Source organism: Psychromicrobium lacuslunae (genome assembly GCF_000950575.1).
In the GTDB taxonomy this organism is placed as follows: domain Bacteria; phylum Actinomycetota; class Actinomycetes; order Actinomycetales; family Micrococcaceae; genus Renibacterium; species Renibacterium lacuslunae.
Genome location: NZ_CP011005.1, coordinates 1 through 57,671, shown reverse-complemented (window position 1 = coordinate 57,671; position 57,671 = coordinate 1). Strand labels below are relative to the sequence as shown.

Here is a 57,671-nt window from a genome sequence, read left to right as displayed (position 1 = left end):
CCATTGATAGCGCAGAAAAGTCGGCACTACAGAAGGAACTCAATGCCTGCTGAGGTCTTTTCCACAGTCCTTAAGGTCGCCCCGGGCGGAATTATGACCGATGAGGTCGGCGTGATCACCGGGGAGGTAGAGATTGAATCCTCGCTGGATGATACTGCGCCCTCGCCGCGAGCCGTGGCGCGGTGTCGTTACGATCAGGCCAACGAATGGTACTCAATCACCGATGCCGCACGTTCCCTGGACTCTGCCGAGCAACTCCAGGACTTCCACCAAACCCTGGTAGAAAAGTTCCAAGCAGGCTGAACCAGACCCATAGCCAGCACCTGCGCCCGCCGTCTACCCAGTTGTCCCACTGAATGTTTCTACTGTGACCGAAGTGCTCCCCAAGAGTGCACTTTCGTCGCTCTGGAGACTTTCAGTGGCACAACTGGGAGGGAACCGCGAGGCGTCGTCGCTAGGCTGGCTGTGTCGTCCTGCCTTGCTCGGCATCGGCCTTGCCTACCGCACCCCACCCTGCCGCGATGAGGTATACCTGCGAGAGCAGGTAAAACCAGACGAAGAGACCGAGAATCACCGAGAACGGCGCTAGCAGCGGGTTCTTTCCGGCCACATTTGCCAGCAGCAAGCTGGAGAGCGCGCGTAACACAGTGGAACCCACTGCAGCGATGAGGGCGGTTTGCCAGAGCACGCCTCTTGGCATGGTGACCGCCGAGACTACCCGAAAGAGTGCCATACAAACCGCCAGGTCAAGCAGCAGCAAAACCAGTAGCGAAGCAATGTAAGTGATCGGCCGGACACTCGCCGGATCCAAGGAGAGCGCCGCTATCACGCTGTCCAAAGCGGTCACCACCCCAACACTGATTACCGAGGTGATCACCAGAACTATCCCCAGCACCACCAGGGTGGCGGCATCCTTCAGTTTGAGCAGTATTGGATTCGTCATCAACGGGCCGGAATCAAAAATACCCCTGACGCCCTCCCGCAGGCCACCGATCCAGCCCAGCGAGGTGAGCAGCAGTGCGGCCAGAGAAATCACCAACGCCCAGCCGAAACCGCTGCCGGCATTGAACAAATCCTGAGGAGTGGCCAGACCGCTTTCGCCATCAGACATCTTGATCAGGCCCGGTGTCGATTTATTCACCGCATCGATCACGATATTCTGCAGGTCCCGGTTCCCGTTTGCCACGATGCCGAGAATGGAGAACCCCGCTACCAGCATGGCAGCCACCGAGAAGAACATATTGTAGGCAGAGCCGGCTGCCAGCAGCGGACCGTGCCGCAAGGAGTAAGTCTGGAAGGCACGCATCGGTCTGAAGAGGTTGAGCGCGGCAAGATAGTACTCGACTCGCGCTTGCAGCGGATTCGGTGCGCCGGGGGCTTTGCGCTTCGCCTTGCTGAGCTCTACCCGCTTCAGTAGCAGCCGCCGCTCAAGCTCCTTACGATCGGTGGGAGCCGGCGTCAATACCGCCGCCTGCTTAGCTTTCGGAATCTTCCTGACCGCCAAAAAACAGCTCCTCCTGCAGTTGCCACACGCCGTCGGCGTCGTGCTCATACAGTCCCATGCTATCCACTGGGAACTCAGCTTGATAGGAAGCAAGGCGTCGCTGCGCCTCGTCCATGGCCAGTTCGGAGACATCGTGGGCCACCGTGACATGAGGATAGAACGGGAACGGCAAATCTCTGGCCAGCGGTCCGTCCTGGAGTTTTTCATGCAAGGCGACGCAGTCCTCAAAACCTCTCACCACATTGAGATATACCACCGGGGACACCGGTCGGAAAGCCCCGGTGCCTTGCAGTTGAACCTGGAAACCATGCTGCTCAGCGGCCACCGCCCGGACGTGTTCCAGCACCGCTTGCCAGTCTTCTGCGGGCGTGGTGGTGACCAAAGTGATGTGGCCCGGGACCACCTCGGCGAGTGGGTCGCCAAAGGAGGCACGCCAGCTTTTCAGTTCGCTGGCGAAAGGTTCCGGCAGGGCTACTACGACACCGACCAAGCGCGGTTGATCGCCCGCTACCTGCTCCCCCGGTTCAATTTCCGACATGGACTAGTTATCCTCGGCCCCAAGCGGCAAAGCGGGCAGGAATCCTACCTTCCGGTACACCTGTTCAACTGTTTCAGCGGCGATATCACGTGCTTTCTGCGCACCGACGGCGAGCAATCGATCCAGCTCAGCCGGATCAGCCAAAAGCTCCTCGGCTCGGCTCTTGATCGGGCCTAGTCGATCCACCACGATCTCAGCCAGATCGACCTTGAGATGACCGTACATCTTGCCTTGATATTGCTCTTCGAGCTCGTCCACCGTGTGCCCGGTGATCACCGAGTGAATGGTGAGCAAATTAGAGACGCCCGGTTTGTTCTCCCGATCAAAGCGGATTTCGGTGCCATCGTCGGTCACTGCCGACTTAATTCGCTTTGCAATAGTCTTGGCATCGTCGAGCAGATTGATCAGGCCCGCCGGAGACTGCGCGGACTTAGACATTTTCGCGGTTGGATTCTGCAAATCGTAAATCTTCGCGGTGTCCTTCTGGATCGCCGGTTGCGGCACCACAAAAGTCTCGGAGAAACGGGAGTTGAAGCGTTGCGCCAGATCACGGCTGAGTTCAACATGCTGCCGCTGATCCTCGCCAACCGGCACAAATTGCGGGTTGTAGAGCAAAATGTCCGCCGCTTGCAGGATCGGGTAGGTGAAAAGGCCAACGCTGGCGCTGTCGGTCCCCTGCTTCTGACTCTTGTCTTTGAACTGAGTCATCCGGGAAGCTTCACCAAAACCGGTCAAACAATTGAAAACCCAGGCTAGCTGAGTGTGCTCCGGCACATGCGACTGCACAAAAAGCGTTGATTTCTCAACGTCAACACCGCCAGCGATGTACTGCGCAGCGGTCACCCGAGTACGACGCGCCAGAATCTCCGGATCCTGGGGCACCGTGATGGCATGCAGATCGGGAATGAAGAAGAAAGCGTCGTATTCCTCCTGCATCCGCACCCAATTCAGCAAGGCGCCCAGGTAGTTCCCCAGGTGCAGGGAATCAGCGGAAGGCTGCATGCCAGAAAGGATCCTGGCGCGTTGAATCTCAGACATAACTACCGTTCAGCGGATGGTGTAATCGACGACGAGCGGGGCGTGATCGGACCAGCGCAAGTCATAGCTCGCGGCGCGATCAACCACGGCCGAGCTGGCAGCTGCCGCAAGCGCCGGGTTAGCCATCTGGTAGTCAATCCGCCAACCGGTGTCGTTATCGAAGGCCTGGCCACGCTGTGACCACCAGGTATAGGGACCTTCTACCGGTCCGGAAAGTTCGCGGTGCACGTCCTTCCAACCGATTTCCTCGCCGAAGAAACGGTCGAAATAGGCACGTTCCTCGGGCAGGAAGCCAGCGTTCTTGACGTTGCCTTTCCAGTTCTTAATGTCCAAGGTGGTGTGCCCAACGTTGAGGTCACCCACCACCAGGGCATAGTCCGAGTGCGCAGCCAGCTGCGGCAGCCGGGTAATCATCACATCTAAGAAGCGGTACTTATCGACCTGTTTAGGCGTATCAACCTCGCCGGAGTGCACATAGGCGCTCACCACGGTGAGCTGCTTGCCGTCAGAGAGCCGGTAATCCGCCTCGACCCAACGACCGGCGGTAGCAAAGTAGTCATCGCCGATGCCGATTCGGGTAGCAATCGGCTCAACGGAGTCCTTTCGCGACGCAATCGCGACCCCGGCCCGGCCCTTGGCTTCCGCAGCGGCCAGCAGCAGGTGCCAGTCCTCGGAAAGATACCCCTCGACCACGTCGTCTGGGGCACGAACTTCTTGCAGGCACAGGATGTCAACATCACGCGAGGGCAGCCATTCGGCCATTCCCTTGCGGTAGGAGGCCCGGATTCCGTTCACATTGACGGAAGCCACGCGGAGCGCGTTCTTCGCTTTTTCTATGCTTGGAGTACTCACCCGACCAACTCTACCCGTCGATCACGACGCCGGTCACCGGCTCAGAGCCAGGATCGTCCTTCTTGTTCACACCCAGCATGTCCCGACCATTGTGTGCAGTGATTTGAATGGTTTCCAATGCTCGTTCAATAGCTTCCTGATCCTTGGCGTTGGCAAGCTGATCGGCAATCACTCTGGCCTGCACCTGAACAATTTTGAAGCTGTGGTCCAGTTTCATATCCCGCACCCCATCAGTGGGCACCGCATCAACCAGCTGGGTGCCAGCGTCCGGGGGTGTCGGCTGGCCCTGCTTTTGAAAACTGGACTGCGCTCGACGAATCTGATCGGCGCCGAAGCGCGCAGCCCGATACACCCCGATGTAGACCAGGGTGGCCAAGATCAGCCAGGCCAGCGCCACCACCACAATGAACCAACCGAGCACCGTGTTGTTATTTGCCGCCATGACCAGGGCAACCAGGAACACCACGGCCAAGATGATCGGCCCAACAGCCGCCCAGCGGCCCGGGCGACGCTTATTACTGGCTGATGCGCTGTCTGTGCTTTGCGGGAACATCTTCCCATTCTTTCAGCTTTAAGGCGCTTCAGCCGCCGTTAGAGCGGGCTTCCGCGCCGGGCGAACGCTGCTCGGCAGACTTCCCGCTCTCAAACAACGGTCCGAACAGCAACCATAGGCCGGCGATCGCCCAGGCTCGGCCAATCCACCAAAGCAAAGTCTGCTGAGCCTCGGGCTTGGCGAAGAAGACGATCAGGCCGAGCAACACCAGCGAAGCGATCGCCGCAGCAGTGACCACTCGGTACCATTCTTTCCAAGCCGCGGCCCGCTTTTCCGCACCGGGCCGCGGCTTGGCCGGTGGCGGCGGCCCAGCGGCGAAGCGATGGGCGAAGCGGACATCGACGTAGCGCACCATAGCTGGCCCGAAGGCCAGGCTGACTCCCAGATAATAGGCCGCCAGCCCATGCACCCATTCAACCTCCGCGCCGCGCATTAGATCCAAGGCAACAGCCACCACCAAGACAACGTCGAGCAACGGGATCCCTGCCAAAACAGCAGCGCTAACTCTGCGCAGCCGCAGTAAATAGCGCAACGCCAAGCCGCCTAACAGTAAAACCCACAACCCAACCTCACACGCCACGATCAGCGCTACGATCGGGTTCTGCTGGGCCGCCTGCAGAATATCCATTGCTTAGCCCGCGTTTCCGCCGGGAAGATCCCGGTGAGCTGATGGGGCCGTACCGTCCTGCTGCTTAGTGCGTTCCGCGGGGTCCGCCGCAGCAGGTTTCCGCCCCAAGGAAAACAGCGTGATCACCGAATCAATGAGCCAGACAATGCTCCAGATCCGCGAGGTATTAGCCGTCCACAACTGCCCGTCAATGGAACTAAAAATGGAGTTCAACGGAGTTCGACCACTGAGTACCTCCCATGGCCAGGAATAGCCAAGTGCGAAGAAGATGAGCTGCGCGATCAGGAAGATCGCGGTGTGCAGCAACCAATGTTTCATACCTTGAGTCTGCCGATCGCTCCACCGCCGCACATCCGCCATCGGCAGGAGGGCGCCTCCTCCTTTCGAAGGAGTCATTGACTAGCAGGCTTGTCGGCCAACCGAACAGAAGGAAAGAATGAAGTATGACGCCGCGGCCCTTTCAACTGTTGACTCGGCTGCCACGCGCCGACTTGGGCATTGCGCTGTTCTATCTAGTTTTCGGTGCGATCGTACAACTCGCTGGAATCAATATCCTGAGCAGTTTCCCTTTGCATCTTGGTCTGGGCCCGGCGCTCTGGCCGGTGGCATTGCTGCTCGGCTGCGCGGGGGTGACACTACGCAGTACCCGGCCAAAGTTAATGATCACGCTGTGTGCGATAGCGGCAGCGCTGGCCTTGCTCAGCGATGCGGGCATTATCTGCCTGCTGCTCGTTTTCGAAATAATCTTCAGCGGTGTGCTCTACGGTTCGGAGCGGTTGAGTCGGGCCAGCCAGCTGGTGGCCGTGCTGCTGAGCGTGCTGAGCGTGCTCTGGGCGGTGGCGGCGACCGCGAACTTACAAGCCATTCTGGCTTTCGCGCTACAGGCAGTGATTGTCTTCCTCACCCCAATGTGGTGGGCAGGCAATGTCCGCACGCATCGGCAGATCGCTCAGGCTGAACAGCAAAGGGCCGATCAGGCGGCCCAGTTAGTAGCTCAGGAACGACGGCTCGCGGCACTTGACACCCAGCTCGCCATTGCCACCGAGCGCAGCAGAATGGCTCGGGATCTCCATGATGTGATCGCTGGCAGACTTTCCGCGATTGCGCTGCAGAGCGAGGCAGCTCTGCGCAGCACAGACCCCGAGCTGCAAAGTGAGGTGCTGCAAACCGCGCGGCGCAGCTCAGTGCAAGCGTTGACTGATATGCGGCAGATGATCGATATGCTGCATGGCGGCGGCCCCGATCCCGATTCGCGGCAATCTGCTGGCGCGGCTGATCTAGCGGCCGAGCTCCGCGCGCTCGCCAAGAACAGCAGTTCACTAGATGCCGAGATCGAACTGGACTTTAGCGCTGTGCCGGAGATTTCGGCGGGCAGCGCCAATACGCTGTACCGAATCTGCCAGGAAGCCTTGGTCAACGCGGCAAAACACGCTCCCGGGCAGCGCATTCTGATTGACTTGCACGCCGCCGGCGAGGACGTGGTACTTCGGGTGTATAACCGGCTACCGAAGGAACTACCCGCCCCGCAGGGCACGGGCCGCGGTTTGCAGAATATGGCCTTCCGCGCACAGCAATTGGGCGGCACCTTTGCTGCATCGGCGATAGCTGAGCAGTGGCAACTCGAAACCCGGATCCCCCGATGAGCCGCAAAAGCATCAGAGTGCTGCTCGCGGACGACCATGCGGCAATCCGGCAGGGACTGCGGATGATCCTCTCCGCTGAAACGGATCTGGAGGTGGTTGGTGAGGCAGCGGATGGCAACACAGCCGTACAGATGAGCCAGCAACTCGAACCGGATGTATTGCTGATGGATATCAGGATGCCGGGGATGGACGGGGTCGAGGCTACTCGTCGGATCACCGAATTCGGCACCGCCAAGGTGCTAATTCTGACGACTTTCGACCTTGACGACTATGTGCTGGCGGCGCTGCGCGCCGGGGCATCTGGATTCTTGCTGAAATCCGCCTCCGCTGAGGAACTGTTGAACGGCATTCGTAAGGTCAACAGCGGGCATTCCGTGCTCGCAACCGAAGTGACCGAGGTGGTGATTAGGAATATGCGGGCGGCAGCCTCGGCCAGCGTTCATCCAAAGACCGAGCCAGATCTGGGCGAGCTGACCGAACGCGAATTAGAGGTACTGAAGGCGGTGGGTGCGGGTTGGACCAATCAGCAAGCTGCACGGCGCCTGGGCATCGCTGAAACTACGGTGAAAACTCACGTCTCTAGAATCTTCAGCAAGCTAGGCCTAGTCTCGCGGGTGCAGGCAGCCATTTTCTGTCTAGAAAACGGTATTAGTACCAAGCCAGGCCGTGATCAATCGGATTCGATCTGATAGTTGAACCTTCCCTGATATTGATAGAGCAGACCAAGCTGCGGTTGTCGCAATTCCATCGAGATTCGCTGCAGACCGGTGGATTCATCGACGCCCTCGGTGATCTGCACAGTGGGCGCAATCACTCGGGGCAGGGTGAACCGTCGGCCAAGTAGCCGCACACTGATCGCCTCGCTCCGCAGTTCAAGTTGGCCATTCTGGGCGCTGACCAGAAGAGAGGCTGCCAACCTGCCGCTGCTACCTAGGTAGTCCACCAGCCGAGTCGTGGATTTCGAAGCCGGTTCCGCCGTAATGGCATCGATCATCACCCGGCTGCCCGCCTCGAAGTGGAAACTGCGACGAGCACGGATCAACTTCACGCCCTGGGCCGTCTGCGGTCGATTTTCTATCTCAAATCGCACTTCCGACTGCCAAACCGGGAAAATTATCCGGTCCCAACTCAGCACCAGAAACACCGGCCATAACCAGCGATGCGGACTGCCTACGCGATCAAAGATGCCACTGCCGCGGCCGACCTGGCCCACCGGAATCTCGCTGAAATAACTCTGCAGCCGAGGGTGAAGCTGGTCGAGCAAACCCGGATGCGCCGCTTCCCACACTGAACTCATGCTCTGAGCCTAGAGCTTGCCGCGATCAGAATTGAACATTCTCTCGGCAAGCTCGGAATATCCCAGGTTCGCTCCGAAACGAGTCAGTCCCTTCCTCTTGAGGATCATTGGAAATGATGACAAGATCTTTGAGTGGATTTAACTATCGTATGGATATAAAAGAAATCCACTTCACTCCATCCAGCAACTCGATCGCGCCGTCGGCAACTCAATACACCCGAGCCAGAACTAATGACCACGGCCAGCAGAAGGGAACCTCAGATGAAAATGATCGTGCGACGCACCGGTGCGACACTCGCCACGGCAGCCTTAGCCTGCGGCCTGATGAGCATCGCCAGCAACTCCCTAGCAACCACCGCAGACAGTAGCGCTATCGGCATTCCCGGCACGAATACTTGCTCGGCAGGACTGCTCGGCGTGAACGCCAAGCAGCAAATCATTAACTACTTCTACTCAAGCACCAATGGCACCGGCTCCCTGAGCAGCAGCATCCAGAACAATGCATCACTGGGCTTCACACCCAGGACGCTCGTCCACAAACGCACCACCGGCCCAGATCCGTCGCCTAATTGGCTTGGCACTTCCGGCTCGGACTACTACGCGAACGCGAGCGATGGCAGCCTTTACGTGATCGGTCTCAATAACGACAACACGATCACCAAAAAGAAGGTGAACGGCACGTGGGGAAGCATCCGAAAAATGACTACCACCCTCGGCATCTCAGGTACCGCCGACGCGATAGCCTACGCGCTGACCGATCAGGGCGGCCTCAACCGTTACACACTGCCAGCCAAGCCAGAGAATATGACCGGAACGACCGTGGTCGCCACCTCGGGCTGGCAAAATGTGAACACGCTGAGCTACTACTATTCCAAAAAGTTAGCTGACGGGGACATTGGCGACGTACTACTTGCCACCACAAAGGCCGGTCAGCTTATTGAATACACGCTACCGAGAAAAACGCCTGGAAAGTGGAGCTCAGTCGTTGTCCGATCAACCTCATGGCAAAACATCACCACCCTATCTAGGGGCGGCTGCCTTTCAGGCCCACTAACGCCGTGGATCGGGATGCTGGGCAGCGGAGACGCCTACTTGTACACGGACAAGAACTACGCCACACCGGTGAGTGGAGACATCGCCGGGCTGGGGCATCTCGCCACCGGCTGGCCAACCAACAGCTACCCGAACTAACCACTCCGATACCGCCTCAGCACTACCCGATCCGCCGGGCCGGCTCGAATCTTCGAGCTGGCCCGGCGGTTCTTAAACTGAGCGGTAAACGCCCAGAGGATCCTAGGTTTCTTAATCATGACTAACTGAGAAATTGGCGGAATATCCCCAAAAATATCCCGAAAAACAACCTGTGACTTTCCTGACAATCCGCTCAAAAAATACTCAATACAGCCAGCCGATAAGAGCCTGTTGAAAAAGTTCAAATTTGCCCAATTGCCTCAGGCAAATTGGCGGATTTCGGCTACCAAACTCGGGTCGTAAAACCGTGCTTCCATAACTGCAGAAGTGCTCCCCGAACCAGCTACCACCCTTCTCCAGCTGGGTAAAATATCACCCCGATGAGATGCGGGTCACAGCCCTTAAAACTCTTTGCTAAGCTACTTTCGTTTCGCCTGGAATTGTCTCAGGCGACCGGGTTAATTCCGCGACACAAAGCATCGCGCAGACCATAAGGCAGGCGTCATTGACTAATTCGGGGGGAACTGTTTTGCCATGACTACGTCATCACTCGAAAAGCCTTTAACTCCACCATCCCACGCTCAAGACTTCCAGCCTTTGGGCTCAGGTTTATTCCAGCACGCACGTCAGCATCCACGTGATATCGCGCTGCGGTTGGGGACCAGGGACTACTCTTACGGCGAGCTCGCAGCCACGGCCTTACGCTGGGCATCGGGGCTACGCTCCTCCGCAGCGCAGATCAGACGGGTAGGTATTCTGGCTTACCGTAATGAGGTTTCGTACCTCGGAGTGGCCGCTGCGCTAGCCGCTGGTGCGGCCTTCATACCGCTGAATCCTAAATACCCGCTGGCGCGCACTAAATCGATGATCGCCGCCGCCGAACTCGATGTCATCCTGGTGGATGCCGCCAGTGTCCTGCTGCTCCCGGAGCTGGCCGAGGTAATCGGGGCTGGAACCGTCCTGGGCTTTCCGCAAGATACGGTTAGCCACATCGAAGCACTCGGGTTAACCGATGTGGTCTGTTTGGACAGTGCCACGCTGCACTTTTCCAGGCCGCTCACCGAGCCGGTTGCTTCCGCAGCGGATGATCTAGCGTATTTGCTCTTCACCTCGGGCAGCACCGGCGCCCCAAAGGGTGTGCCGATCAGCCACCGCAATGTGCGTTCGCATCTTTCCTGCAATCAACAGCGCTACCGCATCACCGCACAGGACCGACTCTCCCAGACTTTTGAACAAACCTTCGATCTATCAGTTTTTGATATGTTCATGGCCTGGGAACACGGCGCCATGCTCTGCCCGGCCGATCCGATCGAGCTACTCGATCCGGCAAGTTATATCGCTCGAAATGCCCTGACCGTGTGGTTTTCGGTACCCTCGGTGATCACCGCTGCGGAACGTTCAGCAGCACTGCGGCCCGATTCAATGCCGAGTCTTCGGCTCAGCCTGTTCTGCGGTGAGGCGCTCAACGAACAGCAAGCGGTTCGCTGGCAAGCCGCTGCTGGCAACTCAGTTCTGGAGAACCTGTACGGTCCCACCGAGTTGACCATAGCCTGCTCCGTCTACCGCTGGGACCCACTTAGTTCACCGGGTGAATGCGAATTGGGCAGTGTGCCGATCGGTGAGCTATACCCCGAGTTGACCGGTTTTATTCTCGATGAGGCAGGCCATTCGCAGCCCATTGATCCGGGTCTGTCAGGGGAGCTGTGTGTGACCGGCCCTCAGATGACCACTGGATACTGGCACGCACCGGAACTCGACGAGGGCCGATTCATCGACATCAATGGTCTGCGTTGCTATCGCACCGGCGATCGCGTCGCGGTCAGGTCCTCCGGCCTGGTTCATTTGGGTCGTCTGGATCATCAGGTCCAAGTCGGTGGACACCGAGTGGAGTTGGCTGAGGTGGAAGCCGCCCTACGAGCCGAGGGTTGTTTACAGGCGGTATGTCTACCCAGCGTTGACGGGGCAGCACTGCACGGTTTCGTGATCAGCGAGGCCCAAGATGCCGAATTACAGCAAAGGGTACTCAAACGGCTGCCAAACTACATGGTGCCCAGATCGTTCAGCTATCTCGACGAATTTCCACTAAACACCAATGGCAAAATCGACCGAGCCGCGCTCGCGAAGTTGCTCAGCGAGGAAGGTCTCTGATGCTCAGCGTCGATGACGTCATTGCCAAAGCGCTCGGGATGAGGGTTTCGGATATTCGAGATGACCTCGCTTATCAGTCCTCCCCCGACTGGGACTCGCTTGGGCATGTCAACATTATGAGCAGCATCGAGCGAGCCTTCCAGCTAGAGGTCGCTCCCGAACAAGTGCATCAATTGCGTACGGTGGCCGAGATAAAAGATTTCGTGGCGGCTGGCGGCAAGCTGCAAGGGACTGGTTCGAGTCAGCAAACGCAGCCAGCCACCGTGCACCGCGGTCTGGACGGCGTCGAATTCGATCTCTCGTCAATCACCCGCATCGACGGCGAGCGCGGCGAACTTGAGTATCGCGGTTTCAGCATCCACGATCTGGTTGACCGCGCCAGCGCGGAGGAAGTGATGCACCTGCTGATCGAAGGTTACTTGCCCTCTGATCAGGAACTTGCCGGGCTGCACGGTGCCCTGCTGGAGGGAATGAACTTAGCCAGCCCGATTACTGATTTGATCCGCACTTTCCACCAGGCGCACCCGCTTGAGCTGCTTCGCACCGCGGTTTCGGCACTCGGCATGCTCTCAGAGGCTAGCGCCCAGGGTGTCTTCGACGAGACCGTCGAGCAGGCCCGGGTTCGAGGACTGAGCTTGCTCGGCGCGGTGCCGATGATTCTCGCCACTCAACTCGCACTACGCCAGGGCAGGCCACTGCCCCGGCCACGCGCCGAGGCTTGCTATGCGGAAAACGTCCTGGAAGCCCTCACCGGGGCAACGCCAAGCCCGGTCGCCGTCAAGGTTTTCAACCGCGCGCTGGTGATCCACGCCGATCATAGCTCCAATGCTTCGACCTTCGCTGCCCGGGTGGCGACCAGTACTGAGGCCGGAATTATTAATGCCATCACAGCTGCTATTGCCACTTTCACCGGACGGCGACACGGCGGCGCTTCCGAGGGTGTGCTCGATGTCTTTGACGAACTTGACGACCCGGCGGATGCTGCGGACTATGTGGCGAGGAAACACGAAGCCGGCGAACCGGTGATGGGTTTCGGACATCGGGTCTACCGCGTCACCGACCCGCGTGCCGGGCATCTGCGGGATTGCGTGCTTGAGCTTTCCGGCGCCCTCGGCGATAGCCGGCAATTGGATATCCTCGATGCGCTCAGTGCGGCAATGGCGCCACGAGCCAGGCACGGGGTGGCACCGAACGTCGATCTGTACGCCGGGCTCAGCTATCGGCTGCTGGGCATTCCTGAGGACTTCGCGGTGGCCATCTTCGTGCTCGGCCGACTACCGGGCTGGATCGCGCACGTTTTGGAGCAGCGCACCAATAATGTGCTGATCCGGCCGCTGCTGCGGTACCAACAACCTGACTCGGCGCTCGGAAGGCGGCAGTAATTATGACCGGAATCATTACCGGGAACGACACGGCACCGAGGGCCGGAGTCGACCTAGCCAGCGCCCTAGCCGAAGCGGGTCGACGGGCGGCAGAGGTACCCTTCACCAAACGGCTGTTGGCCGCTAATTTGCTGGCTCGGGGCGAAACTACTGTAGCGCAGCAACTTCTTCGGCCCAGCACTGGTCATGATGAACAATTTGAAGTGTCGATGCAGCCGAGCCGGATGGTGATGCAGGACTACACCGCGGTACCGATGCTGGTCGACCTCGCCGCGTTACGCGACGCCACCGATGATCCAGCCCGGGTCAACCCGCTGGTTCCGGTGGACATTGTGATTGATCATTCGGTGCAGGCTGAGTGGACTGCCGGGCCGCTGGCCTTGACTCGCAACGAGTCCACCGAGTTGCAACGCAATGCGGAACGGTTCGCCTTCCTGAAATGGGCGGAAGAAGCGATTGACAATGTGACCGTGCATCCGCCAGGTGCCGGGATAGTCCACCAGATCAATATTGAACGGCTCTGCACTCTCGTCGTGGAGAGCGAAAAGGGCTGGCTGCCGGAAACAGTGCTCGGCACCGATAGCCATACCACCATGATGAACGGCCTCGGGGTGCTGGGCTGGGGAGTCGGCGGGATGGATGCTCAATCGGTGCTGCTTGGCGAAGCGCTGACCTTCCGGATGCCACAGCTCGTCGGGATTAAACTCATCGGCACCCTGGGTGAGACCGCACAAGCCAGCGACCTGGCACTGGTTATCGCGCAACGGATTAGGGACGCCAAACTCGGCCCGGCGATGATCGAGTTCTGCGGCAGCGGAGTCGGTACGCTCTCGGTGCCCGACCGCTGCACGGTAGCCAATATGGCTCCCGAATACGGTGTGATGTCCGCGCTCTTCCCCACCGACGCCCAGGTGCTCGACTATCTCGCGTTGACTGGTCGGCCAGCTGAGGTGGTCGAGGCCGCCCAGCAGGTGCTTGACTCGATGGGCCTAATGCATGATTACGATGACTCAGTCACGCCCTGCTTCGACCGAGTCATTGAGATCGACCTCTCGACAATTTTCGCCAGCCTGGCCGGTCCTTCACGGCCTGACCAGTTAGTCTCCCCAGCTTCGCTAGGGGCCTCTTTCGGCGAGGTATGTGAGGCGCTGCCGGACGCGGCCGGCCGTCGTCAACTGAGCTCCGGAGCGGTGGCTATCGCTGCCATCACCTCTTGCACCAATACCGCTAACCCCGCCGCGATGATCGCCGCCGGATTGCTTGCTCGGCGAGCCAGGGAACGTGGCTGCATGGTTCCTAGCTGGGTAAAAACCAGTCTGTCCCCGGGATCCCCCTCGGTGACCAAATATCTCAGCGATTCCGGTCTGCTCGATGATCTAGAACACTTCGGCTTCCACGTTGCCGGCTACGGTTGCATGACCTGCAACGGCGGTGGTGGCGAACTGCTGCCAGCGGTCAGCCAGGCCATCGAAAACGAGAATCTTCAAGTGGCGGCGGTGGTTTCCGGAAATCGTAACTTCCCGGGCCGGGTGCATGCCGATACCGCCGGCACCTACCTCACCTCGCCCGCCCTGGTGGTGGCGATGGCCATTGCCGGCACGGTCGCACTCGATCTGCACCATGAGCCGATCGCACTCGACCAGGATGGCCAAGCTGTTATGCTGAGCGAGCTTTGGCCCAGCCGGGAAGAGATCGCCGAGACGGTACGCAGCTTCGTTACTGCCGAGGCACTCGCCCAGCGGCGTCAGGAACATGAGCTTTGGCAGAACCTGCAGGTGCCTAGTGGCGCTCGCTATCCTTGGTCAGCCGAATCAACCTATCTCCGTTCGCCGTCCTATGTTTCGACCGACCGGCAGCCCTTCGCCGCCCGAGCAGGCTTCAGGGTGCTGCTGGCGTTGGGCGATAATGTAACCACCGATGATATCTCGCCGGTCGGCAGCATTTCGCTGAACTCTGTGGCTGGGAAATACCTCCGGGAACGCGGCGAAAAAGTGATGAATTCCTTCGGTTCCCGCCGTGGGAACCATGAAGTGATGGCGCGAGGGGCTTTTAGCAACGCCAAGCTCCGGAACGCTTTGACGCCAGACAGTCCCGCCGGGCACACCGTGCACTGGGATTCCGGGGACATTCTGCCGACCTACGAAGCCGCTGCACGTTATCGAGCCTCCGAAACACCGCTCGTGGTGCTCGCCGGGCAACGTTACGGCTCAGGTTCCTCGCGCGACTGGGCTGCGAAGGCACCGGGCTTGCTCGGCGTGCAAGCAGTGCTTGCGGAGAGTTTCGAGTCAATCCACCGCAATAACCTGTGCGCGATGGGAATAGCTCCCATCGTGCTCCCGGCATCGTGGCGCGAACTCGGCCTAAGCGGTGCGGAGGAACTCGAACTCTCAGCGAGCGGCGACGGGGAGCTGCAACTGTCCAGCTCGGCCGGGCATTCAGTGACCGTGCAACTCGATATTAGAACCGAGCGGGAGCGCAGGCTGCTGTCCAGCGGCGGGGTCTTCGCGGCATTCCTCGAGGACATCGGGGCATGAGCATTGACACCCGCGAGCTGATTAGTGAACTGCGGCTCGAAGAATCATTCGGTGCCCAGGAAGTTGCCGCCGGACGCCGTTCAATAGCCGCAGTGCACCTGGGCCTTGGCTCGCTCACAATCGGCAAGGTGCTGCAACTGATCGAAGCCGACGAGACGTTAACGCCACCGCGCACCGGACATCTCGGCAATTGGTCGGATATTGCGGCGACTCGGGCCGGGCCAATGGATTTCAATTCGACGATCTGCTCGAACGGCTACGGCTACCCCTTGATTTACGGCTTCAACCGCACCGAATCAAGCGCACCCGGTGGTGATGAAGCCTACGCTCCGGGCTCGATCATTGACCGCGGACAACGGATTGAGTTGCCGATCTACACCTGGGACGGCGGCCAGTTCAGCCGCCGTGACCGGGAACAGCCGCTGTTCTGCCCGCTAGTCAAGGTTGAGCACCAGGGTGCGCTGCGACCGCTCGCCGCCACCCAGTGGCAGCGGATGCGCGAGGAAGCGGATTATCCCTTCACCTCTTGGGCTTCGGTGCTGATTAATAACCGGCCCTTGGTTTCAGCGCTGCTCAGCAAACTCATTACCGAGGCTCCTAAGCAGCAGCGCAATCAGGCTTTCGACGAGATCATCAGTCATGCCGTGGCCTTGGACGGCACTGTGCAACGCGGCGCTCTTGAAACCGAAGGCACCGGATTCCGGCTGGCTGGTGTGCATTACCGGGATGCGGAGGCGGTTGCCGAGGCCGCACTGGACCTGGTCTCGGCTCTGTTGGAGCCCGAGGCGTTCTTTGAGCGCATCGGGGCGATGCCCGCGCGGCTACCAGTGATTTCGCTGCAGTGCACCAATGTGCTGTTCGCACTGCTCAGCACACACCGGCACCGCGGCAAAAAAGGACCCCTGGAGGAATCCCCTTATCGGGTTCATCCGCACTGGGGTGCCCGGGCGATGGCCGGTGCACCTCCGCTACGCAGCGGCTACCTGATGCGCACCAGCGCTCAGCGCAGTCTGCGAGCCCTAGTTGACCCGCTTTTGGGCGAATACCCGGAAGTTCAACCCACCGTACTGGCCCTCATCCCGGCAGCCATCTTCATGCTTTGCCCCACCAGCAGAGAGCCTGCCGATGCCGAGCTGCTCGCCGGTTTGTTTGCCGAGGTCGCCGGACTTGGCGTCGAGCAGGCCACCAGCTCGGCGAGCCGCTGGTTCAGCGAGCATCGACAGTCGCTCTCCCCCTACTTACGCAACCGGTTCATCGCCGGAGCCGGGGTACCCCGAGATGCTGATCCCTTAGCGGTCGCCGAATCGGTACAGCCCCCAGGTTTCCGTGAACTGGGCATTGCCGAGGCTTGTGCAATAGCCGCAGCTTTCGAGGCGGGTTCAGCATGATCGCCGCGGAGCTGACCCCCTTTGAGCTGCCCTTGCATACCCCGTTCCGCAATTCGCAAGGGGTTACCCATTCTGTGCACCAGCCATTGCTCGCCCTGAGCGAGCACGAGGTGAGCGGTTATGGCTCGGTGCGCGGCGCGGATCTCGCTGAGCTCGAGGCCATCACCGAATGGCTGAAGCCACGATCGGCTACCGAATCAGAGCTGATTCGTTGGGAACTCAACGCCGCGGGCTATAGCGCCGCGGTGCGCGCCACCGTCGACATTGCGCTGCTCGACCTGCGTGGTCGCCAGCAGGGGCTCAGTGTGCGAACCATGCTGGGCTTGGACGGCGGTCAGCCACCCCCGTCAGCGATCTCGCTTCCGGTTGCCGAACCTGCCGAAACGGCGGCGGCGGCACGGCTGTTGAGCAAGGCACCGGTGCTGAAGCTCAAAGTGACACCGGAAACCGCTATCGGCGCGATCCGCGCGGTTCGATCAGAATATGCAGGTCCGATCCGCATTGACGGCAACGGCTCCTTCAGCGTGGCCCAGGCACTCCACGTGATAGAGCAGGCAGCTGATGAACTGGAACTGTTCGAACAACCCACACCCGCCGCTGACCTGGCCGCACTCGCGGAGCTACATGCCGCCTCCGCGGTGCCGATAGCCGCTGATGAATCAGTTACCGGAATCGCGGCCATCAGTGAATTAGCTGGGAAGGTGAGTTGCGTGAACCTGAAAATGATCAGGATCGGCGGCCTCGGTGAGATGCTCACCGCCCTGGGCTTGGCCCGCACGCTCGGGCTTAGGGTGATGCTCGGCAGCAAACTGGAAAGTTCCTTAGGGCTGACCGCGGTGGCCCAGCTAGCCGGACTCGCCGACTATCTAGATCTAGATGGCGCAAGCCTGCTGGCCGACGATTTCGCCAGCGGTCTGACCTTGTCCGACGGTGTGCTTAAGCTACCCACCGGGCCTGGACTCGGTTGCACCATGAAGAGAGAAGTGAGAAACAAGCCATGACGAAGCGCTTATTGTGCGTGGTACTCGACGATTTTCAGCAAGCCGCCGCGTCGAGCGCGGATTGGTCTGCGCTTGAGGACGCGGTGGAGCTCCGCAGCATCGACCGGCATCCGCAAAGCGAAGACGAGTTGGTGCAACTGATCGCTGACGCCGAGATTGTGGTGACCTTGCGGGAGCGGATCGAATTCCCGCGCACTGTTTTCGAACGCTTGCCGAAGTTGCAGCTGCTGATCGCCACCGGAATGCGTAATTCGGCAATCGACCTGGCCGCCGCAAGCGAACACGGCGTGGTGGTCAGTGGTACCGCGAGCAGTCTCACTCCACCGGCCGAACTGACCTGGGCGCTCATCCTGGGACTGTCTAGACACCTGGTGAGCGAGGATGCCGCAATGCGCTCGGGCGGCTGGCAGAGCACAATAGGTCGGGATCTATTCGGGCACACCCTCGGTGTGATCGGCCTGGGTCGGATCGGGGCCGCGGTGGCCAAAGTTGGACTGGCCTTTGGCATGAAGGTGCAGGCCTGGAGCAGCAACCTTACCGAACAGCGCTGCGCTGAGGTCGGGGTGGAGCTTGCCTCGAGCCTGGAGGCACTGCTCGGGGCAAGCGATGTGGTCAGCATCCACCTCAAGCTCGGCGCCCGCAGCCGGGGACTGATCGGGGCTGAGCAACTTGCTGCGATGCGGCCTTCCGCACTGCTGGTGAACACCTCCAGATCCGCCATCGTGGATCAGCAAGCACTGCTGACGGCGCTCCGCGAGGCCCGGATCGGCGGCGCCGGCCTCGACGTTTTCGATCATGAGCCACTGCCAGCGGATGCTCAGATCAGACAGGCCCCGCGCACTCTTTTAACCCCGCATCTCGGCTATGTCACCGCTGACAATCTCAGCGTCTACTTCACCGAAGCCGTTGAAGACATCAGCGCGTTTCTAGCCGGAACGCCCACCCGAGTACTCAACCAGAGCAATTGAAAGGCCGAGAGAGATGACGAAAAAGAACAGGACCATGGCGCTGGGCGCCTTCCTGCCCGCCCCGGGCCATCACCTGGCTGCCTGGCGGCATCCGGAATCGCACCCGCAAGGCGGTCTGGAATTCGACTACTACCGGCGACTCGCGCTGGCCGCCGAGCGGGGCATGTTCGACTTAATGTTCCTTTCCGACGGGGCCGGGGTGCGGACCGCCTATAAGGATGCCGATGAGCTGAGCCGACAAGGCCGAATGGTGCACTTCGAACCGATCACCCTGCTCTCCGCGCTGGCAACGCACACCAGCCACCTAGGCTTGGTCGCCACCGCCTCCACCTCCTACAACGAGCCCTTTAACATCGCCAGAAAGTTCTCCTCGCTAGACTTCCTCAGCAACGGTCGGGCCGGCTGGAACGTCGTTACCTCGGCCACCGACGCCGAAGCGAAGAACTTCAATCTGGAACGCCAGGCCCCGCACGCCGACCGTTACGCCCGGGCTCGTGAGTTCATGGAAGTTGTCACCGGGCTCTGGGACAGCTGGGAGGATGACGCCTTCCAGTTCGACAAGGACTCCGGTCGTTTCTTCGACCCGGAGAAGCTCCATATTCTGAACCATCAAGGCGAGCACTTCCAGGTTCGGGGCCCGCTTAACCTGGCGCGTTCACCGCAGGGTCAGCCGGTGATCGTGCAGGCCGGCTCCTCACCCGACGGCAAGGATTTTGCGGCGCATTGGGCGGAAGTTGTGTTCACCGTGCAGCAGAACCTCGAGGCCGCTCAAGAGTTCTACCGTGATGTCAAGCAGCGTGCCCAGGACGCCGGGCGTGAGCCCGACCAGCTGAAAGTACTTCCCGGTGTTTTCACCGTGGTCGGTGAAACGCATGACGAAGCTGAAGAAAAGTATCAGCAGTTGCAGTCTCTGGTCGACCCGGTGGTCGGGCTCGGCATGCTGAGCTACCAGCTCGGCATGGTCGACTTGACCGGCCATGACCTCGACGGACCGCTGCCTGAGATGCCAGCCATCGAAGGCAGCACCGGCAAGCAGAACGTGATCGTGCAGCACGCCCGGGAGAACAACCTGACGATTCGCGAACTCTACCTTTCGATCGCCGCCGGGCGTGGCCATCGTTTCCTGCTTGGCACTCCCGTGGAGATCGCTGATCAGCTGGAAGAGTGGTTCGTGGCAGGCGCTGCCGACGGTTTCAATGTCATGCCCGATATGCTGCCGCGTGGTCTGGATGACTTCGCCGATCTGGTAGTTCCGGAACTACAACGGCGGGGCCTGGTGCGCACCGCTTATGAAGGGACCACACTGCGGGAGAATCTGGGTTTGCATCGCCCGGCCCATCGTCACTGAGACGGCAAACAAGACAGTGAGTACGACAGCGAGTGATACCAACGGAGCGAAATATCGATGAGTAATCCTGACGGGAAAGTGCTGCTGCTCTCTCGGCAGCCGCTGCGATCCAGGCCGCTGCAGCAATGGCTCGGACTGAAGCACAGTGCAAACACCGTTTTGCTGACCACCGCTGCTGCGCTGCAGGGTGTTGAGGAGGAGGTGCTGCACAGCTTTGCGCATATCGAAACGGTCGAGCATTATCAAAGCTGGGCCACCGAATTGCGCGCCGAGCAGCTGGCTCGAAAGTTCCACGTCGAGCGAGTAGCGAGCACCAGCGAAATGGATGTGTTGCGCGCGGCCCGGCTCCGGGAACGGCTTGGCCTGCCCGGTCAGAGTGTTCCAAGCGCTATCGCCTACCGGGATAAACTCTTAATGCGTCAGTTGCTGCAAAAAGCGGGGGTTCCGATACCGGCATTTTCGGCCCTGGACAATCCCAGCGATCTGCTGAGCTTTATCGAAAGGGCCAACGGTCCAGTGGTGGTGAAACCCAGGCTGGGTTTTGCCTCTGCTGCGGTGAGCATCCTGCGCGAAGAGTGGGATGTCACGGAGTTCCTGAATACCGAGCAGAGCAGCTCGGTGCCCTTCCTGCCCGGCCAATGGATGGTGGAAGAGTATGTTTCAGGGCTTTTCCACCATGTCGACGGCCTCATGCGCGACGGCGAGGTATTGCATTGCTACCCCAGCCGGTACAGCGGCGGACTGGCTGAGCGAGTGCGGCAGAACAAGCACCTCGGCAGCCTGATGCTCGACCCGGTTGATTCAGCTGCCGCTACGCTAAGCGCATTAGCCGCGCAGACGGTGGCTGCCCTGCCCAGCGCGCCGGAAGCTCTCGCCTTCCACCTAGAGGCCTGGATCCGGCCGGACGGCAGTGCGATAGTTTGCGAGATCGCCAGCCGGGCCGGTGGTGGTCCGATCGTACAGGGCTACCAGAAGTCGTTCGGTGTGCAGTTGGCGCATGCCGGTTTGCTCTCCCAATATGGCGATCAGATAGACATCCCGGCGGCGCCCACCCCGCAGCCGTACACCGGCTGGCTGATGTTCTCCGGCACCGGTGAGGTCTTCGACCCGCCACCTGGCGACTGTCCAGTGCCGGGAGTCGAACTAAAACTTTCGGTTGAACGCGGCGAGCAGACAGCGGTGGCCAGCGATTCAAGTTCGGCGGTAGCGACCGCTGTGCTGAGCGCTGACAGTCATGCCGAGCTTGCGAACCGGATGGTTGAACTTGAACGATGGTGGGAGAACTGAGATGAGCGGACTTGATGAAGGGGCGACAACCCTGACCGGTGACACCGGGCGAAACCCGGAGCATGTACTGGTGCTCGGCACCGGCCGGGACGCACCGGCCAGGCTACGGGCTTTCGACGGCGTGCGAACCAGCCTCATGAGCCAGGTTGAATTCGTTCACAAAGTGCGTGATCCGGGGCTTAATTCGCATCTGCTGGCTTTGCCCGCCGACGCTCCGGACCAAGCCTGGATCGCGGTCGCCGAGGCTGTTCACCAGCACGATCCGTTCACCCGGATCGCCGCCTTCGGCGAGCGGGATCAGGACCGTTGCGCTGCCATCGGCGCGGCGCTCAGCCTGCCGACCCATTCGGTGCAGACCATCCGGCTGGTGCAGGACAAGCTGGCAATGCGCGAAACGCTACGTGCTGCGGGCTTAGACTCCACCCCGGCGGCACTCGCCGAGCAAGAGTCCGATATTCGGGATTTCACCGCTCAACATGGTTTCCCTTGCATCGTGAAGCCGCTCGGTGGCTCGGGCAGTGTCGGGGTCAGCCGAGTCGAAAACGCCGAGCAAATCCAGCGCGCCTTCGCCCAAGCCGGTGGACGCTCGGCCGATATTGTGCGGTCAGGCGTCATCGTGGAGTCTTTCCTCACCGGCCCCCAGTGCAGCGTCGAAGCGTTCAGCGAAGACGGCGAACATCAGATTCTTTGCATTACGCAGAAATTTTCCGATCCGGAAAGCTTTGTCGAACTAGGTCACCTGGCTCCGGCACAACTCGACGAGGCAACCGAAGCAGCAATCCAAGCGCTGGTTCCGGCGGTGCTTGATGCCCTGGATATCCGCTTCGGTCCGAGCCACACCGAAATTGCAATCACTGCCGACGGGCCGGTGATCATTGAAACGCACACTCGGGTGGGCGGCGATGAAATACCGGAGTTGGTGGCCGATATCACCGGCGCCGACCAGCTACAGCTTGCCGTCGCCCAGGTAATCGGAGATAAGGTGCTGCCCCAGCTGAGGCGGACCCTTGCTGCGCCCGGCCCGGTGGCAGCGTCCGCAATTTGGTTTGGTGTCGCGGCAGCGCAGGGAGAACTCACCGCACTGGAAGGCTTAGAGGCTGCTCGGCAGCTGCCCGGCGTCACCGAGGTCGCCGCTCTAGTCAGCCCGGGGACCAAGGTGGAGCGGCTCGCCTCTTCACGCTCACGCATTGTTTCAGCGCGTGCCACCGCCCAGGACGGCGCCAGCGCAGTGCGGCAGGCCCAAGAAGCGGTGGCCGGGATCCGGGCGAATATTAGTATGTCGGCTGCTCCGACCGAGCTCTCCGGACTGCTGTGAGCCTCGCCGTCCGGTTACAAACGTTGCGCCCGCCTGCCGGGCAGATCGGCAGTATCCTCACCATCGTCACCATGGTGCACACTCTCGGTCAGGGCACCTGGCTCGCGTTAAACGCGGTGTACGTCACCCAGATCATCGGGCTGAGCGCGGTACAGTTCGGTCTAGGCGTCAGTACTGCCGCTGCTGTCACGCTGGCGCTCTCCGCCCCGATGGGGCATCTCGCAGACCGACTCGGGCCGCGCACAGTGCAGGTCATCTCCTTTATTTTGCTTGCCCCCGCTATCCTGCTGCTGCTCTTTGTCAACGACGTCTATTCCTATGTTGCGGTGATGGCCTATTACGCTGTCGCCTACGCAGCATCTCGAAGCGCCAGAAAGGCGATGATAGCTGGCGCTCTGCCGGCCCAGACCCGGGTGGCTGGCAGAGCCTATCTGCGTGCCGCCAGCAATGTCAGTGTGGCAATCGGAGCCGCCCTGGCTGGCCTGGTACTGGCCAGCCAGGATCCGGCGATCTTCAGATTGGCGATCATTCTGATCGCTGCTTCCTTCGTGGCCACCGGGCTGATCTCGCTCCGTCTGCCCAAGGTGCCGGGTCAGCCGAAGAAGCCTGGCGCTTCAGTGGCCGTGCTGCGGGACGTCAGGTATCTCGCATTTTCCATCCTCGATGGCCTGCTGACCTCCCACGCCATGCTGCTGGAGATCGCCATTCCGCTGTGGATTGTCGGTCATACCGATGCGCCAATTTGGATGATCACAGTGGTCTTATTGGTCAACACCGCCATCGTGGTTTGCTTTCAGGTCAGAGCTTCACGCGGCGTCGAAGGGCCATATAGTGCGGCCCGAGCGGACCGCCAGGGTGGCTTATTGGTGGCACTGGCCTGCCTGGTGATCGCGGTCAGTACCGCCTCAAACGGTATTGTCACCATTCTCATCTTGCTTGCTGGCGCCTTGGTGCACGCGGTCGGCGAGCTACGTCAGGCAGTGGGTAGCTGGGGAGTTTCCTTCGACCTAGCACCGCCGGATCAGGCTGGCCAATACCTTGGCACCCACGCTATGGGAGCGGATATCGCCAAGATGGTGGCCCCCGCAGTGATTGCCTGGGCCATCCTCGATCATGGTGCTGCCGGCTGGATCTGGCTGGCGGTCTGCTATGCGCTCTGCGCCATTGCCATTCCGTTCGTGGTGGGACGTCGGCCAGTATGACACTCAATCGTGATCTCAACCCGGCCACGCTCCGTGAAGCATTCGCGTGCTTCCCTTCGGGGGTGGTCGCCTTATGCGCTCGGGTGAATGATGAGGCGCAGGGCCTGATTGCCTCAAGTTTTACCGTCGGCGTCTCGCTCGAACCAGCGCTAGTCTCCTTCGCTGTGCAGAACACCTCCAAGACCTGGCCTGTGCTGCGTGGCAGCGAGCGAATTGGTATCTCAGTATTGGGCACCGAACATCACGAAGCCTGCCGACAGATCGCTGGGAAGGCCCCGAATCGCTTCAAACACCTCAAGCTCACCTCATCGCCGGAAGGCGCGCTTTTTCTTGACGGTTCGGCGCTCTGGATGGAAGCCAGCGTCTATGCGGAGATACCGGCCGGAGACCACCAAGTGGTGTTACTCGAAGTGCATGCCGTGGCCACTCACGATAAGAAGCACGCACCGCTGCTGTTCCACGAATCTCGGTTTCACGATATGCCTCAGCGCAGCAGCTCAGAGCCTGCCGTGCGGTAGCCTGCAACGCCAGAACTGAAACTACGCTTTTCTGACCATCGCTGCCGGGCATACCGTCTCATGCCGCCGTCGAGCAGCGAACCAACGGGAAAAACCTCCCCCGGTAGCCCGCGGACGATGCGCTTCCCGCTGCGATCGCAACAGTTCCAGCCGCTCCCGCCGCACTCTTTCATGTTCCGCCCGGCGAGCCAGTTCATGGTCCGAGAAATTGAAATATTCAAACATGGCCTCTCCTGCCTCCGATCATCGCTGCTTTAATGATTCCCGCTGAAGGCAGCTAGCAGAAGGCAATTCCGGACAGCTCAAGTCCGCTATCAGTTGCCAATATCAGGAGGTGGAGTGTGCGAACATTTTCAGCGCAGGAAGAGCTTGCGTAACCTCGAGGTGGTCAGCATCAGGCCGAGCAGGATCATCACCAGGTAGTAGAGGATGTGCAGCAGCGTCCCCCAGCCCAGCACTCCGGCTCCCAGCTCTCGTAGCAGTTCGACGCCATGCCACAGGGGCATCGCCTGAATCAGCCACTGGATCGGCTCAGGGTAGACCGAAAGCGGGTAGAAGGTCGCTGAGAACAGGAACATCGGCAGCATCACAAAGTTGATCCAGTCCATCCCTTGGAAGGTTTTGATGAAGCTGGTGATGCCCATCCCGAAGCTGGCAAAACCAAAGGCGATGAACACCGATGCCGGGATCATCAGCAGCGCCCACCAGGAAGTGATCAAGCCCATCAGGCCCATCACGATGGTGAAGCCGGTGGCGTAAACCAGACCCCGCAAAAGTGCCAGGAATATCTCGCCGAGCGCGACGTCGAGCGGCCCCAGCGAGGTGTAGAGCATGCCTTGGTACAGCTTGGCGAAGTTCATCTTGAAGAAGACGTTCCAGGTGGAATCGTAGACCGCGCCATTCATCGCCGAGGTGGCGAGCAACGCCGGGGCGATGTAAGCCGCATAGCTAATCGGCTGCCCGCCAGGACCGGCTACCGTGCCCACGAGGGCACCGAGGCCGATGCCCATTGAGAGCAAGTACAGCACCGGTTCGAAGAAGCCAGAAACCATCACCAACCAGTTGGTGCTCCGGGTGGCCAGCAGGCCGCGGGCAATCACCGAGCGGGCATTGCCCGAATAGAGCGAAGCGAAAGGCTTGCCCATTCTGGCGTCCACCGCCATCACCCGGTCTGGCGCGAGCACGCTGGTCGAATTATCCGAAAGCTGACTCATACGTTCATCCTCTTGGCAAAGAATCGTTGGGCTAGTACCCAACCGACGGCGGCAATCACCAGCAGGTAGACGATGTGCACGATCGTTAGCCAGGCTGGTTCCTGATAGCCGAAGCTGAGCACCCGACCAATTTCGGTGGCATGCCAGAGCGGCGAGATCCAGCCAATCCACTGCAAGAACCAGGGCAGCTGGCTGAGCGGAAAGAAAGTGCCGGAGAACAGGAACAGCGGCATCACGATGAAGCGCTGCACGACGGCGAACTGACCGGCGTCATTCTTCAGCGTTGCGGTCCACGCCATCAGCGGCAGGCCGAAGGTCATCGCTGCCAGGGTTGCGGTGAGCACCGAGAACCAGCCCCAAGGGCTGGGCGAGGCCTGGAACAACAGCACAATCACGTAATAGATGGCGGTCGGCAAAAGGATCCGAAGGAACACCGCGATAATGTGGCCCTTCGCGATCTGCTCCGGAGTGAGCGGTGAGGCGTGCGGGCCAAAGTACAGTCGGCGCCACTTAAAACCATCCATCACCGGGAACATGAACTCTCCGGCCGCCGACATTAGCGCAGTGGAAGCGACCAGTGCCGGGGCGATAAAGACCTGATAGCTCACGCCGCCAAACTGGTTTTGCGCGCTGGCGTTGACCAATGAGGCAAGCCCCATCCCCATCGCGAAGAGATAAGCCAGCGGCGAGCCCACCGAGTAGGCGATCACCGACCACAAGTACACCCGCATTTGGCGTAGCACCTGCTCGGCGAAGTACCAGGAACCAAAGCGTACCGCTTTCGCCGCCGATTGCTCAGGGCTGAGCGGCACCGCTAAACGTTGAGGCAGCCGATCGTGTGAATTGCGACTGCCAAGATCTGACTCAGTCAACGAGGCTCCTTCCGGTCAGCCGGAGGAAGACATCCTCCAGGCTAGAACGACGCACCAGGGAGGTGAGTGGTCGCAAACCTCGCGCCGAGACCTGCTCCAGCGCGGCCTCGCCGTCATTGGCGTAAATCAGCACCCGATCCGGCAGCGTTTCGATCCGCTCCCCCACCCCGGTCAGTTCGGCACCGACGGTGGCGTTGCGTTCCGAGCCGAAGCGCAGCTCAAGCACCTCTCGGGTCGAGTATTCCCGGATCAGCGAAGCGGGCGACCCCTCGGCCATGATGGTTCCCTTATCGACCACCACGAGTCGGTCGCAGAGTTGCTCGGCTTCATCCATGTAGTGCGTGGTCAGGATCAGCGTGGTGCCCGCTTCCTTGAGCCGGAACAAACGATCCCAGAGAATATGCCTGGCTTGCGGGTCAAGTCCGGTGGTTGGTTCATCAAGCAGCAGAATCTTAGGATCATTGACCAAGGAGCGCGCAATGGTGAGCCGACGCTTCATTCCGCCAGAAAGTGAATCGACCTTGGCGCTGGCCTTCTCGGTGAGTTGCGCGAATTCAAGGAGCTCGTCAGCTTTAGGCCGCAAATAGCTCAGCGGCAGGCCGAAGTAACGTCCGTAGATGATCAGGTTGTCGCGCACCTTGAGTTCTTCGTCCAGATTGTCCTGTTGCGGCACCACCCCGAGGTGCGCCCGCACCTGTGGGCCGTGCTGCTCGGGGTCGAGTCCCATAATGTTGAGTTCGCCTGAGGTGCGCTGCGAGACACCGCCGATCATCCGCATCGTGGTGGATTTACCGGCACCATTTGGGCCGAGTAGGCCGAAGGACTCACCCGGCGCGACATCGAAGGAAATGCCGTCTACCGCAACAAAATCGTCGTAGACCTTGCGTAAGTTACGGGCGGAAACCACAGCTGTTTGTGGGGAGATGCCATTGGCGGCTGCTGAAAGTTCGTCATTGAGCACCAGAACAGACTAGTACATACATTCGACGTTGATAAGAGGTTCCCGCGGGAAATTACCTCCGGGACGCTGCTACCAGGCGCTGTCGGGTCCAATTCCCGCCCTGTATCATGGGACCACGAAACCGACCCCCCGAAGCTAGCGGCTTCGCAAGACGCCGATCGGACCTTGTCATGAACCGTCGCTCTGCTTCGCTCGGCTTCCCTGCAACCATCCTCGTGTCAATCTTTTTCCTCGCGGCGTGCACGCCCAATGCTGCACCCTCACCCTCACCCAGCACAGCCTCTGCGACGCCGAGCACAGCCTCACCATTGCCGCCCATCTTCCCGACCGCAGGTACCGCCCCCAAGCAGCAAACAGCCGAGGCACCGGCAGACAAGGCAGCCGCCATCGCGACCGCCAGCAAGGTGTTCGAGAGCTACCTCACCGTGCTCACCGGGTACCTGAAAAACCGCACCCTCACGGAGGATTACCTGGCTGGTTATGTGGATCGCAACAGCCATCTTTGGCTTTCCTTCAAGGAGGACAGACTCGCCGACCCGAACCGGCCTTACATCGTGAGTGGATCCTGGAAATGGACGATCCAGGCAACATTGTCCGAGGCCGAAGACCTCGTGCCGCCGAACGTGATAGCGACGATCCCGAACGGCAGAGTAATCGTCTACGGATGTCTTGACAGCAGGGGCGTCACCTATGGCTACCCTCAGCCGGGAGTTCTCAAGGCATACCACGGAGTACTGACCTACCATCCGACCGAGCGCGTTTGGTTCGTCGACACCAGCAGCTATACCGTGCCGTCTGCGATGGTCAAAAAGCTACGCTGCTGATCCCGGTAGCACGGCAGAGGTACGAGCTGAACAGATGAGTACGCATAGTCGGCTTCAATAAGAGGTTACTGCAGGAAAGCGTGGTGCAGTTTTTCCGGATTGGCGATTTGGCGCAGCCCCCTGATCAGACCGTCGGTTCCGACTTCGAAGGTCAGCACATCAATACGCTCCGCGAGGCGCAGCGCAATCGCGGGTTCTCCATTGATCTCGATGAGCCAACCACCGGAGCGGGTGCCCGGTGGCGAATCCGCTGACTTCTGGAGTATCCCGGTGAAAAAGCGCGCGATCCGCTCTGCGCCAAAGACCGGGTTCAGCGCGCTGCGCACTCGGCCGCCACCGTCAGCCCAGAGAATCGCCTCGGGCGCCAGCAACTCGACCACAGCTGACACGTCGCCGCCGCCAATCGCCCGGAGCAGATGCTCAAGCACCTCCGGGCTGAGTGATCGGGGCGCCTCAAGGCTGGTATCAACCTGCAGCCGTCGCTCAGCCCGGGAGATCAGCTGACGCACGGCCACCGCGGTCTTCTCCAGGATTTCGCCAATCTCTATTGCTGTCATGCCGAAGGCTCGGTGCAGCACGACGGCAGCGCGGGCTTCCGGGGTGAGCTGCTCGGCGAGGTGCAGCAACGCGATGGAGAGCATCTCCCGATCAGCAACCGCGTCCTCGGGAAGTCGGGCCGTCGCCACTGGTTCGGGGAGCCAATGACCAACGTACTCCTCACGTGTCCGGGCAAGCTCCCGGGCACGGTCGATCGAGCGACGCACGCAGATCGTGGTCAGTAGAGCTGGCCACGATCGCACCGGTTCTGAGGCTTTCCGTTCCTGGCGCAGCGCCTCGATCGCCACCTCGGAAACCACGTCCTCGGCCAGGCCGAAGTCGCCAAGCAGTCGGTAGGCGATGCCAGTCAACCGGCCGCGCTCAGTGTCCCAGGCATAGCTAGCCGGCGTCGTGACCATCACTCTCCTAGACTAGCGGGCTGAACTGCTCAGACAATTGGATGCTGCTCATCCACCGGCGGTGCCATTTCGGTGGCAATGGCGATCCGGTTCCACACGTTGATCACCGAGATCGCCAGCACAATATCGCCAAGCTCTGTCTCGTTGAAGTGTTGGGAGGCCGCCGCCCAAATTTCGTCCGTTACCGTGTCCGGGCCGAGCTTGGTGACGGCATCGGTCAGCGCGAGTACCGCGAGTTCGCGCTCCTCAAAGAGGTTACGCGCGTGCTGCCAGGCAGCCACCGCGTGCAGAGTGCGTTGCGGGATGCCGTGCGCGGCTCCGTCGGTGGCGTGCATATCGACACAGAAACCACAGCCATTCAGGATTGAGGCGCGCAGTTTAATGATCTCGTATAGCCTCGGCTGCACCGACTTCCGCGCATAGGCCTCCAGCCCGAGCACTGCCGCATATCCCGACTTGTTCGTTTCGGTCATCTCGATACGGGTCATAACACTTCCTTCCATTCTTGGCTGGCCCGCTGATCGGGGCAGCTAACAGCCGTCTCTAGGATGTCGAAGCCGGGTCACAAAGTGTGACAACGGATCACGAAAGCGATGACGACGACGAAATCAGGCGGGCTTGAAGGGAACTGCCAGCCGTTTCCTCGTCGCCTTCCAGCCTCGCCTAGTAGCTTCGCCAGCGGGTGCTCAACGTCGAGCACCCATCAACTATCAGGAGACTACTGTGAAAACTCTTGTTCGCCCACTGGGTGCGGCTGCTGTCGCCCTCGTCCTGCTTATTGGTGGCACCAGCACCGCCCAGGCTTACCATTTGCAGGGACCAAAGCTTTCCACTTCCAGCCCCACTTTCAGCATAGACAGCGGTTCCTCAGCCTCGAGGACCGCTTGGACTTCGGGGATTTCCGACTGGAATGACGCCTCAGCTGGCGTCAGCCTGAGCACCACCTCGGGCACCGGCACCGCGACTTTGGGCGATGCCAACGATTCGAGTGTTGGTTGGGATGGCATCACCTACTACAGCTGGAACAACAACACCAATATCGTCACGGATGTCAGTGCTTATCTGAACGTCGCTTACACCGCGAGCTACGACGCAGCCAAGCGCAAAGGTGTTGCCGCACACGAAATCGGTCATGTGCTCGGCCTTGACCACACCAGTTCGTGTGTTTTGATGAATCCCACTACCCCCGATCGCACTGATTGTGGCGTCAGCACGCCGCAGTCTGACGACGTAAACGGGGTCCGCTCGCTCTACGCGACAAACAACTTCAGCGAGCAAGAGTCCCGACCGGCGACAACCGGCCACACCGTTATGCACCTGTCCCAGGCGAAGACTTTCAATAGCCTGAAAAGCCTTCATCAGGGCGCCGACGCGGTGGTTTTGGCTACCGTCGGCAGCAAGTCAGAGTCCATTAAGAACGGGATTCCATTCACCGACCATCAGCTCAAGGTACTGCGCTGGCTGAAGGGTGGCAGTGCTGATGGTACGGCGACGATTCACCAGACCGGTGGCACCGTAAACGGCGAGCTCATCCAGGACGAACTCGAGCCGCTACTTCAGCAGGGGCAGACCGGAATCTACTTCCTGCATCAGTATGCACCCGGGAAGTTCTTCATCATCGGCGGCGCCGATGGACGCTTCAACGTTGCAATCAACGCCGGCACGGCCACCGCGACCTCGGCAAAGCTCAAGGGTGTAAGCAACTCCTTAGCGAGTGTGATCTCGCAAACCCAGGCGCTGACTGCGGCCGAAAAGAAGTAACTACCTTCAACGACGCGGGCCTGGTGCGACACGAAACACCGTGCTGCACCAGGCCCTGAAGCTGACTAGAAGGTCGTTAGCTGCGGCTTTCCACCAACTCGGGTTTCTCGTCGGGATCTTGCTGTTGCTCGCGCTCAGCCGCCGCCTCGTGCAGCGCCACCACTTTGGCGCCCTCGACGTCAACATCGGGCAAAATCCGATCCAGCCAGCGCGGCGTCCACCAGGCCGCCTTACCGAGCAAGTACATGGCCGCCGGGATGATCGTCATGCGAACCACGAAAGCATCAAGCAACACACCAAAGGCGAGGGCGAAACCGAGCGGCCGGATCATGGTCAGATGCGAGAAAATGAAACCGGCAAAGACGCTCGCCATAATGATTGCAGCGGCCACCACCACCCGGGCAGCGTGGCTGAAGCCGCTACGCACTGCCCTCTTTGCACTCTCGCCGTGCGCGAAGGACTCGCGCATTCCCGAAGTGATGAAGACCTGATAGTCCATCGCCAAGCCGAAGAGCACGCCGATCAGAATAATTGGCAGGAAGCTCAGCACCGCACCAGGGTTGTGCACATCGAAGAAGCTGCCCAACCAACCCCACTGATAGACAGCAACCACGCCGCCGAAGCTGGCGGCCAGCGAGAGCAGGAAACCGCCGGTTGCTAGTAGTGGCACCAGGATGGAGCGGAACACCAGCAGCAGCAGGATCAATGACAGTCCAACCACTATCGCCAGGTAGGGCGGCAGCGCCTCACCGAGCTTATTGGACACGTCAACGTTGGCAGCGGTCTGACCGGTCAAGCCGATCTGCACACCGGTGGCGCCCTTGATATTCCCGCCATCGGCGCGAATATCGGAGACCACCTGCACGGTGCTGGCGCTGGCTGGGCCTTCCGCGGGGATGACTTGGAAGACAGCCGTCTTCCGGTCATCACTGAGCGCCACCGGTATAGCAACCTTCACATTTTTGATCTGGCGAAGCTCAGTGGCCACATCGGCTTGCTTCTGCTGGGCTTGCTCAGCACTCAGCCCTGCGGGCAAGTCACCGACCACCACAATAGGACCATTTCGACCCTCGCCAAAGTTCTTGCCGGTGAGTTCATAGGCCTGGTAGGCACTCGAATCTACGGGCTCCGCTCCGCCATCTGGTAAAGCAAGTCGCAAGTTCATCGCCGGGAGCGCGATCAGGCCGAGCGCGATCACACTGGTTACCAGGGTGAGCACGGGATGACGAGTAACTAGACCTCCCCAGCCCTTCCCAGACTTCGCAGGCTCGGCATGGGACCCTCGAGGCTGTGGCCCCACCCAGCCCTTCCCAGACTTCGCAGGCTCAGCATGAGCACCGGAGGCCCTGCTATCTTCGGCATGCTGTTCGGCGTCCGCCGCAGCGTTTTCAGAATCAATAGCCGCTTGCGCCTTTCGCCAAGCTCGCTTAGAGACGATCCGCTGACCGATCAAGCTCAGCACGGCCGGCGTCAAGGTCAGCGCAACGAGAACGGCTATTGCCACCGTAGCCGCTGCCGCAATCCCGAGAATAGCCAGGAACGGCAGCCCGGTCACGGAGAGAGCAGCGAGCGCAATTACCACGGTCAGACCGGCAAATAACACTGCGTTACCGCTGGTACCGGTGGCCTTGGCCACCGATTCACGGATCTCCATGCCAGCCAAGATCTGCTGCCGATGCCTATTCACAATAAACAATGAGTAATCAATACCGACCGCCAGACCCAGCATCAAGGCCAGCATCGGGGAGATCGAACTCATTTCAATGGCACCGGTCAGTGCAAAGGTGCCACCCACCCCAATCCCGACGCCAATAATAGCCATCAGCAATGGCAGGCCAGCCGCGATCAAGGTACCGAGCATAATCAACAGGACGATGGCGGCAATCACCACACCGACGACCTCAGCGGTGCCGAAGATTTGCGATACGTCCTGAGTGATCTCCTTGTCGTAAAAAACCTTGACGCCCGAGCCGGTGACCTGATTCACGATGTCTTGCACTTGCTGCCGGTCGCTCACCTCGAGACTGTAGAGCGAAACCTTGAATTGGACCTGTGCAATCGCCACTTTATGATCGTCGCTCACAAAGCGCAGCCCTTCGGAGGTAGCTAACTTTTTCTTACCTTCGGCTAACGCTGCCTGCTTAGCCGATAGTTGCGCCTGTCCGGCGGCCAGTTTGGCTTCTGCGGCGTCCTGCTGTGCCTTACCGGCCTGGTACTGCGCGACCAAAGCGGGCGGGTTTGGCGGCACTGCCTGTTCGAGGGTCAACTTGAGTTGGGCCAGCTGGACCTTGCCCGCTTCCAGCTGATTGCTCGCTGCCTCAAGCTGCTTCTTCGCCGCATCGATTTGTTTTTCGCCGTTACTGAGCTGAGCCGCGGCATCGTCTAACTGTTTCTGCTGGCTAAACGGGTCCACTGTTGCCTGCACATAATCCTTGGCTGCTAAGTCCTTCAGAGCCTTAGCCACAGCTGTTTGCTGCTCAGCGCTAAAGCCAGCCTCCGACTGGAAGACAATGCCCGCACTGCCACCTGCCGAGCTGGGCAGATCGTTCTTCAATTTGTCCAGCACCCGCTGAGTCTCGGTGCCAGGGATTTGGAAGTTGTTCGACATCTGACCGTGGAAGGCCGCGGCCGAAGCCCCGACCCCCAGCAACAGGACCAACCACACCGCGATCACCGACCAGCGATGCTTCGCCGAGAATTTTCCCAGTTTGTAGAGCAAAAGCGCCATCAGGCTATCCGTTCTTTATCAGTCTTTTTCAGTGAGCTTTAGTGGGTTCGTTGAGCACGAAGCCGTCACGCAAATGACCAATGGCTTCGATAAGTAAGTTTCGTAGATCTTTCAGGGTGGCCTCATTGATGGCCGTGCCATGACGCGAGAACCAAATCTCCATCGCGGCTTTTCCACAGGCCATGATGGAACCGACAAGCGCCCGGATATAAAGCGGGTTGGCCTCCGGATCGACCCGCGGTTGTGCGGCCACCACGAGTTTCGCCTCGCAGTCACTCCACACTTCTGATTGGAACCGGCCAACCGCGTCATGTGCCTCGGTCAGGCTGTAGACCTCGGCCACTGTGGCCAGCCGGGCCGGATCAATGAGTGCCCGCAAAGCCTGCAGCGCGGCCTCAAGCAATGACTCCTCGAGTGGGCGTTGAGCGAACTCGCCGATCACTTGATCGAGAAATCCTTCGGTGGTGGAAGCAATGGCGGCCTCCGCCGAAGAGAAATAATTGAAAAATGTGCGACGCGAGATTCCCGCGGCAGCAGCCACATCCTCGACGGTGAATTTATTCAGACCACGCTCTCGCAGCAAGGCGAGCGAAGCGACCACAATGGCTTCCCGAGTCGCTGCCTTATTCAGTTCACGACGATTCGTGGGTTCAATCAGCTGGGTCACATACATACACTAAGTGCAAGTTTGCACTAAGTGCAAACTTGCTGTGAGCATGCACAGCTAATACTGTCGTGCCGAGAGCATGCAGAACTCGTTACCCTCCGGATCGGCAAAAACATCCCAGCTCGCATCGGCGGCTTGGCCCACGTCTATCCGCCTGGCCCCAGCAGCGAGGAAGCGGGAAATCTGCTGTTCCCGCTCCTGCGCACTATCGCAGGCGAGATCCAAGTGAAGTCGGTTCTTGCTTGACTTCTTCTCGGCCACCGGTACGAAAACTATGCCGGGAGGTATTTGTCCGAAAGATAAAGACGCCGACAGCTCTGCGGCATACCCACACGCTAGTCCTCGGTCCTCCGGATGACTACTGGCGAAAGCAGAGTTAGCGAGGCCCGGCAACCTCTCGGCTGATGAGCCCCGCTACCTCCATCGAGCTGGTCTTGCCCCCCCCTGTTGCTAAGTCCTGGAACGCAACACCTCGAGCCGGGCTCGATACTCCGTCTCGTCCACCTCACCGCGCGCATAGCGCTCACGCAGCACCGATTCGGCACCCTGTTGATTGCTGATCAGCCTATTGCGCCACCAGATCCGGCGGCCGAAGAAGATGAAGAAACCGATCAGCAGCAACCAGACGAAGGGGAAAATTAAAAACCAGGGAAAGCCCCAACCACCCCAGCCCGGGTGCATAGCAGCCTCGGTAAGCGCTGGGTTGGCGGCCAATGTACTTAACATGATGTCTCCTTAGTGACCGGTCGAGCACGGTTCCCGACCTGATGCCATCAGTCTGCTGCGTGGCTGGTTACCGGCACATCCGGCCAGCGGAGTCATCTCAGCTCCGTTGAATACTCCCCTGGAGGTAGCTGCGCGAGCAAAAAGTTAGTAATGCCATCCGACAGGGTCTCTTTTCGCTGAATGCAGTCGCAGTCGGGGAATCAAGTGACCTGATCGCCCGCCGACTAGTCGCAGAAACGACGGTCGCCGCAACGAGCGGCGGCTCAGCCTTACCTAAACGATCCTGAGCCTGCACGATCCGAACGTTAAGTACTCTTACAAATGCGGCTGTTTGTCCTTCGGCACGAGGTTATTCAGGGCGTCCGCGAGATTCGCGGGTTCACGCTGGGCCATCACGAGCCTCCACTCCGCTGTTAACTTTTCGCGCTCGGGGCCTAGCAGGATGCTGGTACGTCCCGCCCGATCGAGCGCTTGCCTGATGAGGTAGCTCGGCAGGCTCGAAGCACTCCCTGCGCGATCGTTGTCGGCACGGTGACGATACGGATACCTTGCCACCAGTCCAGCTGGTTCGGTGCGAGGTCTTCGTAATAGTTCACGTAGCACTCTCCGTCGCTTCGACGCAAACGCCGCCGGTCAACGGAGACATGGATGCGATCCGCGTTGATGTCGGTGGTATCCCAGGCCTCTGACGCTGTATCGTGGCTCAGACAGGCCTCCGGCACGCTCGTCCACAAAATGGCGAGCTGGTTCTGGTTGCACTCCTTCTCCGAGACCTGGGTATTCGATGGACACCGCGGGCAGCACGCTCGATCCTCACGCGAGCAACCATTATGGACAGCTCAGCATGTGAGACATCTTCGTCTAAGGCCTGAGCCGTTGTGACAAAACCGTGCTGACCTAGCGCTACCTCACGCAGACGCTCCAACTTAGTGACCACCGAGATGTCAGTACCTTAGAAAAAAGTGAAGGTATTGACATCTATTGCTGGAGGGTCACGCACGAGATTCAGAAGATAGCCGTCCAGCGTTTCTCGTTATGGCGCAGTGGGGACTAGCTCGTAGAGCGAGCCATGCTTGCTGGTCATCGTGGCCTCAATTGAGGCGGCGAGAGCCGAGTCACGAAGCAGGAGGCCGAACTCCATGTTGAGATTCTCAGCCGGGTAACTGAAGTTAGCACTGGTAATGAACAGCAGCTCATGGTCTACAACGACAAACTTGGCATGGCTGACCACCTTTTTCCCGCTCGGAAGCACGGCTGATTGGTACACCGTGGCCCGCGGGAGCTGCGCTTTGACGCTGGCAGCCTTCGCAACTCTGGCATCGACATAGACCGTGACCACCACACCGGGTCGCTCAGAGGCCGCCTTCAGGGCACGCCGCATCTGAGAGTTGTTCTGGAAATTGTAGGTCGCTGCGGTTACCGACTGGCGTGCTTCTCCGACGATCCGATGAAACTCTGCGGTGAGTCGACCCGTGTTCGCCTCGTGGCCGGGCATCGTCCATACGGGAGTCACGTCTCGGAGCACGGACTTCGCTCCAGCAACCGCGCGCAGCACACTGACGGCCCGCCCACAATCCCGAGGTGTGAGACCCGCTGCTATTAGTAGCAACTTTGCCTGCTCGCGACGAGCACTCGCTATCTCACGTATGGCGACACTGAGTGGCGCGCCTATCTCGAACTGCAGGGCAAGGCGTGCCGCCTCGGTCGCGTTTAGGAAGCTGCCGAGTTCAACAAACGGATCGGAGTCAGTGGCCATAGATGCTTCCGAAGAACCCGGGCGCAGTGAAACGGTTCTGGGCCGGAAGGTCGAGGATAAAGCGGCGGTCGAGGAACCGATTAGCCTTCTCACACGAAGTCTCTGAGACGAAGCAGCAAGTGTGGCACGCCGCACCGTGGAGGAAATCCTCCGGGTCCGACGGCGTGCGTTGTGCGCACATCGGGTCTGAGGAACATCTTGCGGCTCTGCGTAACGCGGCGCGGACGATACCTTGAAGCTTATCCGGCTCGGAGAGCGCAACGAGACCGCCGAGCGTTCCATCGCTATCCGATGCAGTCGTGCAGATCAGCAGGCCAGCAGCTGCCTCGCGTTCCGGAGTAGCCTTCCAGGCGTAAATACGTTCGGTCAGACTGGCGGCACCATAGCCCGAGCGCATCGCCATCTCTCGAATCAGGATGTGCGAAAAGGTATGAAGCAGCCAATACCGCGGATCAGGCAGCCGGTCATCGGGCTCTATCTCGGCGGCGGTCTCGGAGAAGCGGCGCGCAAAGTTGCGGCGATGCGCTTCTTTATGCGCTGTCCAGAGCGATATGGGCTGATCGTCGATTCTGCGTTCCCATTCGTCGACGGCGTCGAGGTCGAGTTGCAGAAAAATGCCCTCGCCTCGGTCTTCCGTGGCCGGCACCCAGGTTGGCCTGTTACTGCGGGTAAGAGGTACGACGCGCGAGGGGAGATCGCTAATGCGGTCCATCTCGTCGAGGCGAGTGAAGCCGAGAACAGCATTGGCCTTCTTCATCTTATTCACGCCGACGACGCGGTTAATCAGGGGATTCAATTCCCTTCCGCGTGGCATCTCTGTGACCATCAATCCTGCGCTGTCCTGCTGCTCGGGAAATGAAATGGGCTGCTGGAGATATAACCACTCAGGGACCAGCAACTCGATCGGGTCCCGGCCCGCATGGCTATCTTCCGAGGCTTCTTCGGCAGTTGGAGGGACGAGGGCCTTCGCAACAATCGTCGCAATATCCTCGTCGTCAAGCTCGGTGACGTCGATGTTGCGTGCTCCGGCGAGCGCACGGATAACCGGGATCTGATCACCAAACGTCCTTAGGTCATCGACATTGAGTTCGACACGTAGTCGGTCGGCAAGCACTTCCTTCTGCTCCGCATCCGATCTCGGCATGACGATAATGCTCTGGGTTACCGGAAACCAAAGGTTTGAGGCACCCATCATGATCAGCGCAGGTTTCGCTTCGCACCCTGGGAAGAACTCGCCCAGATGCGGATGACGCCCGCGACAGACTTGCGGGATCTTTTCTCGTCCGGCTGCTCCCATCGCCTCCGCCATGCCGCGGCGAGCATCACAGGCTTGGCATTTGATGCTGGACCCAACGCTTTTGCCGACGTTGGCATCAAACATCTTCAAGTCCGGTTCGCGCTCAGTATTTGGGCATTTCTTCCCACGGTGCACCCACAGCGTGTAAGGGAATTCGTCAAGGTGCCCATTGGTGCAGGTGAGCAAGTGCTGAGCCGGCACTGCTGGCCAGCCGCCCCTTTTACCGCTGGCCGCACACTTGTGGGTGAACTGCGCGAGGTCGGGTCGAAACGGATGGGTGTTCTTGTAATCGAAGCGCGACAATGGGCCAAGGTAATGGCAGTGGGTACAGCGCAGCCACTGCGGAAACACTCGCGCAGGGACCCCGAGGTCGGATCCTTCCGTCGATGTCGGGCCTTTCTTCGGCTGCCAAGGGAAAGGTCGTAACTCTCTGACTTGATTACCGCGATATTTACGAACGACGTTCAGCAGTCGTGGTTCGAATATCCGATCGATTTCTTCACGGCGTTTCCAGATCGACTCCCAATCATCGAGCCCAGCTGGCATCACTGAAAAGCTCGGCAAGTCCATAATCGAACCAGGGCCGTAGGTATACAACAATGAAGACGGCCGAGCCGATCCGACCTTGGCACGATTCTTCGATTTGCCTTTCTCGACATCGCCAAGTGGGTCAAGAGAATCCGTTGCGCTCGGTAACACCCCGGTGACTTGGTCGGTCATTCTTCGTCCTCCCCAAGGGGTAGTGCCCAGCCTTCGATGTCCGCCCTCGGGCTCGCATAAAGCCTCTCCTCGATCGGCGACACCAGAATGTTGATTTCCGGCTGTACCTCCCGCATTGAGTTCGCGATCCTGAACGGAGCCTCTACCGGGCTACCGGCTTGTGCTTGGTAATTTTCTGGGCTGACGATCAACGGTAAATATCTCTTATCATCCCGGGTACGCTCATAGACCAATATTTTCTGCAGTCCAGCGGCTTGTTTGACGCGGCGACACCACTTATCCACTCGATTTTTGAAATTGTCACGGGCCTCCTTGGCTCGACTCTCATCCGGTGATGCGGCGAGAATGCGCGCATTCAACCGCTCCACCAACGCGGTGACGGCCGAGTACTCTGCCTCTATCTTCCCTGCCTGCTTCTCGGGCGAAAGACTGTCCGTTCTCGCCGCTTGGACAACACGAACCGCGCTAACGAGCAATCCGTCGATGCCACGTTCCAATGAAGTCGGCGAGAACGGCGTGACAGACAAAGCCTCGACTTGTTTGTAAAACGTCTCATGGTAGTGCCGGAACTGTTCATAGTGGGCAAGGTCACGCGGACGGGCCCAATTGCCTAGAGAGACGACTAGCCCGGGTCGGTTCCTATCGCGGCCGACGCGAGAGGATGCCTGGATGTACTCGGCGGTGTTCTTCGGTTGTCCCACCACAAGCATCAATCCAAGTCGCTGCACATCGACACCAACCTGGAGCATCGAAGTCGCGAGCACCACGTCGAACGGCTCGTCTCCGTCACGCTTCGGCACTACCTCCTTAGCCTTGGCAGCAGCCCCCCGGGCATTGATCGCCGTGGTGACATCGAAGTCAGGGTCAAACTCAATCCCGAGCTTGTCGAGGGTCCTGCCAATATCAGCACCTGAAATACGAGAAGTCAGTTCAGCAACGTTGAGACCGAAGTTGGTGCCGAACCTTCTCGGAAATCCGGACTTCGGACGGGGGCTGCGTACTCGGCTGGTTACGTCGTCATCTACGTAGCGGCGCATACCTGCCAATTCACGGGTGGCATTGAAATAGCCGACAAGTGTCATATAAGGGTCGGCCTCGATACCGGTGCGGTCGAACAGCAGTTGCCCCGCTAGCAGCAGGATCTCGGTGAGGCGAATCTCGGCGCTAGACAAACGCACACCGGGCGCGCTCACCCCGAGGTAGCGACGGCCAGGATTCTGTTGAGAAACCTCGACCTCGCGGGAGAAGAAGGTATCTGCCACGTCGAGCACCTGTGGCGGGAAGACCTCGACTTTGCGACCGTACAGCTGCCGCACCTGATCCACGGCGTTCCGCACGGTCGCAGTGGAGGCGACAATTAGCGGCTTGATCGCCTCACCCGCTGGAGTTTCCCATGAACACAGCGTTTCGAGGGCGACCTCAAACAGTCCGACGGCGGTACCCAGTGCGCCAGTGATCAGGTGCAGCTCATCTTGAATGATCAGATCCGGTGGACGCAGTCGGTCAACCGGCACCACGGTGGCCGCTGGGTGCCCACCGTTCGCAGGATGCGCCTGGACATCGCAGTTCGTGTAGTCGGGATGGATGTAGCCGTGCCGACCGCACCGCTTACTAACGTAGCCGAACAGCGACGCGGCCTCGCCTTCGCGCGCGAGCCGAGCGAACTTATCAACGGTCGCGATAACGAATGCCGGGGCGAGCCGATAGATCTCTTCATCGACAGTGAGCACCGGGAGCCCTTCGGGTACACCGCCACCTTTAGAGAACGGGCAGCGACCCAATTCGTCACCACAGTGCACCAACACGCGGCGACTCGTGACGTCGCCCTTAACGTTCGCCGGACTAATCTCGGTACCACACCATGGGCAACGCTGAATCTGAAGCACGGTAAGTCGGTGCGAAGCTCCATCGTTGACTTTCTTGAGCTGTTCATCCGCCTCTTCGAATCGCTTCGGGCTGACATCGGTACCGACCCACAGACCAATCCGGAAAGGTTCCACACCCCACGTTGCCTCGTCTTCAAGGCGCGCCAGTTCAGCGGCGCACACGAGTGTGGTGGCGCGCTGGAACTGCTGCGCGGTGAGTAGCCGCAGCGTATAGCGCATCAGCACCGAGACGCCATCGCCACCGTTCAACGCGCCGTCTTGGGATTGCACGACAGCCTGACGCCGACGAATCGCGAAGGTGTATGCGGCAAGGCCGAGGTATGCCTCAGTCTTGCCACCGCCAGTCGGGAAGAAAAGCAGCTCTACGCCAGCCTTGAGGTCCGCGCTTCGCAATGGATCTGTCGGGTTGGTGAGCGCGCGGAGCTGCATAAGGATGAAAGCTAACTGGAATGGCCGCCAAGATGCGACCGGTTCTCCGTCCAGCTCGGCGGCCTCAAGGTCCTTCCACGCCTGGATAATCGACAACGATGAGTCAGACTTGCGCACCTCGGCGACTTGGGAAGCGAGACGCTGATCGCGCATCACGCGGTTCATGAACTGGAAGCACTGCAGAGCGGTCGCATCCGTCGCCACGAACTCTAGACCGTCGACCAGCCGTTGATACGCCCGCTGTGCCTCCCACAACGCATCATCGGCGGTCTCACGTAGGTGTGCGGGGAGCTCCGCTGCATTGCCTCGCTGTCGTTCGAGCCACGCACCATAACCGGAGATCAGTGGCGTGAGACCATCCCGCAGCTCCTCGGCGGAGGCTGATGCGAGCTCCTTCATCGATAAAGTCGCGCCCTCCACGACGCCAGCCCGGGTCTGAGGCGTCTCCGCATATGGCAGCCAGCTCGTGGATACCGAGGTTGCCCGACGCGATCCTTTCCGCACAACCCAATCAGCAGAGCAGGTACGACCGATGGCAAATTCCAGCCGATCTTTGTACTGCAGATCGAGCCGGCGAACCTCGTCATCATGCTCAGCCCAGTCTTGCTCCAGGACATCGCGCACCGGGAGGAACACCTCGTCGCCACCCGAGTCAATCAGCAGCTTCGTCTGAAACATCCACATACTGGTCGGGATCGGCAGTGGCGTCTCGCGGTCATTACAAAGTGCGATCTCCACGAGGACGCGCCCGTATTCGTGGTCGTCGTAGCGGTCAATCCGCAGACAAATGGCATCGCGCAGCACGATTGTCTCGGTGTGCCCCGGTTTCAGCGACGCTATCGCTATGGTTCGGGTCTCCTCCACCGGAGTGCGCCGATATTTCCGTTCCGGCCGGCCATTCGGTTTCATTTCGCCTGTTTCAACCGTCTCGTAGCTGCCCCACGACGCCGTGACTTCGAACGACGGAAGATCCTCTGACACCTGGAAGCGCAGGCCCATCGACGCTGGGATCATCAGCCCCTGCTTGGGCGCGCGATCCTCACCATCGTCTTCCTCGGCATCAGCTTCGCTCTCGTCTGCGGCAACCGCGGGAACGCCGCGGCCCTCGGCGACGCCATCCTCGTCGAGGCGAACCTCATCCAAGTCGCCCGCCTCATCCTGATCGAGCGTGGATGATTTTGTGTCAGTAAGTTTCACCGGCGCAATCAAGCCGACGAGATACAGCTGCTTCGGGCTGATTGATAGTAACTCGTTCTCCCCATAGATCGGTCCGAGAAGTTCACGCTCCAGAATGTCGGCTAGGTTCTCGCGCACACTGAAAGAGGTGCCATCCAGTGGGAAATCGAGTGGATATCCCGGCTCCGCTGGCGCTGCCGCGTCCATCTTCTCTGACATAGCCACTATTCTGCCGCACAACACCTTGATTGACGGTTAGGGTACGTCAAAAGCGCTCTGACGGTGACCAGGTCAGCAGCACTCGCTCCTCGTCAAAGTAGCGTCCGACAATGCCACGACGAATAACGAGCGCGCCAAGCTGGGAGAGCAGCACTGCCCGGCGCGCCTTATCGTCATGACCGGCACGCAACCAGGCTTCCGCGACGGTAAGTTCGCCTACTTTCTCTTCGGTACGTTCCGCAAGAAGTCGATCAATGAGATAGGCGTCGAGCGCGGTGCGCCCAATCGTCTGGCGGCATTTCGGGCAGTAGAGCATTGGGCGTTTCTGATTTGTTCCGCGGCAGAGGTATACCGAGCACTCGTGGCACCGGGCCACGCGAGACAGGAAGGGGCTTGTCGCCTGCCGTTCGCCCAGCTTTCGAGCCTGCGGCACAGCACGAGCGTCGAGGAGTCGTTGCAGCTCCGTGAACTCTTCGACGCCGACGATAGCAAGACTCTCATTGATGACCGGATCGCCGTTCTCGTCCCGAAGAACTGCAAAGGGGTCGGCACGTTTTGCGCTCTTTGCGCGTCCAGGGTTTCGTGGTGTCATTCCGGCTATCACGGGGTTGCGCAATAGACCGTCCACTGTCTGTCGGTTCCAGTTTGTGCTGCCGGAGGTCCGTTCAATCCGACGTATTGGGAGCGGTGCTCCTGTCTCAGTGAGCCATCTGGCGATTGCGTTTACTGTCTGACCGCGAGCGGCCCTAGCGACGATCTCCTTGAGCCATTCGATCCGTTCTTCCTCCTGCACAAGAACCCTACCCGGGCCCCTTACATTCGATATTGACCTATATCCGTAGGGGATTCCGCCTCCCGGCCAACGACCATCTTTGAGAATCTGAGCCCGTGCTGCTCTGACCCGAGCGCGGATCGCCTCAGCCTCCATCTCACCGAACACCGCAAGCATCACCGCGAACGCACGACCTTGGGGGCTGGTCATATCGATGGGATCCTCAACAGCGACAAGACCAGCTCCTCGTTGCTGTAGCGTCTCGTCGGCGTGGAGGAAGTCAAGAACCCGCCGGGCAAGGCGATCTACTTTCCAAATGATGACGGCATCGAAATCCCGCGCTTCAATTAGCGACCTCCAACCACGACGTTCCTCGGGACGGTTTGCGGTGGCAGAAACACCGTCGTCGATGAATTCACCGACAACTTCCCAGCCCCTCGCCTCGGCGTATCTGCGGCAAGACTGAAGCTGCCGCGCGATGGAAACTGACTCTTCTTTGGTAACACTGAGGCGGGCGTAAAGGACACATTGACGTACTTGTTTAGGATTCATCGTTATAGTTCAGCGGTTTTTTAGCTTGCGTGCGACCTCACTTTTGCAGGCAAAGGGGACGCTTGGGTTGATTGCGACGAATACGGTCGCTCAGGGTGATTCTCGTGAGGTTGGTTTGGATTCGATGGTGTCTGACGGGTTCACGATTACGAGGGCTGTTCAGTCGCGTTCGTGGCCGGCGTCAAGTGCGAATTTAGAGTATGCCGCAGTCTGGGGCACTCGCGAGGTTGTCGAGGAAGATGTTCCGCGTATTGCCGACGATATTGCGGTCAGACGGATCAGCACACTGCTCGAGCCAGCCGGTCGAGTCGATGGAATGCCTGCCCGACTGGCCGAGAACTCTGGTTTGGCTTTCATTGGATGTTACGTCCTGGGGATGGGTTTCGTACTGGAGCCGGAAGAGGCGCAAGAGTGGATTGCCGCTGATACCCGCAACGCTGAGGTACTGTTTCCATACCTCAACGGCGAGGATCTAAATCAGCGTCCCGACAGCTCGGCATCGAGGTGGGTCATCGACTTCAACGACCGAACCGAGGAACAGGCGCGCAAGTACCCACGGCCGTTCGAGCGAGTGTCCGAACTCGTGAGGCCCGAGCGGATGCACAACAGACGTAAGCCTCGACGCGATTACTGGTGGCAGTTCGCCGAACGAGCGGCCGGGATGAGAAAAGCGATCTCAGACTTGTCGGAGGTTTTGGTCCTCGCTCAAGTCAGCAATACTGCACAACCCATGTTCATTCCGAAAGGAATTGTGCCGAGCCACAAGATCGTAGTGTTCGCATCGGACAACCGTGGATTGATGGCGGTGTTGTCATCATCCCTTCATTATTTCTGGGCTCGCAAGTATTCGGGGGCGATGAAGAATGATCTGAGCTACTCCCCATCTGACGTGTTTCTCACGTTCCCACGGCCCAAAATGACCAAGCGATTGCTCCAAGCAGGCTCTGCGCTTGATAGGGAACGTCGCGAAATCATGGCTCGCCGAAGTCTCGGGCTTACCAAGCTCTACAACCTTGTCAATACGCCCGAAGCGGGCAGCGACGTAGATGTATCCCGAGTCCGCGATCTTCACGTTGAGATCGACGAAGCGCTAATCGAGGCATATGGATGGGATATCCACCCTCGCTATGGTTTCCACACCTACAGACGAGTTCTGCGGTGGAGTTTCGATGCCGCAAGTCGCGTTGATTTGCTCGACAAACTCCTCGAGGAGAATCGTACGAGAGCAGAGTCTTCGCCAGTGACTGGACACATAGAATCTATTTACGAGTTCGCCGAAGCCACATTGTTTGGATGAGCGATCGAGAAGATTGATCAGCCAAGTGGCATTGCTTCAGCATCGGCTGTCCCGCTGAGCGTGCTGGCGGGCGCCAGTTGATTTTGCATGCGTCGATGGTTCTCTTCAAGAAGTAAATCCAGCAGCTCAACTCGGTTGGAAGCACCGACTGTCCAGCGTTGCATTTTTCGCACGGTGTAAAAGCTGTGGTCGAGTTCTATGCCTCGCCAGCCAAATGCTTCGAGTACCGCCGCGTCGACTTCAACGTGGAGGTTTCTAAGGTGACCCACGTCCTCCGCACCCGTGACTGCAGGATCAGCAACGAGGTTGTAGACGTCGGTCAAGCCGATGCCACGACGCGCCATCAACTCTCGCTGTCCGTTTTCCAACGCACGACCGGCAGCCTCAAGACGCTCTGTCCGCTGGGGCAAAGGAAACGTTAGGAACGCATCGGACGGTGAGTAGTTCACCCGAGTTTCGAGCGTCGAACTGTAAGTGATTGCCCAGAGCCAGTGCAGCGACGACGAGAGGACGGCCTGATCCGCAAACGAATCCGTGGCGTAAACGCCTAACCGATGGCTGAAGACCTGGTTCGTTGACACCCTTAGCGGCATGACGCTCTTACTGACAAGAGCGATGACCAACACCTCCGACAAGTCTGCGATCGCTTTACGCATAGCTGGGCGTTTTTCGCCGTACTGCCACCACCGCTCAGGTAAAGGCTTTCGGAGAGCGTATTCACCGTTCGACTTCCGACGCTGCCTTTCAGGCTTCACCCGTTCGACCAAGCGGTGGTAAGGCAATTTGTAGGTAGCAGCCTGTTCCTCGGTTCGGTCGTTGAAGTCGATGACCCACCTCGATGCCGAGCTGTCGGGACGCTGATTTAGATCCTCGCCGTTGAGGTATGGAAACAGTACCTCAGCGTTGCGGGTATCAGAGGCAATCCACTCTTGCGCCTCTTCCGGCTCCAGTACGAAACCCATCCCCAAAACGATGCAGCCTTGGAAAGCGATGCCCGCATTCTCTGCCAGCCGAAACGGGTTTCCCGCTGTACGTCCTTGTGCTTCGAGCAGTGTGCTGATCCGTCTGACCGCAATATCGTCGGCAATACGCGGAACATCTTCCTCGACAACCTCGCGAGTGCCCCAGACTGCGGCATACTCTAAATTCGCACTTGACGCCGGCCACGAACGCGACTGAACAGCCCTCGTAATCGTGAACCCGTCAGACACCATCGAATCCAAACCAACCTCACGAGAATCACCCTGAGCGACCGTATTCGTCGCAATCAACCCAAGCGTCCCCTTTGCCTGCAAAAGTGAGGTCGCACGCAAGAAGAAGTAGGCGACAAGGTCCGCGCTGCCGCGTCGACCATCCGCAAGCACATTCACGAACCAATCGCGCATATTGGTTCCCATTGCACCGGTGAGCTTTTGCCCCCCAAGGAATGGCGGATTGCCGATGATCGCGTCGAAACCACCGTGATCCGCCATCACGTCGGCCGCCTCGATGATCCAATGAAGCGGCTGCCACTGCACGTAGTCTGTGTCGACCGTCGGTGTGAGCCCCAGGCTGATCTTCGAGTCAAGCCAAGCCGAGTCGGCTACATCGTCATGCGCACCCGGAAACGCCTTGCGAGCCGCCTCCCGCAGGTCTTCATAGGCGGCATCGAGGGCACGGCCGGGTTTGCCGCCAAGCGAAAGCCCGGTGGCGATAATTCCGTCGGCAAGCTTGCGAAGATCCGCGGTGACATTGTGAAGCTGCGCGAGCTGTCGCCGCTTGGCCGCAGCCGAGCGCGCTGGGCTATCGTCCGACTCGACCGGGGAGGCGAGGCTCTCCCGCAGCTCGACAGCACGTTTGATGATCGAATCAACGTCGACCTCGAAGACATCGAGCATGCCCTGCTGCCGACTTTCCTTGGTCGGGTCGATGTGCATGGCGCGTAGCTGCTTGATGTCGGTGAGCCCGAGGAGCGAATTGCCGACAAAGACCTTGTCATCGACAAAGGAAAACGGCAGGTCACGGTCGAGGGAAACGAGCCAGAGTGAGAGCTTGCACATCTCGATCGCCATCTCATTGATATCTGCGCCGTACAGGCAGGTAGCGACGACCTCACGCATGGCGAGCGTGTGCAAGTCCTTACGGCCGCCCCACGCCGGGTTGTCGGTGACCCATGCCTCGACGAGTCGGTCTGCGAGGAAGCGCGCAGCAGCAACCAGGAATGCACCCGAACCGCAAGCTATGTCGGCGACCTTGAGGTTGAGGATGTCGGCCGGCGACTTGAGTTTCCACTCATCACGGTTCGCGGTCTGATGTGGTCCGGGTGCGTAGACGAGGGGTTCGAGAGCGTGCTTCACCACGTCTTCGGCAAGCGACTTCGGCGTGTAGTGCGCCCCCGAGTTCTTGCGGGAAGGAGTTTCCTTGACTAGCAACGCACCTTCGAGCACGACGAAGGGTCGGTTACGCAGGTCGAGTCGCACCAGACCAAGCCAGGGCTTTACACGCTCAGCAAGTTCGAGGTCGCCGCCAACGGCCTGGACGAGGGCGCTCACCACGCTGGGCGCGACGTTTACACCGACAGCCTTAGCTATAGCGGCCTCAGAGGACGGCTTCGCTGAAGGCTGATCGGTCTCGATCCAAGCACGGATCGCCCTGGCCAACTGCTTGCTGTCACTGTGAGTCGCAGCGAGTTCCTCCAGCTTAGCGAGCGGAATCTCAGGCTCATCACCGCGGGTACCGGTAATGCCGAGGACCATCTCGGGCGCGACCGTCGCGGTGTAACCGAGAAGCCCCTCGTACATGTAGCCGATTTGTTCGACGTCGATGTCACGGAACGAGATGCGGCGCGCCTCGCCTTTGATCTCAGCGACTTGCACGGCGCGGAGCACATGCAACATGACCCGATCAGAGACGGTCAAACCAAGGACGCCTAGTTCGTTCGTGGCCGTGAGGAATGGAAACCGTGCCGGATCGAAGAGAGAGCCACCATAGGCGGGAATCCGAAGATTCTCGAATGTCGCACCCCGGTACAACGCATTGCTGGTTGCCAGCAGGCGGTGCCAGCTAAGCGAGGTAGCGTCGAGGGCTTCTTCGCTCTCCGCAGACTCGCGGGCGGTCAGCTGATCGAGTTCGCCGGCGATCCCGTATCCCTGGTCGAACAGTCCGCCCTGCGGCATCAGTCCACGCTCTTCGGCAAATAGCAGGAACACGGCGCGCATCATCACGGTGACTGCGGCCTCGTAACTGTCATGCGAACGAGTCGGGAGCGGGACGGCTAGGCTTCGGCGCTTCGCCTCGGCAGCGGACTCGGAGAATGATTGGATGAGCAGCTCGACCGCGCGGCGCACCTGGGCACCCAGCGCCTCAGTAATCTCTTCGGCGGCGGCGACCGAGTCCTCGAATAACACCGGAAGGCGCTCGGCTGGGTCGCCTCCGATCAGGTATTGCCTCCCAATCAGGGCGAGAAAGGCATCACGAGTGCGATGTTCTTCAGTCCAAGTGAGGGCATCGACGATGCCGGAGGCGGCCATCACTCCGTCACGTGCGTGTACTACCCCCCACCAACGACCGTCCGTGACGATGCCGATCGGTACCTTACTCTCGCGCAGCATCGCCTCGACGCGGTCGACAGGAGTAGCGGCCCACAGGTCACCCGGCACCTCGCGCAGTGAGTCGACCGGGTCGATGACATGCACGATCGCGCCGATCTCATCGTCTCGGCTGACGGTGGCCTGTGCTTGGACTGTGACCGCTCGATTCGGCGACTGGGCTGCGACTCCAGAGACCTCTCCCCAGCTAAGTGATTCGGCCCAGCCTGCGACGTCCCGCAGAACGGTCTCTACCCACTTATCACGTGCCGTTCGGTAGCTGTCAAGGACGGATTCAGAGTCAGAACCTCGGTCATAGTGCTCCCAGGCAGGCTCAAAGTCTTTGCGCGCATCGGCGAGGATGGCCTTACGAGCGTCAGCAAGCCGAGGCATGCCCTCCGGCCAGACGCGTTTGAGCGGCGGGATGGCCAGAAACGGCCCCTCAGTATCGACGAGTTCGAGCCAGGCACGGTGCAACTCGGCGGCGCTCCGTGCTGGGCGATTGCGGGCAGGTCGGCGCGCCATCAGTCGCGCCACCCATCTGCGTCGGAACGGGTGAGTGCAAAGACCACGGCAGCGGCGGTTGTGTGGGGTTTCACGTCGGCGTACCTATCTTTGATGGCGGAGATCTCGCGTGCTTCTTCATCGTCGAGTTCATCGAGTCGGCGTTGCATGGCCTCGCGGTCACGCCGCTGCTGGCGTTCCTGATCTGGGTCAGTGAAGAGCTGTCCCTGAGCTTCGGCTTCCTGAGCACGGAGGCTGGTTAGGGAATCACGGAGGTTCGTGCGGAACGCAGCGAAGATCTCTTGTGCTCGCTGAACATCGGCGGCCTCGCGACGATGGAGCTGGTCTGTCACTTGAGTCTGCTTGCGCCCTGCCCGATCGCGCATCGCAGTTTCGAGGCTCTGGCGAAGCGGGGCATCGGGGACGTTCCAGATATTGGCGAGCTGATCGCGCACCCGCACATCAGCGAGAACGAGTTTCTCACCATCGAGGGCAATGTCGAGCGCTTCCTCGGCGCGTTCCTCCGCCATCGCTCGGCGGCCACGCAGGCGCACTCCGACAAGAAACACTTCCTCGTGCAGGCGGACACCGCCACGACCGACGAGGACCATCCGGGTGACAGCAGCAACAAACGACTCTTCGAGATCTTCCACTACGACGGCGCTCACCCGTCGTAGCGTCGAGTCCACGCTCCACAACGATCGGCGCAGCAGCCGCTGCGCCTTTTGCACGATCGGGTGCCCGAGGTGCACATAGACGAGATCAGCACGCCCATCTGCCGCATCCGGATCGAACGTGATTGGACGTAACTCACCCGGGTTCAGGCGGGTGTCGAGGCCACGCAGCGTGTCCCGCCAACCTGCGGTCAAAGTCGGAACCTCAAACACTTCGGCTTCGGTATCCTGCGCAAAATCGTAGTTTGGCGCAAGCGGAGACTGGTGGTTAATACGTAGCGCAGTATCGACGACACGACGCAAGTTTGCCGCTTCGAGATGCAATTCAGCCCGGGAGGCGTCGTACCCCTGCTCCAACTGCGTAAGTCGGGCGTTGAGTTCAATGCCACCTGCGAGCGCCTGGTTGATCACCGCATTGGTGTCGACTCCCGCCGACTTACGCGTGGCACTGGCGCTCTTGCCGAAGTGCCTTTGGATTTCCTCCCCCACCACTTGATTGGCCGATCCGAGGTCATATTCCACCTGGGAAATCTTGCGGGCGATGATCTCCATGAACCGCAAATCTGAGCCATAGGTAGAGGAGTCACGATCGGGTACGAAATGATAGACCTGAGGCTCCTCGGTCTGCCCGTACCGGTCGATCCGACCAATGCGTTGCTCCAGACGCGACGGGTTGAACGGAATGTCGAAGTTCACTAAGCGGTGACAGTAGGTCTGAAGGTCAATGCCCTCGCCCGCCGCATCGGTGGCGAGCAGAACTCGCACCGGCTCCTTCGATGGGTCAGCAGTAAATTGCGATCGGATGAATTCGCGATCCTCTGGCGTGGTAGAGCCCTGGATTACCGCAAGACGATCATCGGTATAGCCCTTCTGCCTCAGCACACGAGCGAGCCATTCGACGGTGTCCGCGTACTCGGTGAAGACTACGACACGCTCATTCAACCAGTTCTTACGGTCGGGGCGACATATCGCATCAAGAAAGCCAATGAGCTTTTCAACCCGAGAGTCGGCGCGGCCCTCGTATTCGAGGCCCCAGCTCGCCAGCTTTTCCAGCTGACCAGGGTCGGCACCGACGAGGGGGTCGGAGCTCTTCGACTCACGCAGCCGCTCTGACTCCACTTGCTCCCAAAGGCCCTCTTCTTCGTCTGCTTGGCCCTCGCCGAAGATGTCGTCGTATTCGTCATCTGATAGGCCGCGTCCCGCCTTGGACGACAAGTAGTTGCGCAACGTCACACCGAACGCGTACGGGCTGGACAGGAAGCGCTTCTTCAGCAACAGCGTGACGATGTCACCTGAGGGCTTCGTACCGTTGAGCTTCGCGCTTTTGGTGACGATTGCGTCAAGCAGGCCAAACATCTGCTGTTCGTCGCTCGACGGATCGAACAAGATCGTGTTCACCTTGCGTCGCTTGAAGCCCTTGTTCGTCAAGTCTGTCTTCAGGCGACGGACGGTCACGTCCTTCAACGCAGTGGAGTCGAGCTGCGCGCCTCGAGCGAAGCGCCGCGGGTCGATCATCTCCAGCAACGCGGTGAACGATTCGGGGTGCCCGTTGTGCGGAGTCGCGCTCAGGAAGAGCCGATGCTCACACTTCTCAGCAAGCTGACGCACCGCGATGGTTCGCTGCGTATCAACAGCATAGCCACGACCGCCCGCCAGGGTCGACGGGCTAGACGGTGCAACGTGATGTGCTTCGTCGACTACCAGGATGTCAAAAGCATACCGGCTACCCGTTTTTGGGTTACTCGCCTGTGAATATACGTCACGCAGCAGACGCTGGGCACGCATCTGCGGTAACCACGCCATACTGACGATCACGCGGGGGAAGATCTGGAAGGGATTTGCCTGGAGTCCGTGCGTGCGGCGGACCTCAGCCATCAGCTCGGAGTTCACTATGGTGAACTCCAGGCCGAACTTCTCCCGCATCTCGTCCCGCCACTTCAGCGACAGGCTCGGTGGGCAGACGACTACGGCGGTCCTGGCGCGATGACGAAGTAACAACTCCTGAATGACCAGCCCGGCCTCGATCGTCTTACCTAGGCCGACATCATCAGCAAGTAACAGATTGGCACGTGGCGCACCGAGAGCCCGGCGGAGCGGCTCCAGCTGGTACGCCTCGACGTTCACACCCGACCAGAACGGGGCTTGATAACGATTAGGATCGGCACTCGTTACCGCGCCCCACCGCATTGCGTCGATGAACCCGGCCAATGTCTCCGGCTCGTCGAAGCTATCCGCGTGAATCAAATCGGGGAGCCCCTGCGCTGGGGTGACAGTCTGTCCGACTTCAAGTTCCCACACCACGCTGAGTTGAGCACCGAGGCTACCCTCATCGAGCGACTGAAGGTCGACAACATGGCTGAGCTGTGCGACCGATTCGTCAGCGGGACTGCGCGGGAGACCCTGGACCTGGACGTTGGACACTGCCCAAGTTGAACCGCGGACCTCGACGACCTGCCCAGCCTCGGGCATTATCGGCGCAACTTCTCTACCGTTCAGTGTTATTCCGGCCATATGCTACATTCTTGCGCAGAATGCCACATTCTGGGCAAATTTGCTTCATGTCGCAGGATGAAGCGTCACGTGATTCTTTGACTCGCACCGACATACAAATGTTCCTCAACAACGTGGATCGATCTAGATCGCTGGAGCTCGTCATTTTCGAGCAAAATTAAGCGGAGTCACCTTAACCTGACTGGATACTCCGGCGGAGGTATCGCAGCAGTCGGCTCGCGAGGCTCAAACAACTACCCCTCGGCTCGCCCCGGTTTCACCAAGCCTGATTCGTAGCCGAGCACCACCAACTGAGCGCGATCGCGAGCGGAGAGCTTTGTCATGATCCGCGAGACATGAGTCTTCGCGGTGAGCGGGGCAATGAAGAGGCGTTCGGCGATCTCGGCATTGTTCAGTCCCTCGGCCACTGCAGCGAGCACTTCCAGCTCTCGCTCGGTCAGGTCGCTGAAACCTTGGGGTTCGCGCAGTGGGTGTGCCTGCAGCGCAAATTGTGCCAGCATCTTTTTCGTCACCGAGGGCGAGAGCAGGGCATCGCCCTCGGCAACCACCCGGATAGCGCGGAGCAGTTCGGTTGGCTCGGTGTCTTTCACCAGGAATCCGGCTGCCCCGGCGCGCACCGCCTCGGAGATATATTCGTCGAGTTCAAAAGTGGTCAGGATGATCACCTTGCTCTGCGCGAGCGCTGGCTCTGCGGTGATCTTCGCGGTCGCCGTCAGCCCGTCACCGTCAGGCATCCGAATATCCATCAAAATAATCTCGGGTCGGTGTACTTTGGCCAGCCGGAGCGCTTCCGCACCGGTCCCGCACTCCGCAATCACGCGCATATCGTTCTCGGCGTTGATTAGCGCACCAAAGCCAGCACGAATCAACTTCTGATCGTCGGCCAGCAGAATCTCAATCATTAGCTTCCTCTTGGCTCATCGGGCGCTCTGAAGCGGAATCCGAGCACGCACCGAAAGCCCGGGGTGCCTCTCGACGAATTCCAGCTCCCCCGCCAGCGACGCCACCCTTTCGCGCATTCCTGCTATCCCATTACCCGGAATGCTGTCGACTAGGCCGATGCCGTCGTCGTCAATCTGCACGCTGAGTTCAGCTTCCGCGCTGCTCACCGTGATGCGCGCGCGGCTGGCCGCGGCGTGCCGAACGACATTAGTCAAGGCCTCCTGAACCAGCCGATAAACCACTGCCTCCTGTTCGGCGGCCAACGGATGCGCCAGGTTAAGGTGCTGCTCAACTCGCAAGCCGCTGGCCTGCGCCTCTTCGATCAATTTGGGTAGCCGCGAAAGCGGACTCACCGGGCTCAGCGGGGTATCCTGCCGGAGCACCCCGAGCAGCTCGCGCACCTCGGTCAGCGCCTCCTTGCTACTGCTCTTGATTGCTTGCAGAGCAGCTTGCATCTGAGCCGGGTCCTTTTCGGCTAGGTGCAGCGCCACCGATGCCCGCACATTGATGCTGGAGAGTGAGTGCGCCACCACATCGTGAATATCCCTGGCCAGAGCCAGCCGTTCTGCGCTTCGGGCGGCCTCGGCCTGCTCTTGGCGCCGGTGGCGAAGCAGGGTAGTTCGCTCAATTCTGGCCTTGATACCGGTCCCCACCAGTCCGAGGATGAGCAGCCAGGCACTCAGCGCTGCTGTTTTGATCGGCCAGGTATCGCCGCCCATCAGGGCGTTGTAAAGCACCACGCCGAGCACGCTGAGCCCAATACATAGCCAAGTGACTACCTGCTGCCCGGCAATCAGCGCAAAAATAATCGCGACGGCAAAAGAAAGTGGTTGTGGACCGGCCGGATAGCCGGCGAATAAGTACCAGCCGCTGAAACCCATTGAGAGCACCACCATCACCGCCGGAAAGCGGTGGCGCAAAAATAGCGTCAGCGGGCCGGCAATGAGACAGATATAGGCCCAGGTGTCGAGCGGTGTACTGGTGACCTGGAATCTGCTGGCGAACCTAGTGCCTACCAGGCCGAGGAGCAACAGCACCACGACAATTGCCGCTGTGCGCAAATAGGGCCGCCTGGTTCTCACCTTTCGAGCCTAGTCCCGGCAAGCCACCGCCGTCAGCCTCCGTCAGCAGCAATGCTCCTGCTACCGGATACTCCGAGGGGAGTACCCGGTAGCAGATTTCTTGACTGTTATCAGCGCGGAGGGTTTTGCCGCTCAGCGGCGGCCACTACATTGCTCATCAGCATCGCCCGCGTCATCGGGCCTACCCCACCGGGGTTTGGCGAGATCCACGAAGCAACCTCGGCGGCGGCCGGGTCAATATCGCCGAGCAGCTTCGGCTTACCTGTCTCCTCGTTGATTTCGCGGGAGACGCCGACATCGAGCACCACGGCCCCGGGTTTCAGGTCAGCGGCTTTCACCAAATGCGGCACTCCAACCGCGGAGATCACCACATCGGCTTGACGCAAGTGGCTCGGCAGGTCAACGGTTCCGGTGTGGGTCAAGGTGACGGTAGCGTTGATAGCCCGACGAGTCAGCAACAGCCCGAGCGCCCGGCCGACGGTGATGCCACGGCCCAGCACCACGACGTGCTTACCCTTTAGGTCGATATCGTTGCGCAGCATCAACTCGATGGCGCCGACCGGGGTGCACGGCAGCGGGGTGTCAATCGGGCCATTGACGTTCAGTACCAGGCGGCCCAGATTCACCGGATGCAGCCCATCGGCGTCCTTGGCCGGGTCGATCCGCTCCAGCACGGCCTGCTCATCCAAATGCTTGGGCAACGGAATCTGCACCAAAATGCCGTGCACCTCTGGATTGGCATTGAGCTCGTCAATCACCGCGTCCAGTTCTTCCTGGCTGGTTTCTGCTGGTAGCTGCCGCTCGACTGAAGCCAGGCCGAGGGCAGCGGCGTCGCGGTGCTTCATCCGAACATAAGCGTGGCTGGGCGGATCTTCGCCAACTAGAACGGTTGCCAGTCCAGGCGTGATGCCGCGCCGCTTCAGCGCCGCGATACGTTCTACCAGCTCAGATTTGACCTCTGTGGCGGCCTTTTCGCCGTCTAAAATTTGCGCCGTCATGCTAGCCCTCAATTCCTGGGTAGAGCGGGAAATCTTCGGCAAGCTTATGCACCCGGGCTTTAAGCGCCTCCGCGTCGACAGCGGCCCCTGCCTTCAGCGCGGTGGCGATGATCTCGGCCACCTCGGTGAATTCGGCCGCGCCGAACCCTCTGGTGGCCAGCGCTGGGGTGCCGATCCGCAACCCCGAGGTGACCATCGGTGGCCGCGGATCGAAAGGCACCGCGTTTCGGTTGACCGTAATCCCAACGCTATGCAGCAGGTCCTCGGCTTGTTGGCCGTCGAGGTCCGAGTTTCGCAGATCGACCAGCACCAGATGGACGTCAGTACCGCCGGTGAGCACCGAGACACCGGCTGCAGCGACGTCGGGCTGATTGAGCCGATCGGCCAAAATCCGGGCACCTTCCAGCACCCGCTCCTGACGTTCCTTGAACTCGTCCGAGCCAGCGACCTTGAAGGCTACCGCTTTCGCTGCGATCACATGCATCAGCGGGCCGCCTTGTTGGCCCGGGAAAACCGCCGAGTTGAGCTTCTTAGCCCACTCCTGCTTAGCCAGGATCACTCCGAGCGCGGACCAGCCAGCGTTTTGTGCACGGTGGAAGTGACGACGTCGGAATGTGGCACCGGCGAGGGGTGCAAACCGGCCGCGACCAATCCAGCGAAGTGCGCCATATCGGTCCAGAGCAAGGCTCCGACCTCGTCGGCGATGGAGCGGAAGGCGGCAAAGTCAAGGTGTCGAGGGTAAGCAGACCAGCCGGCGATAATGACCTGCGGCTTTTCCGCCTTAGCCTGCTCCCGCAGCTTATCCATATCGATCCGGAAGGTATCTTCCTCAACTTGGTAAGCAGCTACCTCGTAGAGCTTGCCGGAGAAATTCAACTTCATGCCGTGGGTTAGGTGGCCGCCGTGCGCCAACGAGAGGCCGAGGATCTTATCGCCCGGGTTGATCATCGCGGCAAGCGCCGCAGCGTTCGCCTGTGCACCTGAGTGCGGTTGCACATTGGCGTATTCGGCGCCAAAGAGCGTCTTGACCCGATCAATGGCCAGGTTTTCGGCGATATCAACGTATTCGCAACCGCCATAGTAGCGCCGTCCGGGGTAGCCTTCGGCGTATTTATTGGTCAGCACCGAACCTTGAGCTTCCAGCACCGCGCGGGGGCGAAGTTTTCGGAAGCGATCATTTCCAGGGTGTTGCGTTGTCGCCCCAGTTCGTCTTGCAGGACTTGGGCGATTTCCGGGTCTAGCTCGGCCAAAGAAGTATTCGAGGGATCGTTCGACATGGTGACTCCTGAGCGGAAGAAGGTTCTATGGGTCGTAGCTACCAGTACTTATTAGTGACTGTACCGGCAGATATGACCTCGGTCCCAGGCGTTCGATCCATGGTCTGCGTATGAGTCGCTGTTGACTCGGCCGCTCCCCGGTGGTGAACCACCTTACGCCAGTTGCGACTTGGCCAGTTTAGCTCACGCTCAGCGCGGAGTCAGCATCGGCATTTTGTCTTTCCTCGGTCTTACGCTCGGAGCATGACCTTCGCATACTTTGGCAAGTTAGGCACTCAACCCGGGCGACGCGATGAAGTGGTAGCAATCCTGGTTCGCTCCGACACTGGTGATCCGCTGCCGGGTTGCCTGTTGTATGAGGTGGGAATCAATCCGGACTTCCCGGACCAGGTATTCGTCTCTGAACTCTGGGAATCGAAGGAAGCTCATCAGGCTTCCTCACAGTTGCCCTCTGTTCAGGTCACGATCAAGGCGATGCCCCTGCTCTCCGGCGAGATGAGTGGGAACGATTCGAGGTGATCGGCTCCCCATTGCGGGATTGAGAGGCCAGCGAGAAGACCAAAATCGGTGAGATCCCGCTGGAAAGGCCGAGATCTCACCGATTTTAGCTACCTTTAGCTGCTGCTAACCGCTTTGCGGCCGCTTAGCTCACCGAGACACCCGAGACACTGGTGATCCAGTCGCCGAGGCCGGTACCGAGCGTATTCCACTTCGTCGGGCGCATTGTAGTCATTGTTCCGGAGCAGACGCCGACAACCTTGCCGTTAGCCACCAGGGGGCCACCGGAGTCGCCCTTATAGGCCTGTCCGTCAACAGTCTTTTCCACGATTGACGGGCCGGACCAGCCCTGGTCATCGGTGCCCACAATGCTGACCTTCGCGGTCTTCAGCTTCGACGAGGCCGGCGCGCCAACAGCGGTCCGTCCCCAACCATAGATATTCGCCGCAGTGCCTTCGCTCGGGTACTACC

General features: G+C 59.9%; 48 protein-coding genes, 2 pseudogenes and 1 riboswitch (1 of these 51 running past the window's edge). Of the genes and pseudogenes, 20 read left to right on the top strand and 30 right to left on the bottom strand.

Going from position 1 to position 57,671, the window contains the following annotated elements; all coding sequences use genetic code 11:
* Positions 1-53: the end of an HNH endonuclease family protein gene (locus UM93_RS00255; protein WP_157874060.1), read on the top strand. The gene continues 577 nt to the left of window position 1, outside the view; only the last 53 of its 630 coding nucleotides appear in the window; its start codon lies off the left edge, out of view; its stop codon occupies positions 51-53.
* Positions 43-303, top strand: a complete 261-nt coding sequence (locus UM93_RS00250) for a hypothetical protein (RefSeq protein ID WP_045072943.1) — start codon at positions 43-45, stop codon at positions 301-303. The genes UM93_RS00255 and UM93_RS00250 overlap by 11 nt, the downstream gene beginning before the upstream one ends.
* A gap of 151 nt (positions 304-454) precedes the next feature.
* Here the strand turns inward: UM93_RS00250 and UM93_RS00245 are convergent, their stop codons facing one another.
* The 7 genes from UM93_RS00245 to UM93_RS00215 are packed head-to-tail and all read right to left on the bottom strand — an operon-like array spanning position 455 to position 5,431.
* Complete coding sequence (locus tag UM93_RS00245; protein ID WP_045072942.1) at positions 455-1,504, bottom strand: YihY/virulence factor BrkB family protein; 1,050 nt, start codon at positions 1,502-1,504, stop codon at positions 455-457.
* On the bottom strand, positions 1,476-2,042 hold the full coding sequence (locus UM93_RS00240; protein WP_045072941.1) for a 2'-5' RNA ligase family protein: 567 nt from the start codon (positions 2,040-2,042) through the stop codon (positions 1,476-1,478). Before UM93_RS00240 ends, UM93_RS00245 begins: the two co-directional genes overlap by 29 nt.
* A gap of 3 nt (positions 2,043-2,045) precedes the next feature.
* Complete coding sequence (gene trpS, locus UM93_RS00235; RefSeq protein WP_045072939.1) at positions 2,046-3,080, bottom strand: tryptophan--tRNA ligase; 1,035 nt, start codon at positions 3,078-3,080, stop codon at positions 2,046-2,048.
* A gap of 9 nt (positions 3,081-3,089) precedes the next feature.
* The gene (locus UM93_RS00230; RefSeq protein WP_234399343.1) at positions 3,090-3,932 is read right to left on the bottom strand and encodes an exodeoxyribonuclease III; all 843 of its coding nucleotides are present in this window, start codon (positions 3,930-3,932) and stop codon (positions 3,090-3,092) included.
* Positions 3,933-3,942: 10 nt separating this feature from the next.
* Complete coding sequence (locus UM93_RS00225) at positions 3,943-4,485, bottom strand: hypothetical protein (protein WP_045072937.1); 543 nt, start codon at positions 4,483-4,485, stop codon at positions 3,943-3,945.
* Between the two features lie 28 nt (positions 4,486-4,513).
* A complete protein-coding gene (locus UM93_RS00220) occupies positions 4,514-5,113 on the bottom strand; it encodes a hypothetical protein (protein ID WP_045072935.1) in 600 nt (199 codons plus the stop codon).
* 3 nt (positions 5,114-5,116) lie between these two features.
* On the bottom strand, positions 5,117-5,431 hold the full coding sequence (locus UM93_RS00215) for a hypothetical protein (protein ID WP_199921786.1): 315 nt from the start codon (positions 5,429-5,431) through the stop codon (positions 5,117-5,119).
* Positions 5,432-5,556: 125 nt separating this feature from the next.
* On the opposite strand from UM93_RS00215, the gene UM93_RS00210 reads away from it, so the two are divergent.
* Together UM93_RS00210 and UM93_RS00205 are read left to right on the top strand one after the other, a co-directional pair.
* Complete coding sequence (locus UM93_RS00210; protein WP_045072933.1) at positions 5,557-6,756, top strand: sensor histidine kinase; 1,200 nt, start codon at positions 5,557-5,559, stop codon at positions 6,754-6,756.
* A complete protein-coding gene (locus UM93_RS00205) occupies positions 6,753-7,445 on the top strand; it encodes a response regulator (RefSeq protein WP_045072931.1) in 693 nt (230 codons plus the stop codon). Before UM93_RS00210 ends, UM93_RS00205 begins: the two co-directional genes overlap by 4 nt.
* Here UM93_RS00205 and UM93_RS00200 read toward each other — a convergent pair.
* Positions 7,427-8,053: a DUF4166 domain-containing protein gene (locus tag UM93_RS00200; RefSeq protein WP_045072929.1), complete on the bottom strand. Its 627-nt coding sequence runs from the start codon at positions 8,051-8,053 to the stop codon at positions 7,427-7,429. The two genes, UM93_RS00205 and UM93_RS00200, sit on opposite strands and share 19 nt — an antisense overlap.
* A 261-nt stretch (positions 8,054-8,314) precedes the next feature.
* Here UM93_RS00200 and UM93_RS00195 point away from each other — a divergent pair, with 261 nt between their 5' ends.
* From UM93_RS00195 to UM93_RS00140, 12 genes are all read left to right on the top strand, one after another.
* Complete coding sequence (locus UM93_RS00195) at positions 8,315-9,244, top strand: hypothetical protein (RefSeq protein ID WP_045072927.1); 930 nt, start codon at positions 8,315-8,317, stop codon at positions 9,242-9,244.
* Between the two features lie 534 nt (positions 9,245-9,778).
* Positions 9,779-11,392 (top strand): AMP-binding protein, encoded by a 1,614-nt coding sequence (locus UM93_RS00190; RefSeq protein WP_082056936.1) that lies wholly within the window; start codon positions 9,779-9,781, stop codon positions 11,390-11,392.
* The gene (locus UM93_RS00185; RefSeq protein WP_052663438.1) at positions 11,392-12,774 is read left to right on the top strand and encodes a citrate/2-methylcitrate synthase; all 1,383 of its coding nucleotides are present in this window, start codon (positions 11,392-11,394) and stop codon (positions 12,772-12,774) included. Before UM93_RS00190 ends, UM93_RS00185 begins: the two co-directional genes overlap by 1 nt.
* A gap of 2 nt (positions 12,775-12,776) precedes the next feature.
* Positions 12,777-15,308 carry an aconitate hydratase gene (gene acnA / locus UM93_RS00180; RefSeq protein WP_045072922.1) on the top strand — a complete coding sequence of 844 codons (2,532 nt, stop codon included), beginning with the start codon at positions 12,777-12,779 and terminating at the stop codon, positions 15,306-15,308.
* Complete coding sequence (locus UM93_RS00175) at positions 15,305-16,696, top strand: DUF6025 family protein (RefSeq protein ID WP_045072920.1); 1,392 nt, start codon at positions 15,305-15,307, stop codon at positions 16,694-16,696. The genes acnA and UM93_RS00175 overlap by 4 nt, the downstream gene beginning before the upstream one ends.
* On the top strand, positions 16,693-17,697 hold the full coding sequence (locus tag UM93_RS00170) for a mandelate racemase/muconate lactonizing enzyme family protein (protein ID WP_052663435.1): 1,005 nt from the start codon (positions 16,693-16,695) through the stop codon (positions 17,695-17,697). Before UM93_RS00175 ends, UM93_RS00170 begins: the two co-directional genes overlap by 4 nt.
* Complete coding sequence (locus UM93_RS00165; protein ID WP_045072919.1) at positions 17,694-18,665, top strand: D-2-hydroxyacid dehydrogenase family protein; 972 nt, start codon at positions 17,694-17,696, stop codon at positions 18,663-18,665. Before UM93_RS00170 ends, UM93_RS00165 begins: the two co-directional genes overlap by 4 nt.
* A 13-nt stretch (positions 18,666-18,678) precedes the next feature.
* On the top strand, positions 18,679-20,013 hold the full coding sequence (locus UM93_RS00160) for an LLM class flavin-dependent oxidoreductase (RefSeq protein WP_045072917.1): 1,335 nt from the start codon (positions 18,679-18,681) through the stop codon (positions 20,011-20,013).
* Positions 20,014-20,070: 57 nt separating this feature from the next.
* Complete coding sequence (locus UM93_RS00155) at positions 20,071-21,300, top strand: ATP-grasp domain-containing protein (protein WP_052663433.1); 1,230 nt, start codon at positions 20,071-20,073, stop codon at positions 21,298-21,300.
* A 1-nt stretch (position 21,301) separates the two neighbouring features.
* The gene (locus UM93_RS00150; RefSeq protein WP_045072916.1) at positions 21,302-22,615 is read left to right on the top strand and encodes an ATP-grasp domain-containing protein; all 1,314 of its coding nucleotides are present in this window, start codon (positions 21,302-21,304) and stop codon (positions 22,613-22,615) included.
* Positions 22,612-23,817, top strand: a complete 1,206-nt coding sequence (locus tag UM93_RS00145; RefSeq protein WP_199921785.1) for an MFS transporter — start codon at positions 22,612-22,614, stop codon at positions 23,815-23,817. Before UM93_RS00150 ends, UM93_RS00145 begins: the two co-directional genes overlap by 4 nt.
* Positions 23,814-24,335 (top strand): flavin reductase family protein, encoded by a 522-nt coding sequence (locus UM93_RS00140; protein ID WP_045072915.1) that lies wholly within the window; start codon positions 23,814-23,816, stop codon positions 24,333-24,335. Before UM93_RS00145 ends, UM93_RS00140 begins: the two co-directional genes overlap by 4 nt.
* A 21-nt stretch (positions 24,336-24,356) precedes the next feature.
* On the opposite strand, the gene UM93_RS00135 is transcribed toward UM93_RS00140, so the two are convergent.
* The 4 genes from UM93_RS00135 to UM93_RS00120 form a co-directional block, all read right to left on the bottom strand.
* A complete protein-coding gene (locus UM93_RS00135) occupies positions 24,357-24,560 on the bottom strand; it encodes a hypothetical protein (RefSeq protein ID WP_045072914.1) in 204 nt (67 codons plus the stop codon).
* 128 nt (positions 24,561-24,688) lie between these two features.
* Entirely contained in the window at positions 24,689-25,498 is an 810-nt protein-coding gene (locus UM93_RS00130) for an ABC transporter permease (RefSeq protein WP_045076620.1), read from the bottom strand.
* Positions 25,499-25,545: 47 nt separating this feature from the next.
* A complete protein-coding gene (locus tag UM93_RS00125; RefSeq protein WP_045076619.1) occupies positions 25,546-26,361 on the bottom strand; it encodes an ABC transporter permease in 816 nt (271 codons plus the stop codon).
* 52 nt (positions 26,362-26,413) lie between these two features.
* Positions 26,414-27,382, bottom strand: coding sequence for an ABC transporter ATP-binding protein (locus UM93_RS00120; protein WP_199921783.1), 969 nt, complete (start codon positions 27,380-27,382; stop codon positions 26,414-26,416).
* A gap of 170 nt (positions 27,383-27,552) precedes the next feature.
* On the opposite strand from UM93_RS00120, the gene UM93_RS17585 reads away from it, so the two are divergent.
* Positions 27,553-28,206, top strand: coding sequence for a hypothetical protein (locus tag UM93_RS17585; protein ID WP_157874058.1), 654 nt, complete (start codon positions 27,553-27,555; stop codon positions 28,204-28,206).
* Between the two features lie 65 nt (positions 28,207-28,271).
* Here UM93_RS17585 and UM93_RS00105 read toward each other — a convergent pair whose 3' ends face one another.
* Together UM93_RS00105 and UM93_RS00100 are read right to left on the bottom strand one after the other, a co-directional pair.
* Positions 28,272-29,162 carry a sigma-70 family RNA polymerase sigma factor gene (locus UM93_RS00105; RefSeq protein WP_045072910.1) on the bottom strand — a complete coding sequence of 297 codons (891 nt, stop codon included), beginning with the start codon at positions 29,160-29,162 and terminating at the stop codon, positions 28,272-28,274.
* Between the two features lie 29 nt (positions 29,163-29,191).
* The gene (locus UM93_RS00100) at positions 29,192-29,650 is read right to left on the bottom strand and encodes a carboxymuconolactone decarboxylase family protein (RefSeq protein ID WP_045072909.1); all 459 of its coding nucleotides are present in this window, start codon (positions 29,648-29,650) and stop codon (positions 29,192-29,194) included.
* Between the two features lie 235 nt (positions 29,651-29,885).
* On the opposite strand from UM93_RS00100, the gene UM93_RS00095 reads away from it, so the two are divergent.
* Positions 29,886-30,923: a matrixin family metalloprotease gene (locus tag UM93_RS00095; protein WP_045072907.1), complete on the top strand. Its 1,038-nt coding sequence runs from the start codon at positions 29,886-29,888 to the stop codon at positions 30,921-30,923.
* Between the two features lie 76 nt (positions 30,924-30,999).
* Here the strand turns inward: UM93_RS00095 and UM93_RS00090 are convergent, their stop codons facing one another.
* From UM93_RS00090 to UM93_RS00050, 9 genes are all read right to left on the bottom strand, one after another.
* Positions 31,000-33,651, bottom strand: coding sequence for an MMPL family transporter (locus tag UM93_RS00090; protein ID WP_045072906.1), 2,652 nt, complete (start codon positions 33,649-33,651; stop codon positions 31,000-31,002).
* A gap of 28 nt (positions 33,652-33,679) precedes the next feature.
* Complete coding sequence (locus tag UM93_RS00085) at positions 33,680-34,318, bottom strand: TetR/AcrR family transcriptional regulator (protein WP_234399342.1); 639 nt, start codon at positions 34,316-34,318, stop codon at positions 33,680-33,682.
* A 57-nt stretch (positions 34,319-34,375) separates the two neighbouring features.
* Positions 34,376-34,711: a VOC family protein gene (locus UM93_RS17580; RefSeq protein ID WP_157874057.1), complete on the bottom strand. Its 336-nt coding sequence runs from the start codon at positions 34,709-34,711 to the stop codon at positions 34,376-34,378.
* 57 nt (positions 34,712-34,768) lie between these two features.
* Positions 34,769-35,044 carry an SHOCT domain-containing protein gene (locus tag UM93_RS00075; RefSeq protein WP_052663429.1) on the bottom strand — a complete coding sequence of 92 codons (276 nt, stop codon included), beginning with the start codon at positions 35,042-35,044 and terminating at the stop codon, positions 34,769-34,771.
* 703 nt (positions 35,045-35,747) lie between these two features.
* Positions 35,748-35,981, bottom strand: coding sequence for a type IV toxin-antitoxin system AbiEi family antitoxin domain-containing protein (locus UM93_RS18100; RefSeq protein ID WP_422784942.1), 234 nt, complete (start codon positions 35,979-35,981; stop codon positions 35,748-35,750).
* Positions 35,982-36,077: 96 nt separating this feature from the next.
* Positions 36,078-36,800: a DISARM system phospholipase D-like protein DrmC gene (gene drmC, locus UM93_RS00065; RefSeq protein ID WP_045072901.1), complete on the bottom strand. Its 723-nt coding sequence runs from the start codon at positions 36,798-36,800 to the stop codon at positions 36,078-36,080.
* A complete protein-coding gene (gene drmB / locus UM93_RS00060; protein ID WP_045072899.1) occupies positions 36,790-38,817 on the bottom strand; it encodes a DUF1998 domain-containing protein in 2,028 nt (675 codons plus the stop codon). The genes drmC and drmB overlap by 11 nt, the downstream gene beginning before the upstream one ends.
* The gene (drmA, locus tag UM93_RS00055) at positions 38,814-42,527 is read right to left on the bottom strand and encodes a DISARM system helicase DrmA (protein ID WP_052663427.1); all 3,714 of its coding nucleotides are present in this window, start codon (positions 42,525-42,527) and stop codon (positions 38,814-38,816) included. Before drmA ends, drmB begins: the two co-directional genes overlap by 4 nt.
* A 46-nt stretch (positions 42,528-42,573) precedes the next feature.
* A complete protein-coding gene (locus tag UM93_RS00050) occupies positions 42,574-43,851 on the bottom strand; it encodes a recombinase family protein (RefSeq protein ID WP_045072897.1) in 1,278 nt (425 codons plus the stop codon).
* A 25-nt stretch (positions 43,852-43,876) separates the two neighbouring features.
* Between UM93_RS00050 and UM93_RS00045 the strand changes: the two genes are divergently transcribed.
* A complete protein-coding gene (locus UM93_RS00045) occupies positions 43,877-45,148 on the top strand; it encodes a type IIL restriction-modification enzyme MmeI (protein WP_045072895.1) in 1,272 nt (423 codons plus the stop codon).
* Positions 45,149-45,165: 17 nt separating this feature from the next.
* Here UM93_RS00045 and UM93_RS00040 read toward each other — a convergent pair whose 3' ends face one another.
* The 6 genes and pseudogenes from UM93_RS00040 to glyA form a co-directional block, all read right to left on the bottom strand.
* A complete protein-coding gene (locus UM93_RS00040; RefSeq protein WP_045072894.1) occupies positions 45,166-49,239 on the bottom strand; it encodes a DNA methyltransferase in 4,074 nt (1,357 codons plus the stop codon).
* The gene (drmD, locus tag UM93_RS00035; RefSeq protein ID WP_045072892.1) at positions 49,239-52,403 is read right to left on the bottom strand and encodes a DISARM system SNF2-like helicase DrmD; all 3,165 of its coding nucleotides are present in this window, start codon (positions 52,401-52,403) and stop codon (positions 49,239-49,241) included. The genes UM93_RS00040 and drmD overlap by 1 nt, the downstream gene beginning before the upstream one ends.
* A gap of 233 nt (positions 52,404-52,636) precedes the next feature.
* Positions 52,637-53,305: a response regulator transcription factor gene (locus tag UM93_RS00030; protein ID WP_045072890.1), complete on the bottom strand. Its 669-nt coding sequence runs from the start codon at positions 53,303-53,305 to the stop codon at positions 52,637-52,639.
* A 15-nt stretch (positions 53,306-53,320) separates the two neighbouring features.
* Positions 53,321-54,427, bottom strand: coding sequence for a sensor histidine kinase (locus UM93_RS00025; protein ID WP_045072889.1), 1,107 nt, complete (start codon positions 54,425-54,427; stop codon positions 53,321-53,323).
* A 110-nt stretch (positions 54,428-54,537) separates the two neighbouring features.
* A complete protein-coding gene (locus tag UM93_RS00020; protein WP_045072887.1) occupies positions 54,538-55,425 on the bottom strand; it encodes a bifunctional methylenetetrahydrofolate dehydrogenase/methenyltetrahydrofolate cyclohydrolase in 888 nt (295 codons plus the stop codon).
* 1 nt (position 55,426) lies between these two features.
* A pseudogene (glyA, locus tag UM93_RS00015) lies at positions 55,427-56,702 on the bottom strand (serine hydroxymethyltransferase).
* Between the two features lie 75 nt (positions 56,703-56,777).
* Positions 56,778-56,878, bottom strand: a riboswitch (ZMP/ZTP riboswitch).
* Between the two features lie 67 nt (positions 56,879-56,945).
* Between glyA and UM93_RS00010 the strand changes: the two are divergent.
* Positions 56,946-57,221 carry a putative quinol monooxygenase gene (locus UM93_RS00010; RefSeq protein WP_324606738.1) on the top strand — a complete coding sequence of 92 codons (276 nt, stop codon included), beginning with the start codon at positions 56,946-56,948 and terminating at the stop codon, positions 57,219-57,221.
* 124 nt (positions 57,222-57,345) lie between these two features.
* On the opposite strand, the pseudogene UM93_RS00005 reads toward UM93_RS00010, so the two are convergent.
* Positions 57,346-57,648: pseudogene (locus UM93_RS00005) on the bottom strand (trypsin-like serine protease); the annotation flags it as partial.
* Between the last annotated feature and the right edge of the window lie 23 nt (positions 57,649-57,671).

What these genes read in the sequence shown, in the direction of transcription:
- UM93_RS00105 (WP_045072910.1), bottom strand. Translation starts at nt 29,162, where the DNA reads ATGGTCACGACGCCGGCTAGCTATGCCTGGGACACTGAGCGCGGCCGG.
- UM93_RS00195 (WP_045072927.1), top strand. Translation starts at nt 8,315, where the DNA reads ATGAAAATGATCGTGCGACGCACCGGTGCGACACTCGCCACGGCAGCC.
- UM93_RS00240 (WP_045072941.1), bottom strand. Translation starts at nt 2,042, where the DNA reads ATGTCGGAAATTGAACCGGGGGAGCAGGTAGCGGGCGATCAACCGCGC.
- UM93_RS00075 (WP_052663429.1), bottom strand. Translation starts at nt 35,044, where the DNA reads ATGTTAAGTACATTGGCCGCCAACCCAGCGCTTACCGAGGCTGCTATG.
- UM93_RS00030 (WP_045072890.1), bottom strand. Translation starts at nt 53,305, where the DNA reads ATGATTGAGATTCTGCTGGCCGACGATCAGAAGTTGATTCGTGCTGGC.
- drmB (WP_045072899.1), bottom strand. Translation starts at nt 38,817, where the DNA reads ATGACCGACCAAGTCACCGGGGTGTTACCGAGCGCAACGGATTCTCTT.
- UM93_RS00160 (WP_045072917.1), top strand. Translation starts at nt 18,679, where the DNA reads ATGACGAAAAAGAACAGGACCATGGCGCTGGGCGCCTTCCTGCCCGCC.
- UM93_RS00185 (WP_052663438.1), top strand. Translation starts at nt 11,392, where the DNA reads ATGCTCAGCGTCGATGACGTCATTGCCAAAGCGCTCGGGATGAGGGTT.
- UM93_RS00050 (WP_045072897.1), bottom strand. Translation starts at nt 43,851, where the DNA reads ATGAATCCTAAACAAGTACGTCAATGTGTCCTTTACGCCCGCCTCAGT.
- UM93_RS00010 (WP_324606738.1), top strand. Translation starts at nt 56,946, where the DNA reads ATGACCTTCGCATACTTTGGCAAGTTAGGCACTCAACCCGGGCGACGC.
- UM93_RS00165 (WP_045072919.1), top strand. Translation starts at nt 17,694, where the DNA reads ATGACGAAGCGCTTATTGTGCGTGGTACTCGACGATTTTCAGCAAGCC.
- UM93_RS17585 (WP_157874058.1), top strand. Translation starts at nt 27,553, where the DNA reads ATGAACCGTCGCTCTGCTTCGCTCGGCTTCCCTGCAACCATCCTCGTG.
- UM93_RS00220 (WP_045072935.1), bottom strand. Translation starts at nt 5,113, where the DNA reads ATGGATATTCTGCAGGCGGCCCAGCAGAACCCGATCGTAGCGCTGATC.
- UM93_RS00040 (WP_045072894.1), bottom strand. Translation starts at nt 49,239, where the DNA reads ATGGCGCGCCGACCTGCCCGCAATCGCCCAGCACGGAGCGCCGCCGAG.
- UM93_RS00090 (WP_045072906.1), bottom strand. Translation starts at nt 33,651, where the DNA reads ATGGCGCTTTTGCTCTACAAACTGGGAAAATTCTCGGCGAAGCATCGC.
- drmC (WP_045072901.1), bottom strand. Translation starts at nt 36,800, where the DNA reads ATGGCCACTGACTCCGATCCGTTTGTTGAACTCGGCAGCTTCCTAAAC.
- UM93_RS00170 (WP_052663435.1), top strand. Translation starts at nt 16,693, where the DNA reads ATGATCGCCGCGGAGCTGACCCCCTTTGAGCTGCCCTTGCATACCCCG.
- UM93_RS00200 (WP_045072929.1), bottom strand. Translation starts at nt 8,053, where the DNA reads ATGAGTTCAGTGTGGGAAGCGGCGCATCCGGGTTTGCTCGACCAGCTT.
- UM93_RS00140 (WP_045072915.1), top strand. Translation starts at nt 23,814, where the DNA reads ATGACACTCAATCGTGATCTCAACCCGGCCACGCTCCGTGAAGCATTC.
- UM93_RS00190 (WP_082056936.1), top strand. Translation starts at nt 9,779, where the DNA reads ATGACTACGTCATCACTCGAAAAGCCTTTAACTCCACCATCCCACGCT.
- UM93_RS00210 (WP_045072933.1), top strand. Translation starts at nt 5,557, where the DNA reads ATGACGCCGCGGCCCTTTCAACTGTTGACTCGGCTGCCACGCGCCGAC.
- UM93_RS00020 (WP_045072887.1), bottom strand. Translation starts at nt 55,425, where the DNA reads ATGACGGCGCAAATTTTAGACGGCGAAAAGGCCGCCACAGAGGTCAAA.
- drmA (WP_052663427.1), bottom strand. Translation starts at nt 42,527, where the DNA reads ATGTCAGAGAAGATGGACGCGGCAGCGCCAGCGGAGCCGGGATATCCA.
- UM93_RS00150 (WP_045072916.1), top strand. Translation starts at nt 21,302, where the DNA reads ATGAGCGGACTTGATGAAGGGGCGACAACCCTGACCGGTGACACCGGG.
- acnA (WP_045072922.1), top strand. Translation starts at nt 12,777, where the DNA reads ATGACCGGAATCATTACCGGGAACGACACGGCACCGAGGGCCGGAGTC.
- UM93_RS00205 (WP_045072931.1), top strand. Translation starts at nt 6,753, where the DNA reads ATGAGCCGCAAAAGCATCAGAGTGCTGCTCGCGGACGACCATGCGGCA.
- UM93_RS00250 (WP_045072943.1), top strand. Translation starts at nt 43, where the DNA reads ATGCCTGCTGAGGTCTTTTCCACAGTCCTTAAGGTCGCCCCGGGCGGA.
- UM93_RS00155 (WP_052663433.1), top strand. Translation starts at nt 20,071, where the DNA reads ATGAGTAATCCTGACGGGAAAGTGCTGCTGCTCTCTCGGCAGCCGCTG.
- UM93_RS00100 (WP_045072909.1), bottom strand. Translation starts at nt 29,650, where the DNA reads ATGACCCGTATCGAGATGACCGAAACGAACAAGTCGGGATATGCGGCA.
- UM93_RS00130 (WP_045076620.1), bottom strand. Translation starts at nt 25,498, where the DNA reads ATGGCGGTGGACGCCAGAATGGGCAAGCCTTTCGCTTCGCTCTATTCG.
- UM93_RS00135 (WP_045072914.1), bottom strand. Translation starts at nt 24,560, where the DNA reads ATGTTTGAATATTTCAATTTCTCGGACCATGAACTGGCTCGCCGGGCG.
- UM93_RS00225 (WP_045072937.1), bottom strand. Translation starts at nt 4,485, where the DNA reads ATGTTCCCGCAAAGCACAGACAGCGCATCAGCCAGTAATAAGCGTCGC.
- drmD (WP_045072892.1), bottom strand. Translation starts at nt 52,403, where the DNA reads ATGGCCGGAATAACACTGAACGGTAGAGAAGTTGCGCCGATAATGCCC.
- UM93_RS00175 (WP_045072920.1), top strand. Translation starts at nt 15,305, where the DNA reads ATGAGCATTGACACCCGCGAGCTGATTAGTGAACTGCGGCTCGAAGAA.
- UM93_RS00215 (WP_199921786.1), bottom strand. Translation starts at nt 5,431, where the DNA reads ATGAAACATTGGTTGCTGCACACCGCGATCTTCCTGATCGCGCAGCTC.
- trpS (WP_045072939.1), bottom strand. Translation starts at nt 3,080, where the DNA reads ATGTCTGAGATTCAACGCGCCAGGATCCTTTCTGGCATGCAGCCTTCC.